Here is a 57,671-nt window from a genome sequence, read left to right on the forward strand (position 1 = left end):
TATTTTCATGAAGATTTTTATCAATGATTAATTTCTTCAAATCGTTTTTAACAGATTGGCCTCGACCTGTAACAATTGCTATCAAATAGCCTAATTTTATAATTCTTTCGATTTCATTGATAATATCAGTATCTGGACCATCAAGCCTTCTTCTATCAGAACATAATGTCCGATCATAATCAAGAACTACACAGCCAAATTCTACTGACTTAATTTTTTTTAAGAAATTTGTGTATGCAAGTTCCCATCTTCTTAAGGTCTTGTAATTCAAACTGCTAAGTAATATTGGATGAATTTTCCGTGTAATAGCAGTTGCCTTTTTATTATCAAACAGTTTATTTTTTTTAATAGACTAGCATAACTCAAGTTGTATAGTTTACTTCCATAATTAGGAACCCCAGGTCTTCCTGGGTCTATAGATTGTTTTTCTCCAATATTATCTACAAGATGAAAAGATTGAATTAGTAAATCTATAGTTGAAAATGCACCACTATTTTTAGAATTAAGTTTGAGAACAGGAATATCTTTTGGTAATAATTGTAGCGTTTTTTCTGCCAATTGCTCATCATCAGGATTTATCAGTGAGATTATGACTGAATTATCTTTCCTTTTATCAAACCAATGATGTCTGCCATGTCCGAAATTACGATAATCTGAAAGTAGAACACTTCCTAAGGCTGCCTCAGAAAATTTAGACTCAATATCAATCGCAACAGGTTTAGACCATCCACTATAAAGAACAATATAAGTGGTTTCTTTTATTATAGATTTTGAAAATCTATTTATATCTTCTAGGTAGACCTTTTTACTTGCTAATTTTAAATTCTTAGTTTCATTACCATAGGCTCTACAGAGAAGTATAAAAAATGCAACTAATGAATTAGATGCTAAGAAACCGTCTTTCCCAGCAGATAGAGAGAAAGCGAAATTTTCAGCTATACTAGTTTTTGCTGAAAATGTTTTTAACGGTGAATTTTCCTTAGTGCTAATACTAATTACTTTGTTTGGCTCCTGTGCAATTATTGAATTAAATGCTAATAAAATATCCTTGTTCTTGCCACTTGCACTAATAATAAGAACATTAATTTTTCTGAAAATATTTATAGAAGATTGAACTTCTAAGGGAGTAATTGCTTTAGCAATATTTCCTGTTTGTTGATGAAGGGCCTCAGCAAAATAACATGCACTTAATGAACCTCCCGACCCAACAGCAATTAGGGGAAATGTCAATAGCGCCTGATATTCGGATGTGAAATTTGATAAATCAATTTCATTAATCTCTTGTATTGTATGTGGAATAATTTCTAATTCTTTTTTGAAAGGTTTTCCCATTTTAGTTGATGTTTTTCAATATTAATTTTTTTAGCATGATCAATATGATATGTAATAATTGTAATATAAGACTTTTAATTTCTTCTCCCAATTATGGCTTCGAATCTCTCCGGTTTAATGGAAATTATCACTTTTTTTGCATCTTCTTCATTTTTTAGGTAAAATTCTATGATTTTTTAAGTCTAAGCTTAAATAAATTATTCATAGTAATGATATTGCTGTCATTATACAATTTGCTTTACAGAGAATCTAGTTATCAGAAGGGGCAATTAAATTATTCAAATCATCTAATTCTCTATAAACCATATCTTTTATTTTTGAAGGTTTTCCTATGTTGAATTTTCTTAACATCCACATGTATTTCATGCGAATTCCTATATCTGTTCTTTTAACCCCATTCCTTATTAATTGCCTTAATTTTTGATAATATTTAATTTCATCACCATCATTTAAATAATTAGCCACGTCTGAAAAATAATTTATATAATATGTGTTATCAAAGTCAATTTCAAAAGTTTTATGAAAATCATAATCTTTTACAGTATAGACGCTATCGCTTAACTCATTTTCTTTTGCCATCATTTCCATAATATCAGGGTCAATTGTTATACGAGGATACAAAGCTGATTTACTCTCTAGATCATATGCTTCATTCATTGCGGGACCTAAGATAACATCGGGTTGGTGAATTAATTTTCCAAAAACAATTCCTCCACGAAGTAATATCCCATATTCAATGAGTTTAATCTGTATGATTTTTAAAGTTTCAAATACTTTGAGCAAACCAATACTGTAATCTTTTCTTAAAGAAAGGACTATTGAATCAGAAAAAAAAGTAGTGATTAAGGAATAGGGAGCTTCTCCACTTTTATCTATTTTATCAAATTCCTTTTTTATTAACTTTAAAGCATTAACTATGTTAACCAATTTTTCCTTATTAACTTCACCACTTTTATCAATTGTATCATTAATGAAATCTCTAAAAGCTAGAATATCGATAAAGGCAATGATTCTTTCCTCATAAAAGATTTCTTCATTGGAAGAATCTAAGATGTTTTTATAATTCATTTGTAGGACTTTAAAGTTGATGGGTTTTTAATGTTTTCTCAATAACCCCACTACTCACCAACAAAGCAAACATAGGGGAACGCTTTCTATAAACTTTACTTTCTCTAAAAATAGGTTTAGAGGTTGAGGTATTAAAAGTTTCCATTTTCATTAGTCCGATAATAATTCTAATAAAATCTTCTAATGTTATTATTTCTGGTTTACCATCATTTCTTGTTTTTACAGAAAAAGAAATTTCGCTTTCCGTAATATAATTAATATTGTATGGGACTTTATCTTTTATGCTTTTTATAATTACGTCATTAGATAAACCATTTTGGATAAATTCCCAGATTTTTTCTGGTGACGCATCTTTGCATTTAACAGTAAAATGATATCTGTCCATATTTTCAGTTATTTCCAACGAGTTAGTAATTCAGAATTTGAGTTGTTGTATTCAAGTATTAATCTATCATAAAGTGAATTGTCAATCTTATAGCCCTGATTTATTCAAAATTTTAATGTCTTATTGTCCAATGTTTCTACAGTGAAATAATCTTTTTTACTATTGATTTTACTGATATTTTCATAAATTAATAACTCAGTTTCTTTTCTTAGCCCATACATTTCTTGCAGTACCTTATTTAAATTATCTTTAAGTAAGATGTCTATCATAATTTTTTAGAATCTAGTAATTTATCTTATGAACAGCCGTAGCTGCGATGGATGTCCCGATTGCCCAAATTGTTTCTGTTACTCCGTTTCCAAAATCTGATATAATTGTTCTATTTTTATTATGCTCCATGTGATTTTCCTTTCTAAGTTTTATAAATTTTGTAATTATTAATGTTTATACTAGAACAATCGAAACCAAACCACCGCAACTCGAACCGTCAGCGCCTAATAAAGGCAGCTTCTTTTTGTACTATTTTTTTATTTCTTTTCTATACCCCTCCACAAACCCTTTTTAACCTCTAATTAACTCGGAGTTATTTATTTAGTATTATTTTTAAATGGAAGTATCTGACTATTACTCCAATCACTTTGATGGAGTAATTCTCTTATATCAACCCTTAAAAATTCAGCAATTTTATTTAAAGTATTTAGTGTAGGCTGTTGTTTATTGTTAACCCATCTAGATACAGTTTCTTTTTCTACGCCAAGAAACTTTATTAAATCGCTATTTCCAGCGCCCTTTTCTTTTAATACCTCCGCTATGCGATTAATTTTAGTCACTTTAAAAAAAAATTATTTTATAGTTGATTTTTAAAATCAACAATTGTATATTTGTTTAGTAATTAGTTTAATAGCGATAACTTTAGTAGGGATTAAATCCTACTTAACGATGTCACTCAAACAAGAAAACCGCTAAATTTTCCTCTTGAGTTGACCGTGAGTTCGTTTTCTATTGGATTTATATATCTTTACGATATTATCCAGTAGGGCGAACTTCATGTCAGTCTTGAGGAACCCTGATTTCGATTAGGGAGGTTCTTAGCGGTACCACTTGTAAGCATTGAAGTTCGCCCTATTGGTTTCTCACCAATTCGGTTTTCTTCCTTTGCTTTTTGGGTACACATCGTTTTCATAGATATCATAAAATGAAAACATCTACATTTAACCCTTTTGTAAAACAGCATTTAAACGTTTCCCATAGGCGTTATGGCAAAGCTACAACCCTCGCAGTCGTAGTCAATCATCCTTTTCAAAATCCCATTATTCGCGTCATCAAATCGCCAACTTAGGATAACATCAGCCAACAGCAAGCGCATGTAACGGTCTTTAAAAATAACCGTAAGCGCTAGCTATGTATCAAACTATCCTAAATTTTAATCACTAAAAGCAGAAGAATATGCGGTTTTTATACCCAATGGGGCAGCTATGTCCAAAATTTACCCTTCTACTACTTCAAATATATCATAATTCTGTATTAATAAAACAGGCTTTAGGGAAATATTTTTTAACTAATACTTATGAAAGGGTAAATGTCCTCCAATCACTAAGATTTAGCGCTCACAACATTTCATTTATAACATACAGCAGGCTTTATACAGCCGCCCCAGCCTGCAAGCTAGTTAATGTGTTAATTAACGGGGCGGCTTCTTTAGGTATCAAAAGAAAGGGTGTGGTCTATGCCTAGAATTCGTTCAATTTTTATGGTTTTGATATGCATACTAGTTGTGGTGTCATACAGCAAAAAAGTCAAAGCCCAGCAGGCTTTGCAAATAGGAGACAGCATCCCTCAAACCTTATGGGATTTAAAGCTGCAAACCTTTAACCACCCTGAGGGCAAAAACACCATCACTTTAAATGAGTATAAAGGCAAACTCATCATCTTAGATTTTTGGGCTACTTGGTGTGGCAGCTGCATTGCAGCCATGCCCAAATTAGATAGTTTACAGCAGCAGTTTAGCAAAGACATCATGATCTTGCCTTTAAGCAAAGAGACTAAGCAAAAGCTAAGCACTTTTATAACTAATAATGAAAAGCTACAAAAGCTGTCTTTAACTTATGTTGCCGAGGAGCAAGCCTTGCATCAGGCTTTTCCACATCAGATAGTCCCTCATGTGGTATGGATAGGTAAAGATGCTAAGGTTTTACACATCAGCAGTAGTGCTGGTGTAAACAAACAGCAATTAAGCAATGCTTTGGCAGGCAAAGCTTTTAAAGAAAGCATCAAAGCAGATTTACTAAACTTTAACCGCTATGAAAGTTTACCTGCACATGCTCCGCTTTTAACAGCAAGCAAGCTTACCGCTTATTTAAAAGGTGCACCATCTTATTTGGGATGGCCTAAAAACCAAGATACCCTACGCTATTTCGCTACCAATGCCAGTAGGCTATCGCTATATGCACTTTATAGCCCCATGCTTTTAGAGATGCCTAGAAATCAACTCATCTTTGAGGGAGGCCTGCTTGCTCAAGATTTCCTAGCTCTAGGAACGGCAAAAGAAGCAAGCCTTTATTGTTTTGAGCTGCTGTTAAACCCTAGCTTAAAGGATAAAGCATCCGCTATCATCAAACAGCAATTAGACGGCAGCTTTGGGCTACAAACCCAGTATGAAAAGAGGAGCATGCCTTGCTATATCATCAAAAGTAAAGGAGCGCCATTACCATATCCTCAGCAGCCTAAAAATAGCTTAGCAGGCTGGCTACGATTGTATAATAAAGAATCAGCACATATCCCCATCCTCAATGAAAGTGGGCAACAGCCTAACATCCCTAAGCTGGCAGTAAATGCAACAGTGGTAGAAATTAATGAAGCACTGGCAACAGTGGGCCTTTACCTGCAAGAAGCAGAAAGAACATTAGAAGTATTTGTATTTAAACCTGATCAAACCCCTACACGATGAAGAAAAAATTAACGCTTATCATCCTATTATTACTACCTGCCACCCTCATGGCTTGGCAAGCCAGCATCAGCGGCAAGGTAAGCAGTATCAACCATAACGAGCCTCTGGCAGGCGTCATCATCAAAGTTAAAGGAAGTCCGCAAGTCACTACCACAGATAGCTTAGGTAAATTCAGCATCAGGGTAAATCAAGAGAACGAGGTATTAGAGCTAAGCTACCTAGGTTTCAAACCGCTTAGCGTCAATGCTAAAATAGGGCAGGTTTTAAGCCTACAACTCAGCCCAGATATCAATGCCTTACAAGAAGTAGTAGTATCAACAGGCTTGCAACGCTTACCTAAAGAACGCTCAACAGGTTCTTTTGTACAAATCAATCAAGAGCTTTTGATAGGCAGGTAAGTCCAGATGTCATCAGCAGGCTAGAACATATTACCCCAGGCTTACTGATAGATAAAAGAGGCGTAAGTACAGAAACCATCAGCATAAGAGGTAGAAGTACTGTTTTAGTAATAGCAGCCCCTTAATTGTACTGGATAATTTCCCTTATGAAGGAGATATCAATAACATCAACCCCAATGATATTGCCAGTGTAACCGTTCTTAAAGATGCTGCAGCCGCCTCTATCTGGGGGGTAAGAGCAGGAAATGGCGTTATTGTCATCACCACCAAAAAAGGCAATAGCAATAGCCCTTTACAGGTGAGTATAAACAGCAACTATACCTTAGGGCAGCGGCCAGATATGAGGGATTTACCTTTAGTTCCGGCAGCACCTTACCTAGCTTTAGAAAGAGATCTTTTTAGCAGAGGTTTTTTTGATGCCGCTTTGCAAGACGGACAAGTGCCTTTAAGCATAGGAGTACAATTACTACAGCAAGAAAGAAACGGCAGTGCAGCAGAGCAGGAGGCAGCAAGGCAAGCTTTACAAGCTTTGGAAGCTAAGGATTACCGGGACGATTTAAACCGCTATGTTTACCGGCAAAGTGCTTTACAACAATATGCCCTAAATATTAGAGGAGGAAGCCGCTATGTACGTTATTATGTTTCTGGTGCTTATGACGATCAGCAGAGTAATCTGGATGCTGGCAATCAACGTTATACTTTTAGGAGCGAGCAAAACTTTGAGCTACATCCTCAAGTCAATCTAAATACGAGTATCCTTTACAGTCAGGTACGTAACCAAGAAGGGCAATTACCTTATGGCAGTTATGCTGGTTTAGCAACGTATAGCAGTTTTGCAGATGCCCAAGGCCTGGCACTTGCCGTTCCGAGGGATTTTAGCGAGCCTTTTAAAGCGGATGCATTAGACAGAGGATTGCTCAACTGGCAATACCGCCCTTTAGAGGAGTTGGGTTTTAACAGAGCCATCAGCAAGAACCAAGACCTACTCTTACAAACAGCCATCAACTACAAGTTTTGGAAAGTTTGGCGACTAGAAACCAGCTACCAATACCAAAGTAATGCCGGACAAAGGCTGCATACGCTGGAAGAAGAATCTTATCAGGTACGAGACGCCATCAATCGTTATAGCAGCATCAACAATGGGCAGGTAAACAGACCCATACCACTAGGAGCTTTTTACGACCAGCAAAACAGCCGCTTGTTTAGCCATGCCCTGCGCTCCCAGCTTCATCACCAAAGTACATGGGCCAAGCATGAAATTACAGGCTTATTAGGTGCCGAGCTTAGAGCCTTAAGAAACACCTCACAAAGTAGCCGCACTTACGGCTATGATGCCGATATCTTAACCAGCATACCAGTAGATTATCAAACCGTTTTCCCACTTTATGGAAGAAACAGTGGTTCTGGTAGAATACCAGACCGCAGCAATTTTACAGAACGCTTAAACCGCTATGTCTCCTTTTATGGGAATGCTGCTTACAGCTATGCTAAAAGATATACCCTTTCTTTAAGTGCCCGCCAGGATGGCTCTAACCTCTTTGGCGTGAGTAGCAACCAAAGGCTGGTACCTCTATGGTCGGCTGGTTTAGCATGGAATCTTTCCTCAGAACCTTTCTATAAATTAGACTTCCTGCCTTACCTTAAAATACGCAGTACTTATGGTTTTAGTGGCAATTTAAACCCCAATGTATCTGCCTTACCTACCGTGATGTTTTACAATAACGGTAACCTCAATAATAGGCCTTATGGCATCATCAGAAATCCTGCAAATGAAAACTTAAGGTGGGAGAAAACAGCCATGCTCAATTTAGGGATAGACTTTGCCTTAAAAGGCAATGCCCTAAGAGGGACTTTGGAGTTTTATCGGAAAAGAAGTACAGATTTACTCGGTTTCATGCCCTTAGACCAAACCACAGGAGCACTTTCGCCCTTACAAAGTTTTAGCTACCAAGGGAATTCAGCTACGATGAGTGGAAGAGGTGTAGATATAGAACTGGAGAGCATCAATAGCAGCGGAAAACTCGGCTGGACAAGTAATCTAGTGTTCAGTTATGCAGCTACCAAGTTAGAAGAGTATTTAGCAGCAACTACAGATATCAATGCTTATCTAAATGGAGGTTTAACCATTTCGCCCATCATCGGAAAACCCCTATATGCCATACATGCTTATCGCTGGGGAGGTCTTGATCCGCTTAGGGGTAATCCTCAGGGATTTGTAGCAGGCGAATTAAGTACAGATTATACACAACTGGTAGCCCGTAGTACCGCAGAAGATTTGGTCTATAAAGGTTCTGCCGTACCCCTATATTTTGGAGCTTTAAGAAATAACTTTAGCTATGCAGGATGGTCGCTATCTTTAAACCTCAGTTACCGTTTAGGCTATTTCTTTAAGCGCAACTCTGTCAATTATACAGCCTTGTTTCAAGGTACCGCAAACCATGCAGACTACCTGCAACGCTGGCAGCAGCCGGGAGATGAAAGCCGAACAAAAGTGCCTTCCCTTATTTATCCGGCTAATGCCAATAGAGATAGTTTTTACTCCCGTTCCGAAGTATTGATAGCCCCGGCAGACCATATCCGTTTGCAAGATATCAATATCACTTACAGCTTTCAGAAATTGGCTGAGAAGCAAAAGCGGCTGAGCATTTATGCTTTTGTGAATAACATTGGGATGCTTTGGAAGGCAACATCAGCTCAGGTAGATCCCGATTATGGGGAAATCACCATTCCGCGTACCTATGCGATAGGTTTTAGATATGGATTATAAAATAAGAATCATGAAAAGAAATAATTTTAAAGGGTTAAATGTCTTATGCTTACTTGCTTTGTTAGGGAGTTTAGTAGCATGTACAGATTATCTGGATGTAAAGCCAGATAAAGCTTTGGTAGTACCTAACACCGCCAGAGATTTACAAGGTTTATTAGATTATACCAGTAGGATGAACTCCTCTTATCCCGGTATACAGGAAGCTGCCACAGATAATGTGTTTTTACAGCCAGCAACCTGGCAAAACTTAGCCGATATCACTGCTAAAAATATATATGTTTGGAATGATGATGTGTTTAATAATAACGAACTAAACGAGTGGTCTTTACCTTATGTAACCGTTTTTTATGCCAATACCGTTTTAGATCAACTAGCTAAAATTGTAGCGCCAGAGCAAGAAAAGAGGAGGATGCGGGCAGAGGCTTTATTTTACAGATCCTTTGCCTTTTATCAGTTGGCACAGCTTTTTGCCGCCCCTTATGAAGAAACAACAGCTAGCCAAACTTTGGGTATCCCGTTGCGTACCACGGCAGATATCAGCGCTAATTTTTCAAGGGCAAGCTTGAGGGAAACCTATGACCGCATCCTCGTGGATTTAAAAACAGCATCTGCTGCTTTACCCGTTCAAACCGAAGTTAAAACTACCCCTTCAAAACCTGCTACATTAGGTTTGTTGGCCAGAGTTTACCTGGCTATGGAGCGTTATCAGGAAGCTGAACTTTATGCAGACTCCTGTTTAAATTACCAAAGTACCTTGTTAGATTTTAAGCAAACAAACCTAAATGCTACCTATCCTTTTGCTCGTTACAATCCGGAAGTGATCTTTCATAGCACCACATTTGGTCGTACCGTATTATCAGTCACTTTTAGCAGGGTATCACCAGAACTATATGCACAATATCAAAATGGAGATTTGCGAAGAACAGGTTTCTTTATGAACAGGGCAGGTTTATTTTCTTTTAAAGGAAGTTATGATGGTACAGCAAGCTTGTTCAATGGCATAGCAGTAAATGAAATGCTACTCATCAGTGCAGAAAGTGCAGTGAGGAGAGGAGATACTGTAAAAGCTTTGGAAAGGCTTCATCAATTATTAAGAAATAGGTTTACAGTAGCTGCTTATCAAAAACTGGAGAGCAATCAAGTGCAACAGGTTTTAGATTGGGTATTACAAGAAAGAAGAAAAGAACTTTTGTTTAGAGGCTTAAGATGGACAGATTTAAGAAGGCTGAATAAAGATCCACGTTATGCAAAAGATATCATTCGTGATATCAACGGAGAGCAGTATGTTTTAAAAGCCAATAGCAATCAATATGTTTTACCCATACCGATAGCCGTAGTAAATGGCGGAATAATTGTACAAAACCCGAGATAAAAAGATATCATAAGAGACTGTCTCTCAAATCACGATTTTGTGTCAGGCTGAGCGGAGTCGAAGCCTTTTTTGAGCATATCAGAGCATATTTCTGCGCTGCTCAATATAACACATACGCTTTTTGGAGACAGCCTCTAGAAAAGATTACTCAATAGCTCTTTGTCTGATTTCAATCACACTACCACCACTCAAATTAGGTTGGTCTGGATTTGTACCAGGTAAGGCTAAAACAGCACATCTTTCATCACTACCTTCCGGGCAGCCAGGAGCGTTGGCACCATCAGAAGGCGTAATCATGTAATTGGCAGGATTGTTAACATCCCCGTCGCCAAGAACATTGGTAAACTCAAACCATTTTTGGCTGAGATTTTCAGACTTATCTTCTGCTTTAAAAGCAGAGAATAAAACAGCACCTGAGATTGCTGCTACAGCAATCATAGGAATGATGAATTTTTTCTTCATCGTAGATTTGGCTTTGCTACACCTCGAAGCCATAGAGTTTTACATGATGATGCCTACTCTTTTTAAGGGTTTTCGGCATTTCCCTATTCATAAGGCCTTATGAACAGGTAAAGAAAAGCGTGTAGAGGAACATAAAATGTTCCTTTACTTTTTTTTTGATTTTTTTTGCATTGCCATGAGGAATGAAGAAGTAATCTTTTTATTTGTCATCGCGAATGCAATGAAGCTATCTCAACATACAGGTTCCCCTTTGTCATAGCGAACACAGTGAAGCTATCTCAACATACAGGTTCCCCTTTGTCATAGCGAACACAGTGAAGCTATCTCTTTATACAGGTTAAAAGGGAGACTTCTTCGTTCCTCGCAGTGACAAACCAGTAGTGTTTTGTCATCGTAAGTTTGTAGAGAAATGTTTGGATAAGCGTAAACAGAATATAATTTTGTTCAGTTTAAAAAGATCCAGCAGAGAGAAGGAATAAGACTTTAGTTTGTCATTAGTCATCAAAGACACTTCGCTATGTTAGTCCCCTTCTCTCATTCTTATATCAACTTGGACAGTTCATTAGGCGTTGGGAGCCTGTTTTAACGATTGATAAGTCAGGATAAGAACTGCTGAGATCCACAATTCAATACAAATATGGTAACAGGTATCGATTGTTCAAAGGATTATTTTGACATTGCAGTATTAAAAGAGGGTAAATTGACCTTCAAAAGTAGGTTTGCTAACAACATTAAGGGATTTATGGATATGCTGCCGCATGTTCAGGACACCCATGTTGTGATGGAAGCCACAGGTCCTTATTATTTCCAACTGGCAAGGTTTGTACACGATTCAGGACTCAGAGTTTCGGTAGTTAACCCCTTGATTATACGCAGGTATGCACAGATGCGAATGTCTAGGGCAAAGACAGACAGTAAAGATGCGATGGTTATAGCAGAGTTTGCCCAGATGACTAGTCCTAAGCTGTGGACACCTCCAACAGAAGAAATCCAGAAGATCCGTAATCTGGAAACCTATCTTGAAGGTTTGAAACAACGTAGACAGATGTTATGCAACCAGTTACATGCATTTGAGTCTGCAGGTACAATAGAGCAGCTACTCTACAATGAAATAAAGGAAGAGGTTGAGAGCTACGATAAAAGAATTAAGGATAAAGAGTGTGAGATAGAAAAATTAATAAAGCAAAACTATGCAGAAATGGCTGTTAATATAAGAAGTATACCAGGAATAGGGCCTAGAAGTGTGTCTATGCTGATTATTGCCACAGATGGCTTCGGGATGTTTGAAAACTATAAGCAGGTCATATCCTATTTCGGACTGGCCCCAAGGATATATGAATCAGGAACAAGCGTAAAAGGCAAAGGGCATATCTGCAAAATGGGAATGGGCCAGATAAGAAAAGTGCTTTATATGGCTGCTACCTCAGCAATACGTTGTAATAAGGCTTGTAAAGAGTTATATGAAAGATTAAGAGGAAAAGGGAAACCTTATAGAGTAGCGCTGATAGCAGCAGTAAATAAACTTATTAAACAAGTATTTGCCATAGCAAAATCAGGTGAACCTTATAAAGCACAATTTGGCTAATAGCAATTAAAACAGAATTTTATTTTAATAAATTTTAACTTTTATTTGGATTTAAACACAGTTCATAGCGAACACAGTGAAGCTATCTCTTTATACAGGTTAAAAGGGAGACTTCTTCGTTCCTCGCAGTGACAAAACTTCTCATCCCAGTACCACCATCAATCCTCCACCAAAACATAACGTTTTAAAGATTTAGAATAACGGATAGGATAATTTTTATGAAAACGAAGGTCGTTAACCATTCTGGTGATGGTATGTTCTTCGCAATTAAATTTCTGGGCAAGTTGTTTTCTGGATAAAGGGTATTTATGTATGATGAGATAGAGGAGATAAGTTCTTCTGGCCTCATAATTTTTAAAGTCTACCATATCCAAAATGCTTTAAGAGAAAACAACAGCCGGAACCTTCTGATTTAAGATTGTTCCTGGCTTCCGGCTGTTAACTATTTTAGATTAATACAGGTATTGAATACTTAAACTTAAAGTTTCTGTACTGCTTAACCCTAAAGAAGGACTATAGGTTTGAGTACTTACTTTTTCATTACGGTATAGTTTACCTCTTCCCGGTTCGCTTAATCTTTGATCAATGGGTTCTTCTTTAAAAAGAGATACAGGTAAACGATTTTTAAAGAAGAAAGCAAACTCTTCAGAAAATTCTTCTATAAAAGTTTCATTTATAGCAAATAAATCTTCTAATTGTTGTTCACTAAAAATAAAATGCTTGATAAGCCATTGTCTAAAATCTGTTTCAATCAATAAAGCTTCTTGTCTAAGCTCTTCGTCGCTAAGCAGGTAGTAGGCCTGCAATAATTGCTGTAACCCAGCATTGTTAAAACTTAATTTTTGCATAAATAAATAAAATTTAATGTTTAAATAAAATTGCTTGCAAGCAGCAACGAAATAGCGGTTTATGAAGAAGTAAAGCAAGAACAGCAATCCCTTAAAGGAGTGAATGGTTTAAAAAATGGAGTGAATGGTAAAATCAGTTGCCAGTTATGGGTTGCCAGTTGCCAGTTGTCGGTTGCCAGTTGGTAGTGCCTTCAGCCTTTAGCCTTCCGCTTCTTCCATCTTCATTGTAATAATATCAGCTATCAAGCTTATAAATTACTTTTTTCGTAACGATTTTTATTTAATGTCGTTAAATTGGTATTTGTAGCCTGTTTAGCATACCATCTACCACTATGAAAAAAAATCAACATCCAAAACGTATAAGCTATTTTCATTGGTTTTATCGCTTATCGGCGGCACTATTTATCAGTTTTTACCTCAATACCCCAACGCAATACCAGACATTTATCACACTGGTTAAGCAGCGCAACTATCAGGAAGCGTTTATTTTTACTTTGCTGATGTCTTTTATGGTGATATGGGGAGTACATTACAGTAATCTTTATTTAGATAAACGTTTGTCTTGGGAAGAAAAACCTTTAAAACGGAGTCTTTATCAGTTTTTAATAGGTATAGTTTTCATGGTGTTGCTTTGTTATCTAGCTGCCAGAATATATTTTTTTATGGTGAATGGGGATATTTTATTGAGTGATTATATGGTATTAGAATTTCCTTTAATACAAGCGGCTATTGTTGTTTTAAATATGCTTTATTTTGGGTATTATATGCTCATCAAGATTTTTAAAAAAGACGCTGATCTTTGTTTAAAAGGAAGCTTAGGAAAGCATGCTTATTATTTTCCGGTAAAAGAAGTATTATATCTGCAAAGAGAGGGAAAAATTGGTTATGCAGTGCTTAAAAACGGTAAAAAATACATTATAGACTATAAAATGTGTGAATTAGAACTCCTGTTAAATGAAGACGAGTTTTTTAGAATCAACCGTTCTATCATGGTAGCGCTAGATGCCGTTTCAGGTTATAAATCTATTAAGAATAGTCAATGCGAACTCTTATTGAAGGAGCCTGTTTCATCAGAAGTTAATCTTATTGTCACAAGAAACAGAACAGATCTTTTCAAAAAAATGATTGAAAAGAGAGAAGTGAAGGCAGAACTTTAGATATTTTAAGATGTATAAACCTTAAAATCAGCTGATTATTTTTTTTATTCCTAGCTTTTATTATTTTTGAAAAAGATTGTTCTTGGTACTCCCTTCTTCATATGAAGTTGTTATGGTTTTCCTAAGCTTTTAGGAAGCTAAAACAGCTAATAATTACCTGTTGAAATGTTCACATGCAAGAAACAAATACACAATTACTCAAAGAAATCATTAACCTGCTCTACTATATTTTACAAAAAATGCCACATCCAACGGCACTCATTCCTAAGCCTGTTGCAGCAAAAAACAACTGGCTCGACAGTCAGGATGTGATGCAACAACTTCACATCAGTCCACGAACCTTACAACGCTGGCGCAATGAAGGGAAGTTATCTTTCAGCAAAGTGCGAGGTAAGATTTGGTATCTGGAGAGTGATATTCATCAGTTATTAATGGAGGGGCGATAAGCCCCTTTTTTTATGGTTAAAAAGTTTTGTTTGGAGCTTGTCCGCAGCATGTTCGCTACTTGTTCGCAAAAATAACCTGTTTTGCGAACAAGGTATTAACCAAAAGCGAAGCAGGAGCGAAGAAAGCCTACAGGAACAAATTAGCTAAAGAAAGCCAACGAGCGCCAAGTACAGACAAAGGCTGTCAAACAATGCCATAGGCTTCAGAAAGCTGTTTTTTCAAAAAAATCGCCCCTACATTTGTATCAACAAGTCAAAGCTTGCCGGCAATGCATTCTTGATTTTTTCACATTTAAATTTTAAAAAAATGGCAACAATCAAAAAAGGAATCCTGGGTGGGTTCTCAGGAAAAGTAGGAACAGTCATAGGTGGCAACTGGAAAGGCATAGACTATATACGCAGTTTACCTAAAAAATCATCAAAGCCGGCAACAGCTTTGCAAAACGATCAACGCTTGAAGTTTGCTTTAGTTGTTGGTTTTCTAAGACCCATAAGTCAGTTGATAGCGAAAGGCTTTCAATCTGTTGCAGATGCCCGTACACCGCTTAATGCCGCAGTATCTTATCATGTAAAAGAAGCTGTTATGGGTACTAGCCCTAATTTTACGATAGATACTTCAAAAGTATTATTTAGTCAGGGAGATTTAACCGGAGCCTGGGCACCCTTAGTAGAGAGTACAGTTCCGGCGAGTATTAATTTCAATTGGCAGGATAATACCGGAACTGGTTTATCTGCGGCTACAGATCAAGCGGTATTATTGGTTTACAATGCTCAAAAACAACAATATGTGTTTTTGGAGAATGCGGCTAGTCGCTCAGCCACAGAAGTAGATATGATTTTACCCTCAGATTTCTCGGGAGATGAGGTAGACTGTTGGATAAGTTTCAGCACTTCGGATGGTAAGCGTATGGCTACCAGCATTTATGTAGGCAAAGTAACAGTTGCTTAGCTAAGTTATAGGGTGTCTCTGTAAGAGGAGGCACCCTTATTTAATCATTCAAAAAATATTCATCATGAATTTATTACTTGTTTATCATAGTAGGAGAGGCATCATACGGCCTTCTCTTAATGTTCAGCCTGTGATATGGCTATGCTTAGGACTGCTTATTTTTTATAGCGCTATTCCCTTCTGGATTTATCGGGTTGATGATACAGCAGCACTTCCAGATGCAGGAATCTGGGTAATGATATTAATTGCGCTATTAACCTTTCTGCTATTCTTAGCCCTTATTTGGTACCTCTTTAACAAGAGCTGGAACAGCTTAGGTTTACCTAGCATTGGCAATTTGGTTTTACAATTTAAACAACTCACCTTATGGCAACAATTCGTATTATATCTATCTTCTTTTACTTTGCTCTTACTTACAGCTATAGCTTGTTTACTGGCAATGCTGTAGGGCATCAATCTACTTCTTGGTCCTTAAATCAAGCATCAGCAAAAAGGTTAAAATTACTTGAGGTTTATCGAAAAGAAATAGGCACCAAAGAAAAAAGCAACCGTAACGACGGTAGTCAAGTAGAAAGCTATCTCAAATATACGGGTCATAACAAAGGCGCTCCCTGGTGTGCCGCCTTTGTGAGCTGGTGCTTAGGCCAAGCAGCTATCAACAATCCACGTACCGCATGGAGTCCGGCTTTATTACCAGCAAAGCGTATCATTTGGAAAAATACTTGGCAGAAAGAAAAAACACAGCCACAGGCAGGAGATGTCTTTGGCATCTGGTATGCCTCTAAAAAACGTATTGCCCATTGCGGTTTCATAGATGCATGGGGCGAAAGCATCGTGATCACCGTTGAAGGGAATACCAATGAAGCAGGAAGCAGAGAAGGTGATGGGGTTTACCGTAAGCGCAGGCTTAAACGTACTTTATATGCCGTGGCAGATTGGATTACAGAAAGGAGGGAGAGTATATGAGAAAACTTATAATATTATTGGCGATGCTAGTACTAACAGCCTGTTCAAGTCAAAAATCCCGATATCAGCAACTCCTCACAGAACTAGAAAAGACCAAACAGGCTAGCATGATAAAAGATAGCCTGCAAAGTAAAAGCAGTACGATAAGCTCTACACAGCAGCAAGTAAAAGAAGGTATCGTCTTAGAAATGGATGAACTGTTTTACTGGCATCCAGATAGCGGCTTGCAGCAGCGGCCGGGCTTTATCAAAGTAAAAATTTATAAAAGTAGGAGTAAAGACAGTTTAATACAAGCTATCCATCAACAGCAAAGCAGTACCATTAAAGCCCATCAGCAAGAACAAGAAATGCTAAAGAAAACAACTCATAAAGCATTAGAAAAGGAAGTGGAAAGGAAAGGGAGTTTTGCTTGGGTAATATTAGCTGTGATTTTCTTAGGCTTGTTGGTTGTTGGGCTTTGGTGGAAGTTAAGAAGTTAGAAAGGTTTGCTGTGAATTTCCTCCCTCTTCAACTCTCCCTCCAGAGAGAGACACTGGGTGGAATATCTAGCAAGTGTGTTAATGGGAATTATATTTTCTAAAAAGTAATTCTAACCCATTTGTAAGGTGTCCTCCTCTTGGAGGAGGTGTAGGAGGAGGCTTTTACCGTCTTTTAAGCATCTTTCTACTCAAAAACGCCCTCCCTCTTTCATTCTCCCTCCAAAGGGAGACACTAGGCGGCATAGCTATCAAGTGTGTTAATGGGAATTATATTTTCTAAAAAGTAATCCTAACCCATTTGTAAGGTGTCCTCCTCTTGGAGGAGGTGCAGGAGGAGGCTTTTACCGTCTTTTAAGCATCTTTCTACTTTTTACTCCTTACTTTCTACTCAAAAACGCCCTCCCTCTTTCATTCTCCCTCCAAAAGGGAGATACTGGGTGGAATACCTTTTAAGCGTATGAAATGGAAAGTCTTTTTTCTTTTAAAGATATTAATACTAACCCATTTGCTGAGTGTACACACGATAGGGTTTAGGTGGGGTTGGCTATATAATTTAAACTATAAACTATTGTTTGTTAACATTGTAATATAGCAAAGGAAATTAAGTATAATTTTATTAAGCTTAGAGTTAAGTGACAAGAGCAATCTTCATAAGTATAAGCTTTAAAATTGGTTTCTCTTACTTAATAAAATCTTAAATTGGGGCATAAAAATATCCAAAATCTGTATAAAAAGTTTTTCCTTTTGAAATACTCAAAATATAATTCATTTTATTTAAATTGAGATTTGGGACTTGATTTAAGTAAAAAACTACTCCCGTTTTCATCCTAGAGATATCATCAGGAATATCTCCAACAGCATTGCCTGATAGATAGATAATAGAAATATTTTTTAAATCAAAAAATGATTTCGGAAGAACAGTTAGATTACAATTATTAAGAGATAATTTTTCTAAAGCATCTAAATTACCAAAAGATTCCGGTAATGATTCAAGTTTACTACGTTGGGCATTTAATTCTTTAAGATTTTTTAAATTTCCAAAAGATTCTGGAAGTCTTTTGAGATAGGATGCGGCGGCATAAAAATTGGTTAAAGAACTTAAATTTCCAAAGCTTTCAGGAAGTTCTTCTAAGTTACCTCCTAATGATAAACTTTTTAGCTTATTTAAGTTTCCAAAGCTTTTAGGAAGATAATTAAGCTTTCCGTATAATTCTAAATTTTCTAGACTAGACAGATTCCCGAAATTTTGGGGTAGCTCTTTTAAACTCACTTGATTTAAATATAAAGTTTTTAAAGCTTTAAGATCTGAGAAAGATTCAGGAAGCTCATGAAGCATAGAAGAATTAAGTTCAAGACGCTCCAGTCTAATCAATTTATTAATATCAGCAGGTAAGGTGATTTTTGTATCGGTATTTGATAAGAATCGTAAATTTAGAATCTTTAAATTTTCACAATTGCTAAGATTTGAAGGGATATAAGGATCTCTAACTAATGATGATATTTTTTCTATCTTTTTTAATTCTCCAATATTGTCTGGAAGGGCCTTCATAGAAAGCTCTAAAATTTTTAAATTATCTAAGTCACCAAGAGTTCCATTAAAGTCAATCAATCCAAAGCTAGAAGCTATAAAAGATTCTAATGACTTTAATTTTCCGAAGCTTTTAGGTAAAGTCACCATTCTATCTGGAGCAGAAAAATTAAGCGGAGCTACAATTAGCTTTTTAAGTTTTGTAAGGTTACCAAAATTCTCAGGGAATATTAGGTCTTTACCTACTCTGTCTAAATTAAGTTCTTCCAAATTGATAAAAGCATCACCAAATAAATTAGGAATTTGTCCTAAAGAAGATCCTCCTAAATTTAGATTTCTAAGCCATTTTAGGCTTTTTAAAGCTGGATACCTTTCGCTAGCATTCATTATCCAAGCTATTCCTGATGCCTGCAAGTTTAACTCTATTACATTATTATTATTGTCTCTTCTAACTTCTCTACTATTAGGGGATAATTGTAGCTCGTATAGAGCCTCTTCCTGTTGATAATCTCCGGTTGTAAATACCTTATGAAATTTAAACTCTTTTCCAGCATATTTGTAAGTATAAGTTGCTGTATAGTTAGTATTAGCGTATCCATGTATATTTATTACAGGTTTTTTTTCAAAAGGTTCTGCATAACCATCCATGTAACGAGATTCTAGTCGGGCATATGCCGGGGTTATAGACCAAGTACCTTTATATTTTGGATTTACTTGAAGAGTTATAATAGTTTTAAAATTACTTGGTGTGGCATCAGTTATTTTTATATCTAGAGAAGGAATAATAACCGTTATTTCAATACTACTTTCCTTCTTATTTAAATCCCAATGGGTCCATCTTAACTTATATTCTTCTCCAGGAATTCCCTTAAATCTAGAGAATGGATTGTTTTTATCTTCAAAGAACACAAAATTATCCAACACTGAACCACTTATGATTTTCCATTCGCCGCTTTCCCCTTTTTGCAATGCCCTGGCATTTAGGTTGATAACAAAATCTTCATCGGTGACGTTAGGTTCAGATAAGGTTGGCTCAAAGCTATCCTTTAGCACTTGTACTTCTTCTATTTTTTTACAAGAAGAAAAAAAAGCAATGCAAGCAGTAATAATTATAAAAGCGTAAGATTTCTTTAAAAGAATCTTATTGTTCTGTTTTAAATGAGAAAACATCTGAGTAAATTTCCTTAGTTGATTTATTATCAATTACTACTATTTGATAGTAATATGTTTTATCTGGTTGTAATAAATTAATATATGCTGAAAACCTGTTAGAATTAAGTACATAAACCGGATATTCTTTGATGTTTATGTTATTGTAAAAAGAATTTTTATCTGTACTCATTCTTATGAAAGTGTTACTATAGGGATAACTTTCTAATGTAAAAGATATTTGATAAATCCCATTGTCATGATTTACTACCGTATTTAGATTTTCAAATGGATCTATCAAAATTTCAATGATCTCTTTCTTACATGATGTAGAAAAGATTACATAGAGGAAAAATATAAAAAGTGAGGTAACTTTACCTTTTTTTAATGATTGATATTTCATACATTTTTAAATCTGCATTTAGATAAAATTTTTTGTTGTAAAAGAATATACCTTCCAAATAGGTATAGTTTAGATTTATTTTTTGATATATCTTATAAAGGTTTCTCTCAGAAATATTAAATATGAAGAAGTTATTAGGTGAAATAGCTAATAGTATATTACCCTCGTAATTAATGAGATTTTTAACTCTAAAAATTTGCGGATTATATATTGTTCCACCTCTATAGATTTCATTAAGGGTAAATGCGCTGGGATCTACAGTGTAGATACATAATGTAGAATTTAATGCAAACCCTTGATCGTAAATTGGAGCTAAACCAATTAAATAAAGTTGATTATTGATAGAAATAAAATGATAATCGGTTAATTTTTGTTTAAAAATGGTTATTTCTTCAAATTTTTTATTTACATTATTGTATTTGTACAGATAATAAGTAGGAGGTATGTTTTCATTATAAGCGCTACTATTAGCCAAACCAAAGGTCATATATAAATTATCATCATGGATGAAAAATTGAGAATTAATAATATACTTCGATCCAGCCCTAAAAGATTTCTCTGTAAGAGTGTCAGAAAACCATGAATTATCAATAGGAGAATAAGCATATACTTGAATGTAGCTAACAATGTTTGTGAAGTTATCAGTTGCAACATTTAGATGTATTGGCGGAAAAAAAAGATGATTTTTATATTCTGTACCTGGGTTTCTTCCAATGTAATTGCCGTTTTGATACATAGAAGTACCAATATTTAATAAACGACTTTCATCTTCTTTCCATTTAAGGATATTAGGAGAGTCAAAATAATAGAGCTCGTTTTTAAATACAGAGGCTCTATCTGCATACATATTAGTAGAATTGAAATTTATCCAATACCTATCTCTATTGTATGATAAATTTATTGATTTTTTAAAAATTTCAACTCCTTTATAAAATACTGAGATAAGGCTAACTTCATCTACAGGTTTTTTTATCCCTTCTAAACGTATAATATAGTTATTGTTTGAGGAAATAACAGGATAATCAAATTCAAGTATATAATTAGATAATTTTATTTCGAGTTGAGAAAGATTTAAATTATTTAATTGTTTACCTTCGAGTTCTAATGAAAAATGTCCAATTGAGTCATAATAAACAGTGTCATTTTTTAATGATAAAGCATATTTAATTTCTTCTGAAGATAGCGTTCTGACAATTAAATTTTTATCCTCTTTATACTCTACTCCTTTTTGTTTGTAAAAAACATTTACAATATATTCCGTATCTGGTTCTAAATCCTGAAGAGAAAGTTCTAAAATATCTGTTTTACGCAGAGCCTTTACTTTTTTTTCGCTATTGGGTGAATTTTTTTTATAGAAATATACGCCAGTTTCTTCATAACCAAGTTTAGAAAGCTTGTAATTTAAATCTATTTGATGAGATTTAACTGATGTGACAAACATATCAATGGCTGATATGGGTTGTTGGATATCTTTTTTACAACTAAAAAATAAACATATTAGAAAGAACAAAATAAATTTTTTATAAACTACCATCTGTTTTAGTTCTAATAAATACAAAATTAAAATTCTCATAGGAGTAAGTCTGACCATAACTAATAAATAAATTAAAAGAACCATTATTGTTTTGAGTTAAGGCAGATATACCATGGTAGTTTAGTTCAGTATAAAAACGCTTGGTTTTTAGATTCATATCCTTGTCGAAAGTTAAGATACCTCCATGATTTACGAATCCGCTTCCGTTTCTAGAACCATAGACAATAATTTCACCCAGATTATTTATAAAAGATTTAGAAAAAGATACAGCTCCAGTTATTTTTTTTTGATTGATTAAAATACCACTTGTATTAAATTTATAATAATATATCTCATTGTAATAAGTATCAGGATTACTTGCTATAAATGCTACATGATCATTTTCGTCAACTATTAAAGACCCATTAGAAAAAAAACCATCAACAGTTATATTTCTGATAAATGTACCTTGATAATTGTACTGAAAAATCTTGTTTTGCAGATTACCATATTGAAATATTGCATAAATATTTTTTTAGAATCTATTTGTATAGTAACTATTGAACCATTTTCTGAGTTTTCTTGCTTCCAGTTAGCATTTAGAGTTTCAGGATTTATCGATAGTAATAGGCCTCTATTTGTGCCTAATAAAATTTCTTGATTTGATATATGATAAACAGTATTTATTTTGTGATTAGTTAAATCTGGTAAATTTATTTTTGTTATTAATTCTCCTGTAAAGGTATTTAATCTAAAAATATAGCTCCCGGCAAATACCATAGCCTCTGTTTCATTATGGTTTAATAAAATGTTATTTCTTGTATTATCTGTAATTCCATGATCTATAGCCGATATAATTCTGTACCATAAAAAGTTGCCATCTTTGTCAATACGGAAAACTAATAATTTAAAGCCATCATTTTGATAATCGTTTGTATGAATCAGATGTCTAACAAAAATGTGTCCGCCGTCATTAGATTTAATAAATCCTATAGGACCACCTATTCTAGAATAGCTATGTATGTTATATTCTTGGTATAATTTACCGTCATTTGTTTGAACCTTTTCTGGTAAAGTTTTGGCTAATATTTCTTTTTCTATTTTAAGATTATCTGTAACCAAAGCAATAACTTTAATTTTATACTCTTCTTCCGCTCTTAACTTAATTAAACTGTATTTGTTGCTTTTAACACCTTCAGCAACTTTTTTTTCATTCACATAAATGCTGTATGTGATAGGTTTAAAATGCGAGCTAAGAGAATTAGTCCAACTTATTTCTATGAAATTTGTACTAACTGATGATACCTCTAACTCAAAATCTGATAACTCTTCTTTTTCTTCAACAAAAAAATCTTCAGTTATTAAATTCGTTTTTTTACAAGCTAATAAAGAAAGAGTTAATATAAAGCATATTAATCTCTGATTAATGTTTAACATAGGTTAATAGGAAATTTGTTTACAAGATAGAATTTTATCAAATAATTTTAAAATTTTAAAATTGAAACTTTAAGAAAAATTGCTCTACCTTATTTCTTGAATGAGGATAGTCCTAAAAGATTTATAAAACCTCTGTTTGGAGCTCAATTAGAGTATTAATCCACTCTTCATGGATTAATATCATCAATTTTTACAAAAATAGACACAAATTTTATAGCCTTAAAGCTTTAAGTAAGCGTCCTTTGGTTTAAGCAAATCAGGTAAAATCCCATATAGCTGATTGCGGTAACCAATTATTTTATAACTTAAGAAAGGAGGGCTTCATAAAACAATACATTTTACTTCTCTTATTTAAACAATAAACTAATCATAAAATTAATAAACCAATGATGAGATTAATAAAAATACTAACAGTTTTTAATGATACGTATAGGCTAAAATGGCCTCTTAAACTTGCACTTGTTGCAGGCCTCGTTTCTTTTGGATATCATCCAAGTTTTGCAACGAGTAGAATATCAAATAAAGTAACCATACAAAATACAAATGTAAAGGGTAAAATAGTTGATAAAGCTGGTTTACCATTACCTGGGGTAAGTGTTAAAATTAAAAATACCAATGTAGGGGCGGTTTCAGATGTAAACGGAAACTATAGCATCAACATTCCTGATAACAATGCCGTTCTTGTTTTTTCTTATTTGGGCTTTTTAAGTCAGGAAATTGCTGTTAATGGCAGAGTAAATATCAATATCACTTTAGAGGAAGATGTAAAAGCTTTACAAGAGGTGGTGGTTATTGGTTACCAAACCATTAGAAAAAGAGATGTAACAGGTGCTTCAACATCTATTGATACAGACAATACAGAGAAATTAGTAGCTCGCTCTGTTCCTGAAGCATTACAAGGTTTATCGCCAGGTGTAGCCGTAAGAAATGGTGGTGCGCCAGGGCAAGAAGCAGTGGTTAACATCAGAGGTTTAGCAACTTTTGGTAATGCTAATCCGCTTTATGTGATAGATGGGATGTTTGCAGACCCCAATACTACCGTTAACCCTAATGATATTGCTGATATACAAATTTTAAAAGATGCATCGGCAGCAGCTATTTACGGTTCAAGAGCAGGTAACGGCGTTATCATCATCACAACAAAAAAAGGTAAAGAGGGTACGCCAAAAATTTCTGTAAGCTCAAGATATAGCATCTCACAAATTCCTAAGAAGTATGACATGATGAATGGTGCCGAGTATGCAGCTACCAATGCCAGAGCTTATACCAATTCTGGTATTCCATTACAACCGGGTGTAGCTAATTATAATGGTAGTATAGATACAGATTGGGCAAATGAACTTTTACAAACAGGTGCTGTTCAAGATTTTAATGCAAGTATTTCTGGTGGTTCGGCAACATCTTCTTATTTAATATCTGCCGGATATTTTAAAGACGAAGGAACTTTAATAGCTCGTGATTTTGATAGAAAATCACTTCGTATCAATACAGAATCAACCAAAGGGAAATTCAAATTTGGGGAGAACTTTGCCTTATCAACTTCTAATTTAAACGCACCTTTTCAGGGTGGTTTTGCAGAGGGCAACCCTTGGTATGATATGTGGTCTAGTGTGCCTTTAATACCTGTTAGAAGCAATAGTTTGATAAGTGCCAACAACCCAGGCGGATGGGGTTATGGAGATAATGGTAACATCAATACCTTTTCACGTAACCAAGTGGCAATAGCCAACATAACTTCGGTAAACAGCAATTTTGTTAAATTATTAGGTAATGCTTTTTTAGAGTATAAAATTTTAGATGGCCTAAGCTATAAATTTAATGCAGGTTTAGAAACCAGTTTCGATAAATCAAAAGCGGTAAGAAGAGATGGCTCTTGGTATCAAAATCAGTCGCCAGATTTTAGCAGATTAACAGATAACAGATCTCAATTTTTAAGCTATTTGTTTGAGCACACGCTTAATTTTAACTACAACATTAAGAAACATCGTTTTAACGGAGTAGTGGGTTATACCGAGCAAACCACACAAATAGATAATACTTTAGGTAGCGGTTTAAGATTATCTCAATTTGGAGGTAATTATTTTACTACTTTAAATTCTACCAGCGGTATACCTGGCGATAGAACATCATCAGGTGGTTTAACTAAGTTTTTGCTTAATTCTGTTTTAGGGAGGTTAAATTACAATTACGACGACCGTTACCTAGCCACATTTACGTTTAGGGCCGATAAAGATTCTAGATTTTCTGAAAAATTTAGAACAGGTTATTTCCCTTCTGTGGCTTTAGCATGGAGATTATCTCAGGAAGATTTCTTTAAAGTAGATTGGATTTCTGATTTAAAATTAAGAGGTTCTTATGGGGTGTTAGGGGTTAATACTTTAGGTGCTTACCAATTCACAGGCTTCTTAAATCAGGCTCCAAGCGTGGTTTTTGGGCCAAATCAGCAAGTTTTTCCTGGTGCTACACAAGCCAGATTGGTTTTTGAAGATTTAAGATGGGAAGAGAAAGAAACCACCAACTTGGGTATAGATGCAGCATTGTTTGATAACCGTTTTAGGGTAGCTATTGATGCATTCCGTTCGGTATCAAGAGATGTGTTGGTAGGGCAGCCATTGCCGCAATATTTAGGAAACTTACAAGGAGACCCTATTGTAAATATTGGTTCTATAGAGAATAAAGGTTTAGAGTTTGAGTTAGGCTATCGTCCAAAATTAATTGGAGCATTTAAATGGGATGTTGCGGCAAACCTTAGTTTCATCAGAAATAAAGTTTTAGAACTGGGAAATCTGGGGATAGATTTAGCTACGGGTTTACCTAGAGCTTATATTCCATCAGGGGTTACACGTACTCAGGTAGGTCGTTCAATAGGAGAATATTATGTATTGAAAACCGATGGTATCTTCCAAAATCAAGCAGAGATTGACGCTCATAGAGCGCAAAGGGCTTATGCTAAACCGGGCGATATTCGCTATGTTAATGCTGTAGATGGCGGGACAAATGATGATATCAATGAGTTTGACAGGGTATTTGCAGGTTCGCCTTTCCCTAAATTCACTACAGGTTTACAATTTAACTCGGCTTACAAAAATTTCAGCTTAAGCATGCAGTTTTATGGCGCTTTTGGTCATAAACTATATAACGATGTTTTAAGAGATTTAGATAGCTATGGTAATTCTAATTACAGAAGAGATATTAATCCATGGACACCTTCCAATACCAATACCAGTTTCCCAAGATTAGGCTATCAATTTGCACCTAATGATAGAGGTATAAATGAAAATGCCAGAGCAGATTCTGACAGATGGATTGAAGATGGCTCTTTCCTGAGGTTACGTAATATAGAGCTAGGTTATAATATCCCTACTAAATTTCTTGAAAAAGCAAAAATTGGAAATGCCAGAGTTTATTTAAGTGGGCAAAACCTCTTTACCATTACCAATTACCAAGGTTTAGACCCTGATGTTGTTGGTGCCGATGTAAACCTGCAACCTGGTGTAGATAACGGAAATTATCCATCATCAAGAATTTTATCATTTGGTTTAAGTGTGGGCTTTTAATCTCGAACCTTTAAAAAGAAAATCATGAAAAAATATATCACGATATTAACATTAGCTCTTATAGTCCTCTCGGGATGTAAAAGAGATTTTAATGAAGTTAACCCTAATGCACCAACCATTGCCAGTTTCTGGCGAAATGCCGATGATGCTGTTAAAGGTGTAAATGCTGCTTATGGTACTTTTTATAGAACACCCGGACTTTACTCTCGTTGGATTTATTATCACGGGATATTAAAATCTGATGAAGGTTTTGGTTCTGGAGGAGATGGGGCCTAAACAACCTGATGCGTTTTAACCAAACCAATTATAATGACGGTTTAACTTCTTTAACGTGGGAAACTTTATTTGTTGGTGTTTTTAGAGCTAACCAGGTTATTGCCAATGTTCCAAACATAGAAATGGATGAAACCTTAAAGAAAAGAGTAATAGCAGAAGCTAAATTTTTAAGAGCGCTTTTCTATTTCAACTTAACTTTATACTTTGGCAACCCACCTTTATTATTAACGCCATCGCAACCTACAGATGTACCGCCTAATGCAACTACGGCAGAGGCTTATGCACAAGTTGCTAAGGATTTAAACGAGGCTATTCCAGATTTACCACTTTCTTATAGCGGAGATGATTTAGGAAGAGCAACCAGAGGTGCAGCTTATGCTTTATTGGGCAAAACGCATTTACAACAAAAACAGTATCAATTAGCTTTTAACGCTTTTGATTGGCTAATTACAGGACCTGGTGCTGCTATTTATCGTTTAACCACCAATTACAGAGACAACTTTATCATCAGCAGAGAAAACAATGAAGAGTCTATTTTCGAGATTCAGTTTAATGAAAATCAGGCAGAAAATACAGATGATGACGTAGATGAAAGTCGTGTTAATAATACCGGGACTTCTATTTCTCAGTTTTTTGCCCCTCCGGGAGTTGGCTTTTCTGATGGTGGAGCCCGTAGATGGTTGATAGATGAATTTTTACAAGAGCAAACTACCACTGGGCAAAGAGACCCACGTTTAGCAGCTTCACTCATCTATAACTTTACCAATCCGGCTGGCCCACAAGCAACCATGGTTTATGGTAGAAGCTTTGCAGACCGTTATGGTAATGGTCCCGATGCTAATGGCGTTTGGTTTAGAAAATTATTGAACGACCATTGGAAAGATCAAGAAGGTTTTAGATCGCCAAACAATTACAGGTTAATACGTTTTGCCGATGTTTTATTGATGCAAGCAGAATGTTTAAATGGTTTAAATAGAACGTCTGATGCTTATCCTTTGGTAGATAGGGTTAGACAAAGAGCAGGTTTAGCGCCTTTATCTGTTGCCAAGCCAGGTTTAAACCAAACACAATTCTTAACCCAACTTAAACACGAGCGTATTGTGGAACTAGCAGGAGAAGGCTGGCGTTGGGCAGATTTATTAAGATGGGGAGACTTAGGGCCTGCATTAGCAAGCAGAGATGCTGATTTTACAAACTTTGAAGTTGGGAAACACGAGCTATACCCTATACCACAAAGGGATATAGACTTAAATCCAAATTTGAAACAAAACCCAAGATACTAGTATAAAATAATAGGCTTAATAGGTTTAGGCATCCTCCAAAAGAGCCAAACTTATTAAGCCGTTTTAAAACAAGAAATAATGAATGTAAGAGTGATTTTTAGAATTTATATAGTTTATTCATTAGTTTTTTGGTTAGGATGTAAAAGTAGTGATAAACCTGTTGTAGAGCCTTTTGTGCCACCACAGGAAACTACTTTTACAAATCCTTTAATTACCGGTGCAGACCCATCAGTTTACCAAAAAGATGGTACTTATTATTACATGCATACGGTAGGAAATGCTATCAGATTATGGAAAACAGATGCGATGTCTAAAATTTCATCAGCGCAAGCGGTAACCGTTTTTACACCAACTACCGGGCAGCCTAACTCAAGAAATATTTGGGCACCAGAACTATTCTTTTTAGATAACAAATGGTATATCTATTACACAGCGGGTAATGGCGAGGACAGAACACAGCGTACATGGGTGCTTGAAAATAGCAATGCAGACCCAACTACCGGAACCTGGATAAATAAAGGAAGAATTTTTAATGCCGATACAGATTTTTGGGCTATTGATGGTACCGTTTTAGAACATAATGGCCAAAGGTATTTTCTTTGGTGTGGTAGGCCAGATCCCAATAATGCAGATTTAACACAAAACATTTACATCGCAAAGATGACCAATCCCTGGACCTTGGAGGGCTCATCTACCCGTTTAACTACGCCACAATTTGCTTGGGAGAGAAATGGTTTTGGTGTTAATGAAGCTCCTCAGGTTTTAACCATCAATAACAAAGTGTTTATGGTTTATTCTGCAAGTTTTTGCGGAACAGATGATTACGCATTAGGGATGATGAGTTTAAATGATGGCGGTAATCCTCTCAATTTAAACGATTGGGTTAAGCGCAATCAGCCTGTTTTTACTAAAAAGCCACAAAGTGGAGCTTACGGGCCAGGGCATAATTCTTTTTTTAAATCGCCAGATGGCAACGAAAGCTGGATGATTTACCATGCAAATAGTAATCCTAACCAAGGTTGCGCAGAACAAAGAAACGTGAGGATGCAAAAGATTACGATAGGTACAGATGGCTTCCCAAATTTTGGAGAACCTGTAGCTATAGGGTTACAAATTACAAAACCTTCAGGAGAGAAATAATATGAAAATACAATCTAAATATATACACGGTTACGTATGGGTGTTGATGCTATTCTTTTGGTACCAGCCCCTAAAAGCTCAAACATTTACTAATCCATTGCTAGAGGCCGGTGCAGACCCTTGGAGTATTTATAAGGATGGTTATTACTACTATACCCATACTTTACAAGACAGCATTGTAATTTGGAAAACCAAGAATTTATCTGAATTAAAAACCGCAGAAAGAAAAACCATTTTTGTTCCTCCGGCAGGAACCAACTATTCTAAAGAAATATGGGCACCAGAAATTCACTTTATTGAAGGTAAATGGTATGTCTATTTCGCTGCTGATGATGGTAATAATCAAAACCATAGAATGTATGTTCTGGAAAATAATGCTGCCAATCCTTTTGATGGAAATTGGGTATTTAAAGGAAAAGTACATGACAAAACAGATAAATGGGCTATAGATGGCTCTGTATTTTACCACAAAAATAAATTGTATATGGTGTGGTCTGGTTGGGAGGGAGATACCAATGGAAAGCAAGAAATTTTTATTGCCAAAATGAAAAACCCTTATACCATAAAAGGGAAACGCTATAAAATATCAACACCACAATTAACATGGGAGCTACATGGAGATTTAAACGACCCTAACAACCCGCCACATGTAGCCGTAAATGAAGGTCCGCAAATCCTGAAAAATGGAGATAAAACCTTTATCATTTACTCGGCAAGCGGTTGTTGGACAGATTTTTATGCCTTAGGGATGCTTAGCTTAACAGGTAAAAACATCCGTAAAGCTAGTTCTTGGGAGAAAAATCAACAACCTGTTTTTAAGCAATCGCCAGAAAATGGCGTGTATGCACCGGGGCATAATTCTTTCTTTAAATCTCCTGACGGTACAGAAGACTGGATATTGTACCATGCAAATTCGGCTCCGGGGCAAGGTTGCGGTGGGCACAGATCGCCACGGGCACAAAAGTTCACTTGGAATGCAGATGGTACACCCAACTTTAGCATTCCTGTTAAGGCAGGCATAGCACAAAAAATCCCTCTGAAAATAAATAGGAAACAAAATTTTAGCAGATATGAAAAGGAAAAACATCATTAAACTGATACTCTTATTCTTGTGTTTAAGCGGCACCATCAAAGCACAAGACACTACCGTAAGTGTTATTGGCAAAGTTTGGCCAATAGAAAAAGCAAAAGCTTGGTATAGTAAACATAAATGGATAAACGGTGCAGATTTTTTACCAAGTACCGCTATCAATCAATTAGAAATGTGGCAGGCCGAAACTTTTGACCCTGCTACCATAGATAAAGAATTGGCTTGGGCAAAAAACATTGGCTTTAACACCATGCGAGTATATTTACATAGCATAGCTTGGGAAAAAGATCCATTGGGTTTTAAAAATAGGGTAGGTCAATACCTCTCCATAGCTCAAAAGCATGGTATCAAAACCATATTTGTGTTTTTTGATGATTGCTGGAACAAACAAGGCTTTGCAGGCAAACAGCCAGAACCTAAAGTAGGTATCCATAATTCTGGTTGGGTACAAGACCCCGGAGACCCTGCCTCTAAAAATGCCAGTAATTTTCCGGCATTAGAGAAATATGTTAAAGATGTGATGACGCATTTTAAAACCGATGAAAGGATATTATTATGGGATTTGTATAATGAACCGGGCAACTCTGGTAAACTAAATACATCATTCCCATTATTAAAAAGCGTTATAACTTGGGCTAGGGCAGTAGAACCACAGCAACCTATAAGTATTGGTCTTTGGGCATGGAATTTTCATGCATTAAATGCCATGCAAGCTTTAAACTCTGATATCATCACCTATCACAATTACGAAGAGCCAGATTTGCATAAAAGAGTAATAGATATGTTAAAAGCTTTTGGCAGACCCATGATATGTACCGAATATATGGCAAGAACAAGAAATAGCAGATTTGCGAACATTATGCCGATGCTTAAAAGAGAAAATATAGGCGCCATAAACTGGGGTTTGGTGGCCGGTAAATCTAATACCATTTATGCTTGGGATACACCTTTAGAAAACGGAGCGCAACCTATAGAATGGTTTCATGATATCTTCAAAAAGATGGTACACCTTACCGTAACGATGAAGTAGAGTTGATTAAAAAGTTAAACGAAATCAAGTAAATGCATTAACTTAGAAGATACACTATTTAAAGCCAATTTTAATGCCTCAATATTTCTTAAAATCATGTTTTGTATGGATACTCTTGTTTTTTATAGGGTTTCAAAATGCTTTTGCACAAAAAATGTTTTTCAGAAATTATACCGTTTCAGACGGTTTATGCGCCAATACCATTTGGGATATAGCGCAAGACGAGCAGGGCTTTATGTGGTTTGGTACTAAATATGGCCTAAATAGGTTTGATGGTTACGAGTTTAAATCTTTTCAGTTTAACAAAAATGTAGCGGGCACTATTGGGAACAACTTCATCAGGAAGATTTTTAAATACGATAAGTTTACCTTTTGGATAGGTACCGATGAAGGCATCTACATTTTTGATTTAAAAACAGAAAAATTTAAACTTTTTGAACCCTTAGGGAAGATATTTATCAATGACATTTTTAGGTCTAAAAAAGGCCAAATTTGGATAGCGACCAAAGAAAAAGGCGTTTATAGCTATCAGCCTAGTTCAGAAAAACTGATTCAGTTTAGTCATCGCCCAAAGGTAAATAACAGTATTTCATCTAATGAAGTATCAAAAATTATTGAAGATAAGGCAGGGCATATCTGGATAGGTACTTATGGTAAGGGTTTAGATGTACTTAATCCCAAAACCAGAGTTATGAAGCATTATAAAGCTTCTTCTGCACCCGGAAGCCTATCTAATGATGTTATTTTAGATTTATATCTTGACCATGAAGGGCATATTTGGGTGGGCACCATGTCTGGTGGACTTAACCTATGGGACGAGAAAGCCCAGAAATTTAAGGTTTATCAAAAATCTGGCAAGCAAAGTATCAGTGATAATATTGTAAGAAGTATCTATCAGCCAAAACCAGGGCTTCTTTATTTAGCAACAGAAAAAGGGCTCAATATCTTTGATATCAAAAGCAATAAATTTGTTAATTATCAAAATAAAAATAACGACCCCTACAGTTTAAGCGATGATGCAGTTTACCGAGTTTTTAAAGACAAAGAAGGTGGTATTTGGATTGGTACTTATTTTGGTGGTTTAAACTATTATCATGAAAAAGCCCTCGGTTTAGAGTATTATTACCCTTCTGGGGTAAGCAATTCGCTTTCTGGTAATGCCGTAAGTGCTTTTTTAGAAACCAAAAATGGAAATTTTTGGATAGGTACAGAAGATGGCGGCTTAAACTTGTTCAATAAGACTGATAAGACTTTTCAGAAATATCCTTTTAGTAAAAGTCAGGATTCTCTTTCTTACCATAATATTCATGCCCTTTATGAAGATAAAGCTGGCCATATCTGGATAGGGATGTATACCGGTGGTTTGGATATTCTTAATCCCAAAACCGGAAAAATAAAGCGCTATAAAAGTAAACCATCAAACCCAAAAACCTTAAGTGATAATAGCGTTTATGCCATTGATGAAGACCGCGAAGGAAGAATTTGGGTATCCACCATATCGGGCTTAAACCTGTACCATCCAGAGAGCGATTCTTTTATCCGTATAAAAGAAAAATATTTAGCTAAAAGCTGTATCTATCAGGTGTATCAAGATAAAGATTTGGTTTTATGGATAGCTACTTATGATAATGGCTTAATCAAAATTGATAAAAAAGGTAAGCTTAAACAATACGCCTATGCCCCCAAAGAGGGCGCTATAAGTTCTAATAAAGTTATTTCTATTTTAGATGATGATAAAGGCAATTTATGGCTAGGTACTGATGGTGGTGGCTTAAACGTTTTTAATAAAAAAACAGAGGAATTTACCGTTTACGACGAACGTTTTGGTATTACCACAGATGTAGTTTATGGAGTGCTTAAAGATGAAAAATCTAACCTTTGGATATCTTCCAATAGTGGCATTTTTGAGATCAATACCCTTAACAATACCACTCGTAATTTTGGACGATGGGATAACCTGCAAAGCCAGCAATACAACTACAAATCTTATTATAAAAGTAAAGATGGTAAGCTGTATTTTGGAGGTATAAATGGGTTTAATGCCTTTTATCCGCAGAAAATTAAAACTGCCACACAGCCTGCTAAGGTAGCATTTACCAATTTCCAATTGTTTAATAAGGATATTGATTTATCAGACGAGGATAGCCCTATCAAGCAAACCATAAATTTTGCTCAAAATATAGTCCTTAAGCATAATCAGTCTGTTATCAGTATAGAGTATGCAGCTCTAAGCTATGTTTCGCCAAACAAAATCAGGTATTCTTTCATTATGGATGGTTTTGATAAAGATTGGAATAATGTTGGCTCGCAAAGAAAAGCTACTTATACCAATTTACCCGCCGGAGATTATGTTTTTAAAGTTAGAGAATCTGATACCGCAACTGGAAATATCACCAATATCTCTACCGTACAATTAACCATTTTACCACCCTTTTATAAAACCATTTGGGCTTATATGGTTTACGCCATTTTAGCCATCTTATCCTTTATACTCTTTAAAAAATACGCTACAGAAAAAGCTAGAAAAGAAAATGAAATTAAGCTAGAGCGATTAAAAAATAAAAGCGAGCAAGATTTTTACAAGCAAAAGATTGAGTTCTTTACAGCAATGGCACATGAAATTAGAACGCCTCTTTCTTTAATTATTGCGCCATTAGAAAGGTTATTAGGCAAAAAACAAAAAGACCCAGAAAGCGAAGAGCAACTTCAAATTATGGAAGAAAACTCTGATAGACTGTTAACCTTGGTTAACCAGCTGTTAGATTTTAGAAGAATAGAAAGCGATATTTTTGAGATACACAAAGAACAAATAGAGCTTGTTTCTTTCATCAATAATTTAAAAGAGCGTTTTTCTTCTATTTCTTATCAAAAAGGCGTGGATTTTTCTTTAGAAACTGCTCACCAACATTTAGAAATGATGGCAGACCCAGAAGCCTTGATGAAAATCATGAGCAACCTCTTAATTAATGCTTTTAAGTTTACCAGAAAAAAAGTCAGCATAAGCATTAACGCGGTAGAAATGATAGATAACCAAGCTATGGTTTCTATTTCTATTGAGGATGACGGTATTGGTATACCTAAAGATCAAATCAACTCGATTTTCACCAAGTTCTTTAAGGTAAGCACAGCAGAACATCAATACAGTAATTTAGGCGGTACGGGTATAGGTTTGGCATTAGCTAAATCATTGATAGAAAAGCATCAAGGAAAATTATTGGTAGATAGCCAGGAGGGTTTAAAAACTGTTTTTACCATTTTAATTCCTTTTCAGGAGAAAGAAGAAATACAAAACGCTTTAGATAGGGTTGAAGAACTAGAATCAGAACAACATGATGGTAAACCAGTTGTTTTGGTAGTAGAAGATGATCAATCTTTACTTAATTTCTTGTCTCAAAGTTTGGTTTCAGAAGGTTATCATCCTATTAAAGCTAGTAACGGGCAAGAAGGTCTAAAACTATTAGAACAACATCATGTAGATTTAATTATTTCTGATGTGATGATGCCTGTAATGGACGGCATAAGCTTTTGTAAAGAGGTTAAAAACGATATCAATTACAGTCATTTACCTATTATTTTACTTACAGCAAAAACCAATTCAGATGCAGAAATAGAAGGTTTAGAAAGTGGTGCCGATGCATATATTGCTAAACCTTTTAAATGGAAGCAATTATCTTTAATAGCCCGTAATTTAATAGAGCTTCAGGCAAATTTAAAACAGCGTTTTGCGCAACACCCTTTTGAGAGTACAGAAATTTTAGCATCGGGTACTAAAGATAAAAAGTTCTTAAATAAGCTTATAGAAGCTATAGAGGTGCGTATATCAGACCCATTACTTTCTGTAGAAGAGCTAGGTAAAGAACTGGGTTTAAGTAGGTCAAGCTTGTATAAAAAAGTAAAAGGTATGACAGGCCATGTACCTAATGAGTTCATCAGAATTATAAGACTTAAGAATGCTGCTAAACTATTAACTACCCAAGATTATAATATCTCTGAGGTTGGTTATATGGTTGGCTTTAGCTCGCATTCTTACTTTTCTAAATGCTTTTATCAGCAATTTAAATTAACCCCAACAGAATTTGCCGACCAGCATCGAACAACAATTCAAACTAATACTTAATGAAAATGAATATTTTAAAAATAAGCTTTATGGTTATGTTAGCTTCGCTGATATATGCTTGCCAACAACCCAAAACAACACAAAATAGTACACAAGAACAGCTGCCTCACTACGCAGCAGCTTTTGATACCTTGATAGATGGAAAAGAAGTTAAATGCTATCAGTTAATCAATAAGAATAAGATGAAAGCCGTATTTACTAATTATGGCGGTAGGTTGGTGAGTTTATTAATCCCCACACAAGACACTTCTTTTGTAGATGTTGTGGTAGGCTTTAAAAGTATTGATGATTATATAACATCTACAGAACCTTATTTTGGGGCTACCATTGGGCGTTACGGCAACCGTATTGCAAAAGGTAAATTCTCTATAGATGGGGTCAATTATCAGTTGGCTATAAATAATCCTCCCAATAGTTTACATGGCGGTAAAAAAGGTTTTCAATATGTAGCTTGGGATGCTAAACAAATAGATAATCAAACTTTAGAACTTAGCTATCTATCTCCAGATATGGAAGAAGGATACCCTGGTAATCTAGCTGTTAAAGTAATATATAAGCTTAATGATGATAATGAGTTAATGATGCAATATGAAGCATCAACAGATAAGAAAACTGTTGTTAATTTAACCAATCATGCTTTCTTTAATTTGAATGGCGAGGGAAGCGGAGATATCTTAAACCATCAATTACAAATAAACGCTAAAGCTTTTACGCCTGTAGACAGCACTTTAATACCTACCGGAGAAATAGCACTTGTGAAAAATACTCCTTTTGATTTTACGGAGCTAACAGCTATTGGAGCCAGCATTAATCTGCCTGATGAGCAGCTGAAAAATGGTAAAGGTTATGACCATAACTATGTCTTACAAAGCAAACCATCAGAAAAAATGATTTTGGCGGCTAAAGTTATTGGCAATAAAACTTCTATTACCATGGAAGTTTTTACAACCGAGCCAGGTTTACAATTTTATAGTGGCAATTTTATGATGGGTAAAAACATATTTAAAAGCGGCGCTAGAGACGATTTTAGGACAGCATTTTGTCTAGAAACACAACACTTTCCAGATGCTCCAAATCAGCCAGCTTTTCCTTCTACTTTATTAAAACCTGGGGAGCTTTATAAAACACAGTCTAAATATCGTTTTAGCTGGTAAGTGATGATTTTTTAAATGCTATTTGCTTTTTGCATGGTAATTGTATATTCCTAAATGTCTAAAATGAAGACATCTAATTAATCACTATCTATAAAAACAAACATCATGGAAAATCAAAATCAAAACGAGTTTAATGAACAAACTCAAGGTCAACCGGGAGAAAGAAACAACGATCAAGAAAACGAAAACAATCCAAGAGTTTTTGAAGAAGCAGGGGAAGAAGATGAAGATATTGGCCCTGTAAACGAAGACGAGTCTGTGTTGCCAGAAGAGTACGATGAAGATGCAGAGGAAGAAATTATGGAAGAAGATGGCGAAGACTTTGGCGAGGACGATGAGTTAGAAGACGATGAGTTGTTGGATGACGAAGAGGAAGAGGAAAACGATAGTCAGTCTAGTATCTAAAGGTTTAAAAATCTGATTTAAAAGGCTTGTAGCAATACAGGCCTTTTTGCGTTTAAAGAGGTGCTTAAAAAATCCACAATCAAGAAATTTATTCACATTAACTCGCTTAATCAATTATTATCATAAGATTTGTACCCTTATCAGTATAAATCTTAAATGAAACTTGTAATAGCCGAAAAACCATCTGTAGCCCGCGAACTCGCTAAAGTTTTTGGAGCCACCAATAAAAAAGGTGGTTATATAGAAGGAAAAGGCTATAGTTTTACTTGGGCTTTTGGGCATTTATTGCAATTGGCACCTCCACAAGATTATGGCTTTTACGGTTGGAAGCAACAAAACTTACCTATGCTTCCGCATAAATTTAAGCTGGCCGTAAGGAAAATTAAAACCAAAGATGGGCTAGTAGAAGACCCTGCGGTAAGAAAGCAATTAGATGTGATAAAAGCCTTGTTTGATGAGTGTACAGAGATTATAGTGGCTACCGATGCTGGGCGAGAAGGAGAGCTTATTTTTAGATACATTTACTACTACCTGAAATGTAAAAAGCCATTCCGCCGTTTATGGATTTCTTCTCAAACGGATGCTGCTATTAAAGATGGTTTTAGAAATCTTAAACCTGGTTCTGATTATGATACGCTATTTAATTCTGCCCATTGCCGCTCAGAGTCTGATTGGTTGGTAGGTATGAATGCTACCCAAGCATTAAGTATCTCGGCAGGAAACAAAGCCGTACTTTCTTTAGGAAGGGTGCAAACGCCAACCCTAGCCATGATTTGCCAACGTTACCTCGAAATTCAACAATTTGTACCTCAAATATATTTTCAGGTAGCTATACAATTAAATAAAGATGGTCATCTTTTTAGAGCCATTTCTGCGGTTAATTACAAAAGTAAAGAAGAGGCAGAAATCGTTTTAGGTCAGGTTTTAGATGTTGCAGCTGGGCATCCCACAGGCGGGCATATTGTAAAAGTAGAAGCGAAAGCTAAAAAAGAACCACCACCTTTACTGCATGATTTAAGTAGCTTACAGCAGGAAGCTAATAAGAAAAAAGGTTACACGGCAGACCAAACGCTAGGTATCTTACAGCAATTGTATGAAAGTAAATTGGTTACCTATCCGCGTACCGGAAGTAGATACATAGGAGATGATATTTATGCAGGTATACCAGCTTTAATTGCCAAATACCAGCAGCATCCACAATTTGGTAAACAGGCCGAGTATTTAGCCACCATAAAGCTGAATAAGCGAAGTGTAAATGCTAAAAAGGTAACAGACCACCACGCTATTTTACCAACAGGCGAAAATGCAGGCTATTTATCAGAAGATAAGCAAGCTGTTTATGATATGGTAGTTGGGCGTATGTTAGAAGCTTTTCATCAAGAATGTATCAAAGAAACTACTAAAATTAGCGTAAGCTCGGGGGCTGATTTTATTGCCAACGGTACGGTGATACAATCTGCTGGTTGGCGTTCTGTTTTTAATGACCCTGATGATGAAAAGAAAGAAGGCGAAAATGCTTCTTTGCCTAAAGTGCTTAAAGACGAGTACTTACCTGTTACCAATAAAGCAGTTTTAGAAAAGCAAACCAAGCCAAAACCTTTGTATAACGAAGCTACTTTACTAAAAGCACTGGAAACTTGTGGTAAAGATATAGAAGATGAAGAGTTGCGTTACGCCATGAAAGAAAGTGGTTTAGGCACACCTGCTACCCGGGCTTCTATCATAGAAACACTAATTAAACGAGATTATATTGCTAGAGAGAAAAAGAATTTAGTGCCTACTAAAAAAGGCTTAGCCGTTTATGAGGTGGTAAAAGATAAAAAAATAGCACATGCAGAACTTACAGGACAATGGGAAAAGCGTTTAGAAGAAATAAGGTCTGGTGCTTCCGTTCAAGATTTTAAGGCAGAAATAACCGCTTATACCAAAACCATTACGCAAGAGTTATTAGCAGCAGGGCAGGGCTTACATCAAGTTTTGCAAGAGGCTTAAATTTATATCCCTATTTTTAGGGGATCATTTTCATTTTATAGGCTTTAAATTAGATTATCGCATAGTAACCATTAATACCTGCCTCAGTTCTCTTTCAGAACTGGGGCTTTTTTATGCATAAGATTATTACAGAAATAGCAATTTATCGTAAACATAAATCGTTAAATTAGTCTATGTGGTATAATAATATTCTCGAAACCATAGGAAATACTCCTTTGGTAAAGCTTAACAAAATAACTAAAGATATTGATGCTACTGTTTTAGCAAAAATAGAAACAACCAATCCCGGTAATTCTATTAAAGACCGTATGGCTTTAAAAATGATTGAAGATGCCGAGAAAAGTGGTAAGCTTAAACCAGGTGGAACTATTATAGAAGGAACATCAGGAAATACAGGCATGGGCTTGGCCATTGCAGCAGTTATCAAAGGCTATAAATGTATTTTTACCACTACAGATAAGCAATCAAAAGAAAAGGTTGATGCTTTAAAGGCCTTTGGGGCCGAAGTTATTGTTTGCCCAACGGATGTTGAACCAGAAGACCCACGTTCTTATTATGCTGTTTCTAGCAGGTTAGAGCGTGAGACACCAAATTCTTGGAAGCCCAATCAATACGATAATTTATCAAATTCTATAGCTCATTATGAGCAAACCGGACCAGAAATTTGGGAGCAAACAGAAGGGAAAATCACCCATTTGGTAGTAGGTGTAGGTACAGGCGGTACAATTTCTGGTGCGGGTAAATATTTGAAAGAGAAAAATCCGGATATTAAATTATGGGGTATAGATACCTATGGTTCTGTATTTAAAAAGTATAAAGAAACCGGCATATTTGATGAAAAGGAGGTTTATCCCTACATCACCGAGGGTATTGGAGAAGACTTTCTACCCAAAAACGTTGATTTTGATTTAATTGATTTATTTGAAAAAGTTACCGATAAAGACGCCGCTTTAATGACACGGGAAATTGCTCGTAAAGAGGGTATTTTCGCAGGTAATTCTGCCGGTGCTGCTATTGCTGGTTTACTACAATTAAAGCATCATCTTAAAAAAGATGATGTGGTGGTGGTTATTTTTCATGATCATGGCTCACGATACATGGGGAAAATGTATAATGATGATTGGTTGCGTGAGCGAGGCTTTTTACAGGATGAAAAATTAACGGCAAAATCTATCCTTGCAAAAAGAGAAAAACAAGAAATGGTCACTATTGATAGCGATAAAACAGTTCTGGAAGCTATAAATGCTATGAAAATTTTAAATATTTCTCAAATCCCGATGACACAGCAAGGTATGGTTATAGGTAAAATTACCGAAGGTGATTTACTTAATGCTTTGTTAGAAAATCCGTCTATAAAGTCGGCTAAAGTAGAATCTATTGCAACTGCATCTTTCCCTTTTGTAGATTTAAAGACTTCAATAGATAAAATCTCTGGGATGATTAATAAAGAAAACTCAGCAGTTTTAGTTGAGGATGAAACAGGAACAATAGAAATCATCACCCAATACGATATTATTAATGCTATTTCGGGTTAACTGAAGTAGAAAAGTGCCGAGTATAAAGTAGAAAGAGCCTAAAAAGTGCCTAGGGCTGGCCGCCTATGAGGACGGAGAGGTTTGTGCATGAATGCCTAATTTTGAAATATGAACTAGCCTCCGATTCTGTTGAGTCTGCCGCGAACTTATCATTTAAATATCATCATTTAATCAATCTCATAACGCTCAATTTTAGCATAAAGCGTTTTTCTATCAATATTTAAAAGCTTAGCTGCTTTAGATTTGTTATAGCGTACTTTTTCTAAAGTTTGCGTAATCAATAACTTCTCATTTTGCTCGTTAATAGCTTTTAAATCTGATGTAGGCTTTTGCTGAATAGTTTGTTGCCTGTTTACGGTAAATAACATTTCATCTGGTAAAGAGCTTACTTCTGCCGTTTCATTAGGGCTTAAAAGTACCATTCTCTTAATCACGTTTTTAAGCTCTCTTAAATTTCCTGGCCAAGAGTAACGCAATAATAAATCTTTAACCTCTGGTGATAGCTCTTTTACATTCCGCTGCAATTCCTGATTAGAAAGTTGGATAAAATGAGCAATAAAAAGCTCTAAATCTTTTCCTCTTTCTCTTAAAGGAGGCAATTGAATTTTAAACTCGTTTAAACGATGATAAAGATCTTCTCTAAAATCTCCACGAGCAACGCTATCCGTTAAATCATCGTTGGTAGCGGTTAAAATTCTAACATCAACTTTAATTTGTTTGGTACTTCCTAAAGGCTGTATGGTTCTTTCTTGCAAAGCCCTAAGTAGTTTTACTTGTACTTCGTAACTTAAATTGCCAACTTCATCTAAAAATAAAGTACCACCATTAGCAACTTCAAACTGACCTTTTTTATCCTGCAAAGCACCTGTAAAAGCACCTTTAACATGCCCGAAAAGCTCGCTAGCGGCTAAATCTTTAGATAAAGCACCACAATCTATCGCTATAAAAGGTTTATGGTTTCTGTTGCTTTGGGTATGAATGGTTCTTGCAGCATATTCTTTTCCTGTTCCGCTTTCCCCTTGGATAATGACCGACATATCCGTTGGGGCAACTAAATCTATATAACGGTATAGTTTATGAGCCTCTGGGCTGTTGCCTTTAATAATGTTACTGGGGCTAGCGCTTTTTTTAGGTAAGCTTTCAACTTTCTTATTTAAAGCATTACTCATAATCATGAGTAATTCATCGGGGTTAACAGGTTTGGTGATATAATCAAAAGCGCCTAAACGCATCGCTTTAACAGCTGTTGGTACATCGTTAAAACTGGTCATGATGATAGCAGAAATACCAAGATTTTTACTGGCAACGTGGTTTAAAATATCTAAACCTGTACCATCCGGTAAACGGTAATCTAACAATAATAGGTCAAAAGAATTTTCATCAAGTAGTTTAAGTCCGCTTTTAATAGTGTTTGCAGCCTCTACTGTGTGTTGGTGTTTTTTTAAAAAACCTTGTAAAAGTTGTGAAAATGTAATATCGTCTTCAACGATAAGTATTTTTGCCATAAAAACCTGTGCTGTACAGGCTGTAAATCGCAAAAGCCGGACCAAAGTCCGGCTTTTTGCTTCATATAAGTGTGTTAATTGTTAAAAATAGGTAGCTTTTATTGTACCACTTTACCGTCTGCACCAATTCTAATTGCTCTCACTTCTTCACCTTTTTTTACCTCTATCTGGTAATATTCTTTATCTTCTGATTTCACTAAAGTTGCAGAACTAGGAACCCACTCTTTAAAAATATCTGCTTTTAAAGTAGTTTTTACTGCCTCAGGAAGGTCTTCCATATTTACCGGATTAGACTGCTCTGTAGCTGGTGTTTGTTGGGTAGGTGTTTGTTTTGTGGTGTCTTGTGCAACTTCTGCATTACCTGTTAATGATTCTTGTGGGGCAGGTGTTGTTTTCTTAGTAGTGTCTTGTTTGGTAGTATCCTGCTTGGTGGTATCTTGTTTGGTAGTGTCTTGTGCAAATACTACTTTTTCAAAAGATAATGATTTTGCTTCTGCGGATGCTAATCCTGCGAATGCTGCTACTGCTGCGGTTAAAATGAACTTTCTCATAACTTATATATTTAATTTTTAATGTTTAACGATACTATCCTAGGTTTGATAATAGTGCCAAACAAAAATTATTTATATAAGTTATTGGTAGTTAGTATTTTAGTTTTTTTATGAGGATGATTTGCTGTAGAGAAACTCCACACTTTGTTACTTTAAACAGCGACTTATTGCGGTGGATGAGGTGGATGATGGGGTGGAGGTGGCCCTTGATGAGGGCGACCTTCTGGCTTATTACCCATTAAATGTTGTAAAATACCATCTATCATCTTGTCGAATTTTTGCTGCTGCTGAGGCTTGCATAACCTTCTTACTTTGCTAAAATGTTCAAAAGTGGCTTCTTCAAATATTTTTTGGTTCCTAGCTATTTTATCAATCAGGATTTTACTTTCTTCTTGATTTACTACACTGTCTTTCAAAAGAGAAAAAAGCTGTTGCCGCATCAAACGATTTTCCATTTTCAAAGCCTTATTCATCTTCATATGCGTTTCCTTTAATTCAAAAAAAGCTTTCTCCTGTACGGCGTCAAATTTAAGCTCTTGCACTATGCGGTCATTACTTTCAGTTGCTCTAGTATTTTTACGAGGATGAGATTGCTCTAGTAAATACCAAAGCACAAAGCAGTTCATCAATAACAAAAATATGAAGCCTATTTTAAAGAAATTATCCTTACTTCTATTCATAATTTTCAGATTTTTCAAGCATGGTTTGCCCTATTTCATAATCATTAACAATAGTTTGGTAGGCGTTCTTTTCTTCTTGCTTTTGCTTATAAATTTTTATCACACCCATATTTAAAGCAAGAAATATGAGTATACAAGAAGCCAAAGCATATTTCCATACCAAAGATGGGGTAGGCTTCTGCTCCTCAAATGAATAATTAGCCAAGCGATACTGTAAAGCTAAAGGTGCATCTTGCTTTTCGGTAGTATCTAAAGCTTTCAAAATATCATTTACCTGTTCTGTTTCTGTTTTTTTCATGTTATTTATGAGAGGGTATCTTTTATGTGTTGCATCAATAACTGTTTTAATTGCTGTTTTGCCCTTACCATAATGGATTCTACAGCCGAAACCGATTTGTCTAAAATTTCAGCAATTTCTTGCTGGCTCAATCCTTCCAATTTATGAAGTACAATTACCGTTCTATAGTGCTCTGGTAATGCCATTAAAGCCTTATTTAAATATTGATGATGTTCTTTTCTTTCTAGTTTTATTCCCGGATGTTCAAAATCACTATACTTATTAATTTCTGTTTGATAGTTTGTATCAAAAATACTGATGATAAAAGCCATCCTTTTTTTTCTTTTTCTCCTTCTAAGTTCCTCCAAACATGTATTAACAGTTATTCGGTATATCCAAGTGGCAAGCTTGGCAGCACCTTTAAATTGATGAATGGTATGGTAAACCTCAATAAATACTTCCTGTGTTAGATCCTGTGCATCGTTACCATCTTGTAAAAAACCTAAAGCCGTGTTATACACTTTATGCTGATAGTTTTTTACTAAGGTTTGGTAAGCTTGCCTTTCGCCGTTTTTTAATTGAAGTATAAGTTGCGCTTCGGTCAATTTAAATGGTCCTTAAATGGGCTTCAAAATGCATAAATTTATTTAATCATTCTTCTCCTTTTTTAAGGGTCTTTATATCTTTTATTAATTGCGTAATTTCTAATGGAAGCGTACCATTATATATTCCTCTAATCCTTTGTGATGCATCTACCAAAACAAAATGTTCGGTATGTAAAAAGTCCGAGCTGTCTTTAGTAAAACCTAAATCTTCTTCTGCGAAATAAGCTTTCCTTGCTAAATCATAAATCTCAGCTTTATCACCTGTTAGTAAATGCCAATTTTTACTCGTGATGTTATTTTGGGCTGCATATCTTTTTAATCTCGGAACGCTGTCTATCCAAGGGGTAACGCTATAAGAAAGTATAGCAAAATGTTCATCAGCTTTAAAAGCCTCGTACACTTTGTACATGTTTTTAGTCATCACCGGGCAAATACTACCGCAGCTTGTAAAAATAAAATTGGCTACATGTATCTTCCCTTTAATATTCTCTTCTGTTACTATTTGACGATGTTGGTTGGTAAAACTAAATGCCCCAATTTGATGCGTAATTTTATGCTCAACCTCATCCGGATTTTGTATAAAATGCGGTGTAAAATCTGGCGTATTATAATAGGGGAGCTGTTGCTGGCTTTGTTGCTGGCAAGCGATTATCCCTAAGAAGCTTATCGCAACTATAAAAATTCTAAAAAATACTATCCTTAACATTTACACAATTTTTAGTTCCTAATAAGCCAAATCTTCTTCCGTTGATAATTTGATAATTAGCCTTTATTTTTCCGTTATCGTACCACAGTTGTTGTAAACCTTCTTCGTAGCCTGCTTTATAATTCATAATTCTGATGAGTCTGCCTTCAGGGTTCCACTCTCTTGATTCCCCTTCATACTCATCATTTTCGAATCTATAAATAGCTTTTTCAGTGCCGTTTTCCCACCATAAATGATACTCTCCGATTTTTTTACCAGCTGCAAAAACTCTGCTTTCTTTTAAATTTCCACTCTCGTAAAATTGTTTCCAAACGCCATCTTCTTTGCCATTAACAAAGCTTCTGATACTGGCTGTATCTTTACTTTCGGGATAAAAACCTATTACCACACCGCTAAAAATACTATCATTTAACATAGTGATGCCACCTTTGGTAAAAAGATTGATATCATCTTCATGATAAATTTTTAGCTGAGGGTTTTTACAAGCCATCAGCCAAAGAAAGCATAAAAAACTACTGCGTAACAGTGCCTGCCGTACCATAATAGCCACTTCCGTTGATGTAAGGATCTGTACTGGTGATATGATAATGGTAAATTCCGTTTGGATAATCGGCAGTTGCATGCGTATGTCCGTGGAATTCATCTAAATCTGCATTAACAACCGTTCTGTTATTCTCTAATGGTCCATACACCGGGAAACCATCTAAAAGAAAGCCTAATAGCGTATTTTTGCCTTTTGCATTAGTTAAATAAGTAGGTTCTACATGGTAATGATAAGCGCCCTGCTGTTGCGGATGCCCGGCATATTGATCAAAACTATTAATCTCGCCAGTTAAAGGCTGATTATTTGGCCCGGCGTATTGATTATAAATAGGTACTCCGTTTAAAGACACCCCAATGGCACCTAATGCCGTAGCCCGGTGTGTGGTAGCTACCTGTGGGTTTAAAGGGATTTTAAAAGTATAATTGAATGAAGCAATCTTGTTTGGATTCTTATTAAAAGCAGCGTTTGTACCATTGTAAGCTTCGTATTTACTGCTCCAAGTTGTGTTTTGGTAGTAAGGGCTGTTGTGGTCTGGCAAGCCATTCACTTTTATCACTACAAAGTTGCCTTCCATATAAATGTCTTGTGCACCATAAATTTTCTTATAAACATCTGGCAAAGTGGTGGTATTGGTGGTTGGCGTAGCCTCTTCGCTGCTGGTCGAGCTTTTTTTACATGCTAATGAAAGAATGATAAAGCAGGAAAATAATAGTTTGGTCTTCATATCTTTTTCGTTTTGATATGATTTAGATGCCATCTCTATAAAAATCCTGCGCTATTTTTTGTGTTTATTTTTATGATGTTGATTATCAATTATTTTAATTTGGGTTTAGCTGCTTTTGTTCTAAAGATGAAAAGTAATTTTCTAAATCCAGAAGCTCATTTTCTTTCATTACCCGAGGTATTTTTACCTGTCCGCCCATTTTCTTGGTTTCATCGCTCCATAAATAAAAATAGTCTACAGGTACTATGCGGACCTCAATCGCTTTAAGCGCTTTAGAGCGAGCCACCGTATAGTTTTTATTTAAGTTTTGTAAGCTTTTATCTAAAAAGGCAGCTATAGCTTTTTCATTATCATCTTTATGGCATCCTAAAATCCATTGATGAATAAAAGCATCATCTTTTTGTACGGCGCCAACAACAAACTCTTTAATTTCTAAATCAAACTCTTGCTCAACCGCGGCAATGGCTTTATTCATCTGGTGGACAGATAATTGCGAACCTACCACATTTAAAAAATGCTTGGTTCTACCTGTAATTTTTATTTCGGCTTTTTCTTTGTCTGTAATCATCACCGTATCGCCAATCATATAACGCCAAGCGCCTGAAACTGTAGAAATCAGCAAAACATATTCTTTATTTTCTTCTGCATGTTCTAAGGTGTAAACAGGTGCATCTTGTTTTACAGCACCATTTTCATCTAAATATTGTTCTTCAAAAGGTACAAATTCAAAGAAAATACCATTGTTGCAAGTTAAAGCCATTGCTGTGGTATCAGGTCTTTTTTGCATCGCAATAAAACCTTCAGACGCTAAATAGGTATCGATATAAATTAAAGGATGGGCCAATAATTTCTCCAGACTATTTCTATAAGGCTCAAAAGCAACGCCACCAGTAGTGTAAACCATTAAATTAGGCCAAATTTGGTGGATGTTTTGAAGCTGATGTTTTTCTATAATGGCTTTTAGCATCAGTTCTATCCAAGCAGGAATACCTGATAGACTGCCGATATCCCAGTTTGGGGCTTCCTCTGCAATTTTTTCTATTCGTAAATCCCAATCTTCTATACTGGCAATTTCTTGTCCGGGTTTATAATAGCCTTTAAACCATACAGGAAGATTGGCTGCGCTAATACCACTAATTTCGCCCATTAAAAATTCGCCTTGTTTAATTAGTTGTGTGCAGCTTCCCAGCATCAAGATTTGTTTTTCAAAAAATGAGGCAGGTAAATCAAAATTTCTCAAACTTAAAACTTGTTGTATGCCTGCTTTTCTAATGGCTTCTAATAAATCATCCGTTACCGGGATTTGCTTGCTATGACTGGTAGTGCCGCTACTTAAAGCAAAATATTGCTGTGTACCCGGCCAAGTAATATTTTGATGGCCTTTAGCTAAATAATGCCACCAATCGGTATGTATTTTATCATAATCATGAATGGGTACTTGCGCCTGATAAGCTTGTTCTATAGTATCAGCATTTAAAATATCCTCAAAATGATAATGCTTACCAAATGCCGTATGTTTGGCTTGTTCTAGTAGTTTTTTTAAAACTTCTTTTTGTGCCTTTGCAGGATGTTCATCGGTACTTACCCATCCCGAAAGGGATATAGCTTTCTTTATTAATTCGCCTATAACCGTCATAGTAGATGTAGATGTTTAGACCTAGAAATACAATTTTAATACCGTTGTTTTTACGGTGCAAGGCCTTTAATTTCTTCTAGTCTAAATTTATAAGCCATACGGGTGGTTTTGATGGGAAGTTTGAGTTCTTCGCTCATGGTTTGTATAAAGCAAGCGCCATAATAAAAAATAAAAGAGGAGTAAAAAATGTACAGCATAACTAACAAAATAGCGCCAGAAGTGCCATAGATTTCATTAATGTTAGAGTTAATAAGGGCTGTTTTCAAGATGATTTTCCCTACCGTGAATAAGATAGCTGTAAAAGTACTGCCCAAAAAACTGATACGCCAATACGGTCTGCCATCAGCAATAAACCTAAAAGCAATGCTAAACCAAGTGGTGGCTACGGTTAAAAAAATCAACTCGTTAAGAAAATTTCCTAAAATGGGTAGGTAGCCAAATTCTTTTTCCAGATAAATTCTTATCCCTTCCAACAGAAATACGATAAATAATAAAAAGCCACCTAAGCTGATTATCCCCAAAGATTTTGCCCTTTGTCTGATATGAAATTTAAAACCGGGATGTTCTTTCACCCTGATGCTCCATAATTGGTTAATGGTGTTTCTGATGATGACAAATAGCGTAGTAGATACAAACAGCAAAAAAATAAACCCCAAAACGGTGATGTACCAAGTTTCACTCATGGCATAAATATTTCTTAGAATGCTCCTTATTTCGTCTGCGCTAACTGTCCCCAAGTTTTCAGAGAGTTTTTCTAGGATATTTTGTCCAAATTCTCTTCGGTTAAAAAACATTCCAAACAATTGTAAAAGCACAATAATAATGGCAGGGAGGGCAAATGTTGCAAAAAAAGCTGTGGAGGCGGCTAAGCGCAAAGGGTCGTTTTTCTTAAAATTCTCAAAAGCAAGCTTGGCAAATAAAGTGAAATGTTTCAAATGCCTCATAAATCTCTTTCTTTTAGATTCCATACGGCTAGTTAAACAAAAATAGAACCACTAAAAAAGCAGCTTTAATTCTAGCTATTTAACCTAATTCAATTCAAATTTTTATAGTTTTACGCTTCAAATAAAAATAGATTGAAGAAGCCCATAATCGTTATCAAATTTGGTTCGGCATCCATTACCACTAGTAAAGGAGAGCTTGATGAACTGGTAGTGAGTGAAATAGCTCGTCAGGTTGCGCTATTGCATCAAAATTATAATATTGTTTTAGTTTCTTCTGGTGCTGTGGCAGCAGGTAAAAAGCATTTACAACAATATGGGGGTACTTTAATAGAGCGTAAAGCGGCAGCAGCAATCGGCAACCCTTTACTGTTGCAAACCTATTCTAAATACTTTGCACCTTTTCAATTAGCTATCGCACAAAGCTTGTGCGAGCGTCATCATTTTTCTAACAGAGATCAGTTTTTACAACTTAAAAAAACGTATGAAGAGCTCTGGAAAAACGGCATCATACCTGTTGCTAATGAAAATGATGTGGTAAGTAACCTCGAACTTAAATTTTCTGATAATGATGAATTGGCAACCTTAATAGCCGTTGGTTTTGGTGCCGAGCAGATTTTATACAGCACCTCTGTACCAGGCGTTTTAGATGCTGATGGACAAGTTATCCCAGAAATTAAAGTGATAGATAAAGAAGCTTTATCGTTAGCGAAAAAAGAGAAATCTGCCGTGGGTTTAGGTGGGATGACATCTAAATTGAACTTTGCCCGTTTAGCCACACAAATGGGTATAAAAGCCGTAATTTTTGGTGTACGCACACAAGATGGCATTTTAAAAGCCGTTAAAGGAGAAACAGGTACGGTTTGTTTGGCGCAACCTTGTAACATTCCGTCTAGAAATAAATGGTTGGCCAGCGGTAGTTTGGTTACCGGAAAAATTCAGGTTGATGATGGCGCACAAAAAGCCTTAAAAGCAAGACATAGTCTGCTTGCTGTAGGTGTTAAAAAAATATTAAGAGATTTTGAGGCTGGCGAGGTTTTCGAGATTTTAGACGAGAAAGGCATCGCATTCGCGGTAGCAAAATCTAAATTAGATTCAAAAATTTTAAGTTCAGATACCAAAAAGCAAAACTTGGAAATTGCACATGCAGACGACATCGTTTTACTTTAATTTTTAGAAGCAATGGAAAATATTCAGGACATATTAAAAGCAGCATCCAAAGCAACAACAGTCATCAGAAACCTTTCTGCCGATAAAAAGCAGGCTGTTTTGCATGATTTAGCTAAAGATTTAATCAAACATAGTGATTTAATTATTGCCGAAAACCAGAAGGATTTAGTTAAAATGGATGATACCGACCCTAAAAAGGATAGGTTGCTACTTTCTGCCGATAGAATTATTGGTTTGGCTAAAAGTGTAAATGAAGTAGCTGTTTTGGAAGATCCAACTGGGCAGCTTTTATCAGAAAAAACATTGCCTAACGGACTTAAAGTGCAAAAGAAAACGGTTGCCTTGGGTGTTGTGGGGGTAATCTATGAATCAAGACCGAATGTAACCATAGATGTAGCCGCTTTATGTATACGCTCTGGTAATGTTTGTTTGCTAAGAGGTGGTACCGATGCTTATTTTACCAATATCTGTTTGGTAGATATTATCCGTAATGTTTTAAAGGCACATCAGTTAAACCCTGATATTGTACAGCTGATGCCAGTAGACCGTAAATATGTGCAAGAATTGCTTACAGCAACTAAATACGTAGATATTATTATCCCTAGAGGCTCGCAACAACTCATAGATTTTGTAAGACAAAACGCTAAAGTTCCTGTGATAGAAACTGGTGCTGGTGTTTGCCATACATACGTAGAAAGTACCGCTAATTTAGCTAAGGCATCAAAAATCATCACCAACGCTAAAGTGAGCAGGCCATCTGTTTGTAACTCTTTAGACACAGTGGTGGTTGATAGAAGCGTTGCCGCAGATTTATTAAAATTGGTTGCCGATGATATGCTGCCTTATGCAGTAGAAATTTTTGCTGATGATTATGCTCATCAAATCTTGGATGATTTAAAATATCCTTTCTTACAAAGAGCAGAGGCTGAAGATTTCGGTCGCGAGTTTTTATCCCTAAAATGTTCTGTTAAAGTTGTGGATGGGATAGAGGAAGCTTTAGCACACATCAGCGAATTTTCTTCTAAACATTCTGAGGCCATTATCTCAGAAGACCAAGCATTGATAGAAATATTTATGAATGATGTTGATGCAGCGGCAGTTTATGCCAACGCCTCAACCCGCTTTACCGATGGTGGCGAGTTTGGTTTAGGTGCAGAAATAGGTATCTCTACCCAAAAATTACATGCTCGTGGTCCTTTTGCATTAGAAAAACTCGTGACAGAAAAATGGTATGTAACGGGTAATGGGCAGGTGAGGTAGGTTTTATAGTCGGAAGTCCGTAGTCCGCGGTCCGAAGTCTGGGTGCTGAGTTAGAAAGTTGAGGGGGTGATAGCTGTCCGTGGTCCGCAGTTTTAAGTCTGGGTGGTTAAAGCTGGCGGTTTTTGAAAGAAGAACATTCAGAGGAATAGTTTGTTCATCGAGTATTAATATTAAAAGAGATGAAACATATACTTATCATATTGGCATTATTTTGTTTTTCTTGTAAGGAGAAAGCGCAAACGCAAGATAAAAAAAGAGATCAGTTTGCAACCATCAGTTCTTATTTTTATCAGGATTGGGCCAACCAAAAACATTGGGATGATGGCTTAGCAGAAGTAGCTGTTTATGAAGCAAAACGCAGCATTTATGGTAAAGTAAGAGATTTTGATTATACCTACATTACCGTATCAGAAGATTTTAATAAAGCTTTTAGGGTTAAAACCGATGATTACCAGCGTAAAGATCTTTACAAAGTGTTAAAAGTGAATGCTTTTGCTCGTATCCCTACGGATAATTATCCTTATCATTTCTTAACTTCTATGTTTTTCCTCAGAGAAAACGCTTTGGTATTGGATAAAATGACTACCAGCTCGCAAGAGTGGTGTGGCAATACTTTTAAAGAGTATCTTCAAGACAGTAAAGGCATCAACTTAAATTATCACTCTTATTGGGATAACGAAGGCGATGGAAAAACCCAAATAGCAGCAGGCGTTTTACTAGAAGACCAATTAAATTATGCTTTAAGAGCCTTGAAATTTCAAGAAGGTTTAACCTTCTCCGCTCCGATTTTAGAAAGTCAGATAAGCAGTAAAGTAGGTAAGCTAAAAGTTTACAACGCCAATTTTAAAATTAGCGATGATAAAGCTTCTAACACTTGGAAGGTTGAGCTTACTTTAGAAAGTGGCAAAGTTAATAGCTATTATTTTGCTAAAGCTTATCCTAATGTTCTCATGAAACAAACTACTTGGGACGGTAGAAATCTCATTTTAAAAGACCTTTCTAGATATGCGTATTGGCAGCAATAAAATACTACTCGTTTTTGCTTTGCTGTTATTCTCTTGCTCACAGGCCGAGTCTCAGAAGAAAGATGCCGTTTGGGTAAAAGATAAAATCAACGGGATAAGTTTTGTTGCGCCCCCACGTGTGGTTGACGATGCTTGGTCTAAAGAAATTAAAAATATTCATGCTGGTTGGGTAGCCATAATTCCTTATGCTTTTTCAAATGTAAACGAGCCTGCCGTTATTTACCATCCCGAAAGGCAGTACTGGGGCGAGTCTTTAGAAGGTGTAAAAGCCACCATTAAACAAGCCCATGCCAATGGATTAAAAGTAATGGTAAAACCACAAGTTTGGCTACAAAGAGGCACATGGATAGGTAGTTTTGATTTAGCTACCGAAGCCCAATGGCAGCAATGGGAGCAAGATTATGAAAAGTATATCTTAACTTTTGCACAACTAGCCATGCAAGAGCAAGCCGATATGATTTGTATTGGTACCGAGTATAGAAATGCAGCCATTAAACGCCCAAAATTTTGGTTAAGGCTTATCGCCGATATTAGAAAAGTATATTCAGGAAAATTAACCTATTGCGCCAATTGGGACGATTACCAGCAAATTACCTTTTGGCAAGATTTAGATTATGTAGGCATCAGCGGTTATTTCCCAATCTCAGAAGCGCAAGAACCTAGCGTAAAAGAGCTGGTGAAAGCCTGGAAACCCTACCAGCAACAGCTGGCAAAATTCAGTAAAGAAGTAGCCAAACCCATCTTGTTTACAGAATATGGTTACCGCAGTATGGAGCAACCCGCATGGAAATCTTGGGAGGCAGAACATCAAAAAAGAAATATCAACCAACAGGCGCAAGCTAATGCTTACCAAGCACTTTTCTTGAGTTTATGGAAAGAACCTTGGTTTGCAGGAGGCTTCGCATGGAAATGGTATTCCTCTTTCCGAAGAATGGACCCCATCCAAAACGACGACTGGACTCCACAAAACAAAAAAGCGCAAGCCGTTATAAAAGCTTATTATGAGAAGTATTGATTGAAGGTATAATAAGACTATATGATCTTCAACTTCCGGAAAAGGGATACTTCTACCGTTTATCTTACAGAATCATAGATCCCTAAACGAGCAGGTTTTGTTAAAACGATATGCCAAAGGTGATTTTTTCTAGACCTGAAAGATGCAGCGCTAGCACACAGGAAATAGCGCCACATGCGATAGAAGCGTTCATCGTAACTATCTTTTAAGCTATCCCAGCTTTCCTCAAACTTCTTAAGCCATTGCATCAAAGTTGGGTCGTAGTATGTGCCGAAGTTATGCCAGTCTTCTAATACAAAAAGACCTTGCCATGCTTTTGATAATTGACTTGCAGATGGTAACATTCCATTTGGGAATATATATTTATCAATCCATGGGTCGGTAGTTTTAGCATCATAATTACCCCCAATTGTATGTATTAAAAATATACCATCATCTTCAAGATTCTTAGCAGCAACTTCCATATAGGTTCTAAAGTTTCGGTAGCCAACTGCTTCAAGCATAGCAATAGAAACAACCCTATCAAACTTTTCATTTACTTCTCTATAATCTTGTATTCTAATTTCAACAGGCAAATCTTTATTAATTTCTCTTGCTAAAATTGCCTGTTGTTCTGATATGGTAATACCAACAACTGAAACCTCATATTTTTCAGCTACGTATTTTGCAAAACCTCCCCAGCCACAGCCAATCTCTAAAATTCGCATTCCTTTTTCTAATTTTAACTTACGGCAAATCAAATCCAGTTTTGCTTCCTGGGCTTCCTCAAGGTTATTTGCATTTTCCCAATAAGCACAAGAATACATCATTCTAGAATCGAGCATTTTCTCAAAAAGATTATTACCTATATCATAATGTTTATAAGCAACCTCTTTTGCTCTAGTTTTATCCTGCATATTTTTAAACTTTGCGTTTAAATAATAAAACAGGGTATTTAAATCTCTAGGTAGTTTTTTATCCAAACGATGGTATAAAACACGGTGCAAAAATTCATCAACAGCTTCACAGTCCCACCAGCCATCCATATATGCCTCACCAAAGGCTATAGAGCCACCAGATATAATTCTATTGTATAGATTAGGATTATGAACTTGTATATCCCAAGGCTGTTTTCCATTAACTGTAATACCAACTGATGCAAAAGCTTCTATGAAAATCTGACTTAGCGAGATCATGAGAGATGATTTATGTTTTTTGGTCAAATATATATTTTTTTATTCTTAGGGCTTATTTAATTCTAAATTAATGTAAAATATTTAAGTACCTGTCTAGTGCAAGTTTTTAGAGAGAGGACTATAGAGAGGGACGATTTATGCTTTTGGGTAATAGATTTTTGAGGGCAAGCTCATTCAAAAGTAATATGATATATTTTTTGTGAATTATTCGAGTATAAAAGACGGGTTTGTGTTTTTATATAAATGATTCTGATATGGAAGATTATTTTAATAGATTAGAGCGCTATAAATTTAGGAAGTAAATGTTCTGCAAATTTGCGTCTATCGTGATTTATATTTAGTAAAATATGCTTTTCAGGATATTAGCTCACAAATTTTGAAATCATAATAAACAGGTTTATTCTAGTACTGTAAAATATAACACTACAGCTAACCACCTAACCAACTAACAACCTAACCAACTAACCATCTAACCAACTAACAACCCAACCAACTAACCACCTAACAAACTAAAAACCTAACCACCCAACAAACTAACCAACTAACCACCTAACCACCCAACCAACTAACCACCTAACAAACTAACCACCTAACAAACTAACCACCTAACAAACTAATCATCTAACAAACTAACCAACTAACCAACTACAACAAAATCCGCTCTATCCTCGTTAGTTCATCATCACTAAAACTAATATTATCCAAAGCTTTAAGAGAATCTTCTAGCTGCTCGGGTTTACTAGCACCTACCAAAACAGAAGTAACACGATGGTCTTTTAGCAACCAAGCAATAGCCATTTGTGCTAAGCTTTGGTTTCTGCTAATAGCAATGTCATTTAAGACTTTAATTTGGTTCAATCTTTCTTCTGTAATATGTTCTGCTTTTAAGAAACCATGAGATTTTGCAGCCCTAGAATCTTGAGGGATGCCTTTTAAATATTTATTAGTTAATAAACCTTGTGCTAGGGGCGAGAAAGGAATACAACCCACACCTTCTTTGCCTAATAAATCTAATAAACCACCCTCAACCCAGCGTTCAAACATCGAGTATTTAGGCTGGTGGATGATACATGGAGTGCCTAAATCTTTTAAAATTTGTATGGCTTTGGCACATTCTTCTGGTTTATAATTAGAAAGGCCAACGTATAAAGCTTTTCCTTGGCGCACTATTAAATCTAAAGCACTCATGGTTTCTTCTAGTGGCGTTTCTGGGTCTGGGCGGTGATGATAAAAAATATCCACATAGTCTAATTGCATACGCTTTAAACTTTGGTCTAAACTAGCAACCAGATATTTTTTAGAACCCCAATCGCCATAAGGGCCATCCCACATGGTATAACCAGCTTTAGAAGAAATAATCAATTCATCGCGGTAGCTGCTAAAATCCTTTTTAAATATATAGCCAAAATTTTCTTCTGTAGAGCCCGGAGGCGGACCGTAGTTATTAGCTAAATCAAAATGAGTAATGCCGTTATCAAAAGCAGTTTTAATGATATTTCTACCATTTTCAAAAGTATCTACACCACCGAAATTATGCCACAAGCCTAATGATAATGCTGAAAGTTTAATGCCACTTTTGCCACATCTGCGGTAAAGCATCTTGTCATATCTGCTTTTTTGAGGAATATAATGCATATTTTAGATTTTAGAAAGCCAAAATAGTAAATTAATAACATCTTAAAGGCTCAAAAAATAAATAACTGGCAGCATCATAATTAAATCATAATTTTATACAGATTTGTGTTTTTAGCTGCTAACATTAACTTTGCATCTCAATCACAAATAAAACAATGACAGAAGAATTAGAACACGTACAGTGCTTAATTATAGGATCTGGTCCTGCAGGCTATACTGCTGCTATTTATGCTGCTAGGGCTGATTTAAAACCGGTAATGATTACGGGTATGCAAATGGGCGGACAGCTTACGCAAACCACTGATGTTGAGAATTTTCCAGGTTACCCTGGAGGTGTGATGGGCCCAGAAATGATGGAAGATTTTAGAAAACAGGCAGAGCGTTTTGGTACAGATATCCGTTTTGGTTACGTATCATCAGTAGATTTTACAGGTCCTCTTCATAAAGTTGTGGTAGATGATACTAAAACGATTTTAGCTGAAACAGTAATTGTTTCTACAGGCGCATCGGCAAAATGGTTAGGTTTAGAATCTGAGCAAAAATATAATGGTTTTGGTGTTTCTGCTTGTGCTGTTTGCGATGGATTTTTCTTCAAAAACCAAGATGTAGCTATTGTTGGGGCAGGAGATACGGCAGCAGAAGAAGCTACTTATCTGGCTAAATTATGTAATAAAGTTTACATGATTGTTCGTCGTGATGAGTTTAGAGCATCAAAAGCGATGGAAAAACGCGTGTTAAATACCGCAAACATCGAGATTTTATACAACTCAGAAACCCAAGAGATATTAGGCGATGGCAAAAATGTTACGGGCGTTAGGGTTATCAATAACAAAACACAAGAAACTAAAGATTTAAATGTTACGGGTTTCTTCGTAGCTATCGGGCATAAGCCAAATACTGATATTTTTAAAGGCTGGATAGATATGGATGAAACAGGTTATATCATCACGAAGCCAGACAGTACAGCTACTAATATCCCTGGAGTTTTTGTTTCTGGCGATGCACAAGATAAAATTTACCGTCAGGCAGTAACCGCAGCAGGTTCTGGCTGTATGGCAGCTTTAGAGGCAGAACGTTATTTAGCTGCTTTAGAAGACGCAGAGTAATCGTTTTTAAATAACAATAATATAAAAAAGCTCAACTATCATTTAGATGGTTGAGCTTTTTTGTTGGTAGAAGTAGCTATAAAATAAAATTTAGCTAGGGTTGATTATTCATGTATTCTGCTATTAATTTTTCATGAGTTTGATGGCTATCAGAAAGCGTATTTATAATATTTTGTTTTTCAATATCGCTTCTATTTTGGCTTAATTTCTTTTTTCCTTGTAAGTCTAAAACCTCTATTTCGAATGCTACAATACCATTTATAAGTTTGTTTTTATATTCTTTAGGTAGATTATCCCACTGTTTCTTATAATCAGCCTCATAAAAATTTATAGTTTTTTCAAGAAC

At 35.7% G+C, this 57,671-nt stretch carries 53 protein-coding genes and 1 pseudogene (2 of these 54 cut by a window edge); 28 read left to right on the plus strand and 26 right to left on the minus strand.

The features are described 5' to 3' along the window. The 6 genes from FYC62_RS02655 to FYC62_RS02675 all read right to left on the minus strand — a co-directional run. A protein-coding gene (locus FYC62_RS02655; RefSeq protein WP_149073809.1) for an HAD family hydrolase crosses the window boundary here: on the minus strand, positions 1–271 show its start. The gene continues 575 nt to the left of window position 1, outside the view; the window shows 271 of its 846 coding nt (coding positions 1–271); the start codon lies at positions 269–271; its stop codon lies off the left edge, out of view. Next, positions 268–1,332: a hypothetical protein gene (locus tag FYC62_RS02660; RefSeq protein ID WP_149073810.1), complete on the minus strand. Its 1,065-nt coding sequence runs from the start codon at positions 1,330–1,332 to the stop codon at positions 268–270. Before FYC62_RS02660 ends, FYC62_RS02655 begins: the two co-directional genes overlap by 4 nt. A gap of 249 nt (positions 1,333–1,581) precedes the next feature. Continuing rightward, entirely contained in the window at positions 1,582–2,400 is an 819-nt protein-coding gene (locus FYC62_RS02665) for a hypothetical protein (protein WP_149073811.1), read from the minus strand. Positions 2,401–2,410: 10 nt separating this feature from the next. Further along, positions 2,411–2,785: a hypothetical protein gene (locus tag FYC62_RS02670; protein ID WP_149073812.1), complete on the minus strand. Its 375-nt coding sequence runs from the start codon at positions 2,783–2,785 to the stop codon at positions 2,411–2,413. 104 nt (positions 2,786–2,889) lie between these two features. Further along, complete coding sequence (locus tag FYC62_RS16995; RefSeq protein ID WP_168199355.1) at positions 2,890–3,054, minus strand: hypothetical protein; 165 nt, start codon at positions 3,052–3,054, stop codon at positions 2,890–2,892. Between the two features lie 318 nt (positions 3,055–3,372). Beyond that, the gene (locus FYC62_RS02675) at positions 3,373–3,615 is read right to left on the minus strand and encodes a helix-turn-helix domain-containing protein (protein ID WP_149073813.1); all 243 of its coding nucleotides are present in this window, start codon (positions 3,613–3,615) and stop codon (positions 3,373–3,375) included. A 983-nt stretch (positions 3,616–4,598) separates the two neighbouring features. Between FYC62_RS02675 and FYC62_RS02680 the strand changes: the two genes are divergently transcribed. The 4 genes and pseudogenes from FYC62_RS02680 to FYC62_RS02695 all read left to right on the plus strand — a co-directional run bounded on the left by FYC62_RS02680 (position 4,599) and on the right by FYC62_RS02695 (position 10,269). Further along, entirely contained in the window at positions 4,599–5,732 is a 1,134-nt protein-coding gene (locus FYC62_RS02680; RefSeq protein ID WP_168199356.1) for a TlpA family protein disulfide reductase, read from the plus strand. After that, positions 5,729–6,130, plus strand: a complete 402-nt coding sequence (locus FYC62_RS02685) for a carboxypeptidase-like regulatory domain-containing protein (protein ID WP_149073815.1) — start codon at positions 5,729–5,731, stop codon at positions 6,128–6,130. Before FYC62_RS02680 ends, FYC62_RS02685 begins: the two co-directional genes overlap by 4 nt. A 115-nt stretch (positions 6,131–6,245) precedes the next feature. After that, positions 6,246–8,897, plus strand: a pseudogene (locus tag FYC62_RS02690) (SusC/RagA family TonB-linked outer membrane protein); the annotation flags it as partial. 10 nt (positions 8,898–8,907) lie between these two features. Continuing rightward, a complete protein-coding gene (locus FYC62_RS02695; RefSeq protein ID WP_149073817.1) occupies positions 8,908–10,269 on the plus strand; it encodes a RagB/SusD family nutrient uptake outer membrane protein in 1,362 nt (453 codons plus the stop codon). 144 nt (positions 10,270–10,413) lie between these two features. On the opposite strand, the gene FYC62_RS02700 is transcribed toward FYC62_RS02695, so the two are convergent. Continuing rightward, entirely contained in the window at positions 10,414–10,731 is a 318-nt protein-coding gene (locus tag FYC62_RS02700) for a peptide ABC transporter substrate-binding protein (protein WP_149073818.1), read from the minus strand. Positions 10,732–11,368: 637 nt separating this feature from the next. Here FYC62_RS02700 and FYC62_RS02705 point away from each other — a divergent pair. Beyond that, positions 11,369–12,316, plus strand: a complete 948-nt coding sequence (locus tag FYC62_RS02705; protein WP_149073819.1) for an IS110 family RNA-guided transposase — start codon at positions 11,369–11,371, stop codon at positions 12,314–12,316. Positions 12,317–12,474: 158 nt separating this feature from the next. Here FYC62_RS02705 and FYC62_RS02710 read toward each other — a convergent pair whose 3' ends face one another. Further along, complete coding sequence (locus FYC62_RS02710) at positions 12,475–12,684, minus strand: HTH domain-containing protein (RefSeq protein ID WP_149073820.1); 210 nt, start codon at positions 12,682–12,684, stop codon at positions 12,475–12,477. A gap of 84 nt (positions 12,685–12,768) precedes the next feature. Then, positions 12,769–13,164, minus strand: coding sequence for a hypothetical protein (locus FYC62_RS02715; protein ID WP_149073821.1), 396 nt, complete (start codon positions 13,162–13,164; stop codon positions 12,769–12,771). Between the two features lie 30 nt (positions 13,165–13,194). On the opposite strand from FYC62_RS02715, the gene FYC62_RS17000 reads away from it, so the two are divergent. From FYC62_RS17000 to FYC62_RS02745, 7 genes are all read left to right on the plus strand, one after another. Next, positions 13,195–13,350 carry a hypothetical protein gene (locus FYC62_RS17000; protein ID WP_168199357.1) on the plus strand — a complete coding sequence of 52 codons (156 nt, stop codon included), beginning with the start codon at positions 13,195–13,197 and terminating at the stop codon, positions 13,348–13,350. Positions 13,351–13,496: 146 nt separating this feature from the next. Then, positions 13,497–14,321 (plus strand): LytTR family transcriptional regulator DNA-binding domain-containing protein, encoded by an 825-nt coding sequence (locus tag FYC62_RS02720; RefSeq protein ID WP_149073822.1) that lies wholly within the window; start codon positions 13,497–13,499, stop codon positions 14,319–14,321. Between the two features lie 173 nt (positions 14,322–14,494). Continuing rightward, positions 14,495–14,767, plus strand: coding sequence for a helix-turn-helix domain-containing protein (locus FYC62_RS02725; protein WP_039451835.1), 273 nt, complete (start codon positions 14,495–14,497; stop codon positions 14,765–14,767). A gap of 307 nt (positions 14,768–15,074) precedes the next feature. Then, positions 15,075–15,716 (plus strand): DUF6266 family protein, encoded by a 642-nt coding sequence (locus FYC62_RS02730; protein WP_039451832.1) that lies wholly within the window; start codon positions 15,075–15,077, stop codon positions 15,714–15,716. Positions 15,717–15,780: 64 nt separating this feature from the next. Then, positions 15,781–16,164, plus strand: coding sequence for a hypothetical protein (locus FYC62_RS02735; protein WP_149073823.1), 384 nt, complete (start codon positions 15,781–15,783; stop codon positions 16,162–16,164). Continuing rightward, positions 16,083–16,682, plus strand: coding sequence for a CHAP domain-containing protein (locus FYC62_RS02740; protein ID WP_149073824.1), 600 nt, complete (start codon positions 16,083–16,085; stop codon positions 16,680–16,682). The genes FYC62_RS02735 and FYC62_RS02740 overlap by 82 nt, the downstream gene beginning before the upstream one ends. Next, positions 16,679–17,161: a hypothetical protein gene (locus FYC62_RS02745; RefSeq protein WP_168199358.1), complete on the plus strand. Its 483-nt coding sequence runs from the start codon at positions 16,679–16,681 to the stop codon at positions 17,159–17,161. Before FYC62_RS02740 ends, FYC62_RS02745 begins: the two co-directional genes overlap by 4 nt. Before the next feature lie 694 nt (positions 17,162–17,855). On the opposite strand, the gene FYC62_RS02750 is transcribed toward FYC62_RS02745, so the two are convergent. The 4 genes from FYC62_RS02750 to FYC62_RS02760 all read right to left on the minus strand — a co-directional run bounded on the left by FYC62_RS02750 (position 17,856) and on the right by FYC62_RS02760 (position 23,191). Continuing rightward, complete coding sequence (locus FYC62_RS02750; RefSeq protein ID WP_149073826.1) at positions 17,856–19,892, minus strand: leucine-rich repeat domain-containing protein; 2,037 nt, start codon at positions 19,890–19,892, stop codon at positions 17,856–17,858. Positions 19,893–20,212: 320 nt separating this feature from the next. Beyond that, on the minus strand, positions 20,213–21,775 hold the full coding sequence (locus FYC62_RS02755) for a hypothetical protein (protein ID WP_168199359.1): 1,563 nt from the start codon (positions 21,773–21,775) through the stop codon (positions 20,213–20,215). Further along, positions 21,762–21,932, minus strand: coding sequence for a hypothetical protein (locus tag FYC62_RS17195; protein ID WP_205943760.1), 171 nt, complete (start codon positions 21,930–21,932; stop codon positions 21,762–21,764). Before FYC62_RS17195 ends, FYC62_RS02755 begins: the two co-directional genes overlap by 14 nt. A gap of 269 nt (positions 21,933–22,201) precedes the next feature. Then, positions 22,202–23,191 carry a fibronectin type III domain-containing protein gene (locus tag FYC62_RS02760; protein ID WP_149073828.1) on the minus strand — a complete coding sequence of 330 codons (990 nt, stop codon included), beginning with the start codon at positions 23,189–23,191 and terminating at the stop codon, positions 22,202–22,204. 386 nt (positions 23,192–23,577) lie between these two features. Here FYC62_RS02760 and FYC62_RS02765 point away from each other — a divergent pair, with 386 nt between their 5' ends. The 11 genes from FYC62_RS02765 to FYC62_RS02810 all read left to right on the plus strand — a co-directional run bounded on the left by FYC62_RS02765 (position 23,578) and on the right by FYC62_RS02810 (position 40,770). Then, complete coding sequence (locus FYC62_RS02765) at positions 23,578–26,748, plus strand: SusC/RagA family TonB-linked outer membrane protein (protein WP_149073829.1); 3,171 nt, start codon at positions 23,578–23,580, stop codon at positions 26,746–26,748. 24 nt (positions 26,749–26,772) lie between these two features. Then, positions 26,773–27,024: a hypothetical protein gene (locus FYC62_RS17200; RefSeq protein ID WP_205943761.1), complete on the plus strand. Its 252-nt coding sequence runs from the start codon at positions 26,773–26,775 to the stop codon at positions 27,022–27,024. An 8-nt stretch (positions 27,025–27,032) separates the two neighbouring features. Beyond that, positions 27,033–28,307: a RagB/SusD family nutrient uptake outer membrane protein gene (locus FYC62_RS02770; protein ID WP_205943762.1), complete on the plus strand. Its 1,275-nt coding sequence runs from the start codon at positions 27,033–27,035 to the stop codon at positions 28,305–28,307. 78 nt (positions 28,308–28,385) lie between these two features. After that, positions 28,386–29,447: a glycoside hydrolase family 43 protein gene (locus FYC62_RS02775; RefSeq protein WP_149073830.1), complete on the plus strand. Its 1,062-nt coding sequence runs from the start codon at positions 28,386–28,388 to the stop codon at positions 29,445–29,447. Between the two features lies 1 nt (position 29,448). Beyond that, complete coding sequence (locus tag FYC62_RS02780; protein ID WP_240534791.1) at positions 29,449–30,540, plus strand: glycoside hydrolase family 43 protein; 1,092 nt, start codon at positions 29,449–29,451, stop codon at positions 30,538–30,540. Then, complete coding sequence (locus tag FYC62_RS02785; protein ID WP_240534792.1) at positions 30,518–31,567, plus strand: cellulase family glycosylhydrolase; 1,050 nt, start codon at positions 30,518–30,520, stop codon at positions 31,565–31,567. Before FYC62_RS02780 ends, FYC62_RS02785 begins: the two co-directional genes overlap by 23 nt. Before the next feature lie 73 nt (positions 31,568–31,640). After that, positions 31,641–35,684 carry a hybrid sensor histidine kinase/response regulator transcription factor gene (locus FYC62_RS02790; protein ID WP_149073831.1) on the plus strand — a complete coding sequence of 1,348 codons (4,044 nt, stop codon included), beginning with the start codon at positions 31,641–31,643 and terminating at the stop codon, positions 35,682–35,684. Then, positions 35,684–36,838 carry an aldose epimerase family protein gene (locus FYC62_RS02795; protein ID WP_240534793.1) on the plus strand — a complete coding sequence of 385 codons (1,155 nt, stop codon included), beginning with the start codon at positions 35,684–35,686 and terminating at the stop codon, positions 36,836–36,838. Before FYC62_RS02790 ends, FYC62_RS02795 begins: the two co-directional genes overlap by 1 nt. Positions 36,839–36,943: 105 nt before the next feature. Next, on the plus strand, positions 36,944–37,243 hold the full coding sequence (locus tag FYC62_RS17005) for a hypothetical protein (protein ID WP_168199360.1): 300 nt from the start codon (positions 36,944–36,946) through the stop codon (positions 37,241–37,243). A 156-nt stretch (positions 37,244–37,399) separates the two neighbouring features. After that, positions 37,400–39,235 carry a DNA topoisomerase 3 gene (locus tag FYC62_RS02805; RefSeq protein ID WP_149073832.1) on the plus strand — a complete coding sequence of 612 codons (1,836 nt, stop codon included), beginning with the start codon at positions 37,400–37,402 and terminating at the stop codon, positions 39,233–39,235. A gap of 173 nt (positions 39,236–39,408) precedes the next feature. Further along, positions 39,409–40,770: a pyridoxal-phosphate dependent enzyme gene (locus tag FYC62_RS02810; RefSeq protein ID WP_149073833.1), complete on the plus strand. Its 1,362-nt coding sequence runs from the start codon at positions 39,409–39,411 to the stop codon at positions 40,768–40,770. A gap of 167 nt (positions 40,771–40,937) precedes the next feature. Here the strand turns inward: FYC62_RS02810 and FYC62_RS02815 are convergent, their stop codons facing one another. The 10 genes from FYC62_RS02815 to FYC62_RS02860 form a co-directional block, all read right to left on the minus strand. Then, complete coding sequence (locus tag FYC62_RS02815) at positions 40,938–42,275, minus strand: sigma-54-dependent transcriptional regulator (RefSeq protein WP_149073834.1); 1,338 nt, start codon at positions 42,273–42,275, stop codon at positions 40,938–40,940. Positions 42,276–42,373: 98 nt separating this feature from the next. Continuing rightward, positions 42,374–42,826 carry a hypothetical protein gene (locus tag FYC62_RS02820; protein WP_149073835.1) on the minus strand — a complete coding sequence of 151 codons (453 nt, stop codon included), beginning with the start codon at positions 42,824–42,826 and terminating at the stop codon, positions 42,374–42,376. A gap of 164 nt (positions 42,827–42,990) precedes the next feature. Then, positions 42,991–43,506 carry a Spy/CpxP family protein refolding chaperone gene (locus FYC62_RS02825; RefSeq protein ID WP_149073836.1) on the minus strand — a complete coding sequence of 172 codons (516 nt, stop codon included), beginning with the start codon at positions 43,504–43,506 and terminating at the stop codon, positions 42,991–42,993. Then, positions 43,499–43,804, minus strand: a complete 306-nt coding sequence (locus FYC62_RS02830) for a hypothetical protein (RefSeq protein WP_149073837.1) — start codon at positions 43,802–43,804, stop codon at positions 43,499–43,501. The genes FYC62_RS02825 and FYC62_RS02830 overlap by 8 nt, the downstream gene beginning before the upstream one ends. A gap of 5 nt (positions 43,805–43,809) precedes the next feature. Further along, the gene (locus tag FYC62_RS02835) at positions 43,810–44,388 is read right to left on the minus strand and encodes an RNA polymerase sigma factor (protein ID WP_149073838.1); all 579 of its coding nucleotides are present in this window, start codon (positions 44,386–44,388) and stop codon (positions 43,810–43,812) included. A 46-nt stretch (positions 44,389–44,434) separates the two neighbouring features. Then, the gene (locus FYC62_RS02840; protein ID WP_149073839.1) at positions 44,435–45,094 is read right to left on the minus strand and encodes an SCO family protein; all 660 of its coding nucleotides are present in this window, start codon (positions 45,092–45,094) and stop codon (positions 44,435–44,437) included. After that, entirely contained in the window at positions 45,072–45,584 is a 513-nt protein-coding gene (locus FYC62_RS02845; RefSeq protein ID WP_168199361.1) for a toxin-antitoxin system YwqK family antitoxin, read from the minus strand. The genes FYC62_RS02840 and FYC62_RS02845 overlap by 23 nt, the downstream gene beginning before the upstream one ends. Positions 45,585–45,606: 22 nt before the next feature. Then, positions 45,607–46,362, minus strand: coding sequence for a YHYH protein (locus FYC62_RS02850; protein WP_149073841.1), 756 nt, complete (start codon positions 46,360–46,362; stop codon positions 45,607–45,609). Between the two features lie 94 nt (positions 46,363–46,456). Further along, a complete protein-coding gene (locus tag FYC62_RS02855) occupies positions 46,457–47,998 on the minus strand; it encodes a GH3 family domain-containing protein (RefSeq protein ID WP_149073842.1) in 1,542 nt (513 codons plus the stop codon). A gap of 50 nt (positions 47,999–48,048) precedes the next feature. After that, positions 48,049–48,942, minus strand: coding sequence for a YihY/virulence factor BrkB family protein (locus FYC62_RS02860; RefSeq protein ID WP_039451860.1), 894 nt, complete (start codon positions 48,940–48,942; stop codon positions 48,049–48,051). A 132-nt stretch (positions 48,943–49,074) separates the two neighbouring features. Between FYC62_RS02860 and proB the strand changes: the two genes are divergently transcribed. The 4 genes from proB to FYC62_RS02880 all read left to right on the plus strand — a co-directional run bounded on the left by proB (position 49,075) and on the right by FYC62_RS02880 (position 53,409). Next, positions 49,075–50,109 carry a glutamate 5-kinase gene (proB, locus tag FYC62_RS02865; protein ID WP_039451788.1) on the plus strand — a complete coding sequence of 345 codons (1,035 nt, stop codon included), beginning with the start codon at positions 49,075–49,077 and terminating at the stop codon, positions 50,107–50,109. A 12-nt stretch (positions 50,110–50,121) separates the two neighbouring features. Further along, the gene (locus tag FYC62_RS02870) at positions 50,122–51,369 is read left to right on the plus strand and encodes a glutamate-5-semialdehyde dehydrogenase (RefSeq protein WP_149073843.1); all 1,248 of its coding nucleotides are present in this window, start codon (positions 50,122–50,124) and stop codon (positions 51,367–51,369) included. Positions 51,370–51,548: 179 nt separating this feature from the next. After that, positions 51,549–52,394, plus strand: coding sequence for a hypothetical protein (locus FYC62_RS02875; RefSeq protein WP_149073844.1), 846 nt, complete (start codon positions 51,549–51,551; stop codon positions 52,392–52,394). Next, positions 52,375–53,409 carry a glycoside hydrolase family 113 gene (locus tag FYC62_RS02880; RefSeq protein WP_149073845.1) on the plus strand — a complete coding sequence of 345 codons (1,035 nt, stop codon included), beginning with the start codon at positions 52,375–52,377 and terminating at the stop codon, positions 53,407–53,409. Before FYC62_RS02875 ends, FYC62_RS02880 begins: the two co-directional genes overlap by 20 nt. A gap of 59 nt (positions 53,410–53,468) precedes the next feature. Here FYC62_RS02880 and cfa read toward each other — a convergent pair whose 3' ends face one another. Together cfa and mgrA are read right to left on the minus strand one after the other, a co-directional pair. After that, the gene (cfa, locus tag FYC62_RS02885; protein ID WP_149073846.1) at positions 53,469–54,584 is read right to left on the minus strand and encodes a cyclopropane fatty acyl phospholipid synthase; all 1,116 of its coding nucleotides are present in this window, start codon (positions 54,582–54,584) and stop codon (positions 53,469–53,471) included. A 645-nt stretch (positions 54,585–55,229) separates the two neighbouring features. Further along, on the minus strand, positions 55,230–56,219 hold the full coding sequence (gene mgrA, locus FYC62_RS02890) for an L-glyceraldehyde 3-phosphate reductase (RefSeq protein ID WP_149073847.1): 990 nt from the start codon (positions 56,217–56,219) through the stop codon (positions 55,230–55,232). Positions 56,220–56,374: 155 nt separating this feature from the next. Here mgrA and trxB point away from each other — a divergent pair, with 155 nt between their 5' ends. Then, entirely contained in the window at positions 56,375–57,325 is a 951-nt protein-coding gene (gene trxB, locus FYC62_RS02895) for a thioredoxin-disulfide reductase (protein WP_039451775.1), read from the plus strand. A gap of 94 nt (positions 57,326–57,419) precedes the next feature. Here trxB and FYC62_RS02900 read toward each other — a convergent pair whose 3' ends face one another. Next, a protein-coding gene (locus FYC62_RS02900; RefSeq protein WP_149073848.1) for an FMN-binding negative transcriptional regulator crosses the window boundary here: on the minus strand, positions 57,420–57,671 show its final stretch. Its footprint extends 357 nt past the window's final position; 252 of the gene's 609 nt are visible here — the last part of the coding sequence; its start codon lies beyond the right edge, outside the window — the gene reads right to left on this strand; its stop codon occupies positions 57,420–57,422.

The sequence above is a fragment of the Pedobacter aquae genome, from assembly GCF_008195825.1.
GTDB classification, from domain to species: Bacteria; Bacteroidota; Bacteroidia; order Sphingobacteriales; family Sphingobacteriaceae; genus Pseudopedobacter; species Pseudopedobacter aquae.

Excerpts from the sequence above, each read along its gene's own strand:
- FYC62_RS02665 (WP_149073811.1), bottom strand. The coding sequence starts at position 2,400 with ATGAATTATAAAAACATCTTAGATTCTTCCAATGAAGAAATCTTTTAT.
- FYC62_RS02845 (WP_168199361.1), bottom strand. The coding sequence starts at position 45,584 with ATGGCTTGTAAAAACCCTCAGCTAAAAATTTATCATGAAGATGATATC.
- trxB (WP_039451775.1), top strand. The coding sequence starts at position 56,375 with ATGACAGAAGAATTAGAACACGTACAGTGCTTAATTATAGGATCTGGT.
- FYC62_RS02830 (WP_149073837.1), bottom strand. The coding sequence starts at position 43,804 with ATGAAAAAAACAGAAACAGAACAGGTAAATGATATTTTGAAAGCTTTA.
- FYC62_RS02755 (WP_168199359.1), bottom strand. The coding sequence starts at position 21,775 with ATGGTAGTTTATAAAAAATTTATTTTGTTCTTTCTAATATGTTTATTT.
- FYC62_RS02820 (WP_149073835.1), bottom strand. The coding sequence starts at position 42,826 with ATGAGAAAGTTCATTTTAACCGCAGCAGTAGCAGCATTCGCAGGATTA.
- FYC62_RS02850 (WP_149073841.1), bottom strand. The coding sequence starts at position 46,362 with ATGAAGACCAAACTATTATTTTCCTGCTTTATCATTCTTTCATTAGCA.
- FYC62_RS02775 (WP_149073830.1), top strand. The coding sequence starts at position 28,386 with ATGAATGTAAGAGTGATTTTTAGAATTTATATAGTTTATTCATTAGTT.
- FYC62_RS02805 (WP_149073832.1), top strand. The coding sequence starts at position 37,400 with ATGAAACTTGTAATAGCCGAAAAACCATCTGTAGCCCGCGAACTCGCT.
- FYC62_RS02840 (WP_149073839.1), bottom strand. The coding sequence starts at position 45,094 with ATGTTAAGGATAGTATTTTTTAGAATTTTTATAGTTGCGATAAGCTTC.
- FYC62_RS02695 (WP_149073817.1), top strand. The coding sequence starts at position 8,908 with ATGAAAAGAAATAATTTTAAAGGGTTAAATGTCTTATGCTTACTTGCT.
- FYC62_RS17200 (WP_205943761.1), top strand. The coding sequence starts at position 26,773 with ATGAAAAAATATATCACGATATTAACATTAGCTCTTATAGTCCTCTCG.
- cfa (WP_149073846.1), bottom strand. The coding sequence starts at position 54,584 with ATGATCTCGCTAAGTCAGATTTTCATAGAAGCTTTTGCATCAGTTGGT.
- FYC62_RS02780 (WP_240534791.1), top strand. The coding sequence starts at position 29,449 with ATGAAAATACAATCTAAATATATACACGGTTACGTATGGGTGTTGATG.
- FYC62_RS02785 (WP_240534792.1), top strand. The coding sequence starts at position 30,518 with ATGAAAAGGAAAAACATCATTAAACTGATACTCTTATTCTTGTGTTTA.
- FYC62_RS02765 (WP_149073829.1), top strand. The coding sequence starts at position 23,578 with ATGATGAGATTAATAAAAATACTAACAGTTTTTAATGATACGTATAGG.
- FYC62_RS02735 (WP_149073823.1), top strand. The coding sequence starts at position 15,781 with ATGAATTTATTACTTGTTTATCATAGTAGGAGAGGCATCATACGGCCT.
- FYC62_RS02710 (WP_149073820.1), bottom strand. The coding sequence starts at position 12,684 with ATGGTAGACTTTAAAAATTATGAGGCCAGAAGAACTTATCTCCTCTAT.
- FYC62_RS02670 (WP_149073812.1), bottom strand. The coding sequence starts at position 2,785 with ATGGACAGATATCATTTTACTGTTAAATGCAAAGATGCGTCACCAGAA.
- mgrA (WP_149073847.1), bottom strand. The coding sequence starts at position 56,219 with ATGCATTATATTCCTCAAAAAAGCAGATATGACAAGATGCTTTACCGC.
- FYC62_RS02720 (WP_149073822.1), top strand. The coding sequence starts at position 13,497 with ATGAAAAAAAATCAACATCCAAAACGTATAAGCTATTTTCATTGGTTT.
- FYC62_RS02770 (WP_205943762.1), top strand. The coding sequence starts at position 27,033 with ATGCGTTTTAACCAAACCAATTATAATGACGGTTTAACTTCTTTAACG.
- FYC62_RS02810 (WP_149073833.1), top strand. The coding sequence starts at position 39,409 with ATGTGGTATAATAATATTCTCGAAACCATAGGAAATACTCCTTTGGTA.
- FYC62_RS02715 (WP_149073821.1), bottom strand. The coding sequence starts at position 13,164 with ATGCAAAAATTAAGTTTTAACAATGCTGGGTTACAGCAATTATTGCAG.
- FYC62_RS02875 (WP_149073844.1), top strand. The coding sequence starts at position 51,549 with ATGAAACATATACTTATCATATTGGCATTATTTTGTTTTTCTTGTAAG.
- FYC62_RS02725 (WP_039451835.1), top strand. The coding sequence starts at position 14,495 with ATGCAAGAAACAAATACACAATTACTCAAAGAAATCATTAACCTGCTC.
- FYC62_RS02660 (WP_149073810.1), bottom strand. The coding sequence starts at position 1,332 with ATGGGAAAACCTTTCAAAAAAGAATTAGAAATTATTCCACATACAATA.
- FYC62_RS16995 (WP_168199355.1), bottom strand. The coding sequence starts at position 3,054 with ATGATAGACATCTTACTTAAAGATAATTTAAATAAGGTACTGCAAGAA.
- FYC62_RS02855 (WP_149073842.1), bottom strand. The coding sequence starts at position 47,998 with ATGACGGTTATAGGCGAATTAATAAAGAAAGCTATATCCCTTTCGGGA.
- FYC62_RS02870 (WP_149073843.1), top strand. The coding sequence starts at position 50,122 with ATGGAAAATATTCAGGACATATTAAAAGCAGCATCCAAAGCAACAACA.
- FYC62_RS02860 (WP_039451860.1), bottom strand. The coding sequence starts at position 48,942 with ATGAGGCATTTGAAACATTTCACTTTATTTGCCAAGCTTGCTTTTGAG.
- FYC62_RS02760 (WP_149073828.1), bottom strand. The coding sequence starts at position 23,191 with ATGTTAAACATTAATCAGAGATTAATATGCTTTATATTAACTCTTTCT.
- FYC62_RS02880 (WP_149073845.1), top strand. The coding sequence starts at position 52,375 with ATGCGTATTGGCAGCAATAAAATACTACTCGTTTTTGCTTTGCTGTTA.
- FYC62_RS02825 (WP_149073836.1), bottom strand. The coding sequence starts at position 43,506 with ATGAATAGAAGTAAGGATAATTTCTTTAAAATAGGCTTCATATTTTTG.
- FYC62_RS02745 (WP_168199358.1), top strand. The coding sequence starts at position 16,679 with ATGAGAAAACTTATAATATTATTGGCGATGCTAGTACTAACAGCCTGT.
- FYC62_RS02730 (WP_039451832.1), top strand. The coding sequence starts at position 15,075 with ATGGCAACAATCAAAAAAGGAATCCTGGGTGGGTTCTCAGGAAAAGTA.
- FYC62_RS17005 (WP_168199360.1), top strand. The coding sequence starts at position 36,944 with ATGGAAAATCAAAATCAAAACGAGTTTAATGAACAAACTCAAGGTCAA.
- FYC62_RS02700 (WP_149073818.1), bottom strand. The coding sequence starts at position 10,731 with ATGAAGAAAAAATTCATCATTCCTATGATTGCTGTAGCAGCAATCTCA.
- FYC62_RS17195 (WP_205943760.1), bottom strand. The coding sequence starts at position 21,932 with ATGAATCTAAAAACCAAGCGTTTTTATACTGAACTAAACTACCATGGT.
- FYC62_RS02740 (WP_149073824.1), top strand. The coding sequence starts at position 16,083 with ATGGCAACAATTCGTATTATATCTATCTTCTTTTACTTTGCTCTTACT.
- FYC62_RS02795 (WP_240534793.1), top strand. The coding sequence starts at position 35,684 with ATGAAAATGAATATTTTAAAAATAAGCTTTATGGTTATGTTAGCTTCG.
- FYC62_RS02685 (WP_149073815.1), top strand. The coding sequence starts at position 5,729 with ATGAAGAAAAAATTAACGCTTATCATCCTATTATTACTACCTGCCACC.
- FYC62_RS02790 (WP_149073831.1), top strand. The coding sequence starts at position 31,641 with ATGCCTCAATATTTCTTAAAATCATGTTTTGTATGGATACTCTTGTTT.
- FYC62_RS02705 (WP_149073819.1), top strand. The coding sequence starts at position 11,369 with ATGGTAACAGGTATCGATTGTTCAAAGGATTATTTTGACATTGCAGTA.
- FYC62_RS02815 (WP_149073834.1), bottom strand. The coding sequence starts at position 42,275 with ATGGCAAAAATACTTATCGTTGAAGACGATATTACATTTTCACAACTT.